45 protein-coding genes, 2 tRNA genes, 1 pseudogene and 1 CRISPR repeat array are annotated in these 49,190 nt (G+C 29.2%); of the genes and pseudogenes, 39 read left to right on the top strand and 9 right to left on the bottom strand.

From position 1 onward, the window contains the following. The 10 genes from I6E31_06285 to I6E31_06240 all read left to right on the top strand — a co-directional run. A partial coding sequence (locus tag I6E31_06285; GenBank protein ID MCF2639581.1) for a DUF4376 domain-containing protein occupies positions 1-477 on the top strand: 477 nt, incomplete at its 5' end. Positions 478-558: 81 nt separating this feature from the next. Next, positions 559-912 (top strand): hypothetical protein, encoded by a 354-nt coding sequence (locus I6E31_06280; GenBank protein ID MCF2639580.1) that lies wholly within the window; start codon positions 559-561, stop codon positions 910-912. Between the two features lie 13 nt (positions 913-925). Beyond that, positions 926-1,324, top strand: coding sequence for a M15 family metallopeptidase (locus I6E31_06275; GenBank protein MCF2639579.1), 399 nt, complete (start codon positions 926-928; stop codon positions 1,322-1,324). A 5-nt stretch (positions 1,325-1,329) separates the two neighbouring features. Beyond that, complete coding sequence (locus I6E31_06270; protein MCF2639578.1) at positions 1,330-1,572, top strand: hypothetical protein; 243 nt, start codon at positions 1,330-1,332, stop codon at positions 1,570-1,572. Between the two features lie 9 nt (positions 1,573-1,581). Continuing rightward, positions 1,582-2,025 (top strand): phage holin family protein, encoded by a 444-nt coding sequence (locus I6E31_06265; protein MCF2639577.1) that lies wholly within the window; start codon positions 1,582-1,584, stop codon positions 2,023-2,025. A gap of 45 nt (positions 2,026-2,070) precedes the next feature. Next, positions 2,071-2,574, top strand: coding sequence for a hypothetical protein (locus I6E31_06260; GenBank protein MCF2639576.1), 504 nt, complete (start codon positions 2,071-2,073; stop codon positions 2,572-2,574). 3 nt (positions 2,575-2,577) lie between these two features. Beyond that, entirely contained in the window at positions 2,578-4,386 is a 1,809-nt protein-coding gene (locus I6E31_06255) for a hypothetical protein (protein ID MCF2639575.1), read from the top strand. Between the two features lie 17 nt (positions 4,387-4,403). Then, a complete protein-coding gene (locus I6E31_06250) occupies positions 4,404-5,144 on the top strand; it encodes a hypothetical protein (GenBank protein ID MCF2639574.1) in 741 nt (246 codons plus the stop codon). A gap of 10 nt (positions 5,145-5,154) precedes the next feature. Then, complete coding sequence (locus I6E31_06245) at positions 5,155-6,936, top strand: hypothetical protein (GenBank protein ID MCF2639573.1); 1,782 nt, start codon at positions 5,155-5,157, stop codon at positions 6,934-6,936. After that, a complete protein-coding gene (locus tag I6E31_06240) occupies positions 6,926-12,430 on the top strand; it encodes a hypothetical protein (protein MCF2639572.1) in 5,505 nt (1,834 codons plus the stop codon). Before I6E31_06245 ends, I6E31_06240 begins: the two co-directional genes overlap by 11 nt. A 33-nt stretch (positions 12,431-12,463) precedes the next feature. Here the strand turns inward: I6E31_06240 and I6E31_06235 are convergent, their stop codons facing one another. Both I6E31_06235 and I6E31_06230 read right to left on the bottom strand, forming a co-directional pair. Then, positions 12,464-12,913 carry a hypothetical protein gene (locus I6E31_06235; GenBank protein MCF2639571.1) on the bottom strand — a complete coding sequence of 150 codons (450 nt, stop codon included), beginning with the start codon at positions 12,911-12,913 and terminating at the stop codon, positions 12,464-12,466. Between the two features lie 10 nt (positions 12,914-12,923). After that, positions 12,924-13,253, bottom strand: coding sequence for a hypothetical protein (locus I6E31_06230; GenBank protein ID MCF2639570.1), 330 nt, complete (start codon positions 13,251-13,253; stop codon positions 12,924-12,926). 379 nt (positions 13,254-13,632) lie between these two features. Here I6E31_06230 and I6E31_06225 point away from each other — a divergent pair, with 379 nt between their 5' ends. Together I6E31_06225 and I6E31_06220 are read left to right on the top strand one after the other, a co-directional pair. Beyond that, on the top strand, positions 13,633-13,980 hold the full coding sequence (locus tag I6E31_06225) for a hypothetical protein (protein MCF2639569.1): 348 nt from the start codon (positions 13,633-13,635) through the stop codon (positions 13,978-13,980). A gap of 347 nt (positions 13,981-14,327) precedes the next feature. After that, positions 14,328-15,417: a CRISPR direct-repeat array (repeat unit 20 nt; unit sequence CTTTTTATTTAACCTTGGAG). Positions 15,418-15,852: 435 nt separating this feature from the next. Next, positions 15,853-17,040: a pyridoxal phosphate-dependent aminotransferase gene (locus I6E31_06220; protein ID MCF2639568.1), complete on the top strand. Its 1,188-nt coding sequence runs from the start codon at positions 15,853-15,855 to the stop codon at positions 17,038-17,040. Positions 17,041-17,250: 210 nt separating this feature from the next. On the opposite strand, the gene cadA is transcribed toward I6E31_06220, so the two are convergent. Then, complete coding sequence (gene cadA / locus I6E31_06215) at positions 17,251-19,599, bottom strand: cadmium-translocating P-type ATPase (GenBank protein MCF2639567.1); 2,349 nt, start codon at positions 19,597-19,599, stop codon at positions 17,251-17,253. 154 nt (positions 19,600-19,753) lie between these two features. Between cadA and I6E31_06210 the strand changes: the two are divergent. The 22 genes and pseudogenes from I6E31_06210 (at position 19,754) to I6E31_06105 (ending at position 40,699) form a co-directional block, all read left to right on the top strand. Next, positions 19,754-20,954: pseudogene (locus I6E31_06210) on the top strand (SAM-dependent methyltransferase). Between the two features lie 66 nt (positions 20,955-21,020). Then, positions 21,021-22,115 carry a choloylglycine hydrolase family protein gene (locus I6E31_06205; GenBank protein MCF2639566.1) on the top strand — a complete coding sequence of 365 codons (1,095 nt, stop codon included), beginning with the start codon at positions 21,021-21,023 and terminating at the stop codon, positions 22,113-22,115. Positions 22,116-22,591: 476 nt separating this feature from the next. Beyond that, positions 22,592-23,275 (top strand): DUF3298 and DUF4163 domain-containing protein, encoded by a 684-nt coding sequence (locus tag I6E31_06200; protein MCF2639565.1) that lies wholly within the window; start codon positions 22,592-22,594, stop codon positions 23,273-23,275. Between the two features lie 266 nt (positions 23,276-23,541). Next, a complete protein-coding gene (locus I6E31_06195) occupies positions 23,542-24,657 on the top strand; it encodes a M20/M25/M40 family metallo-hydrolase (protein ID MCF2639564.1) in 1,116 nt (371 codons plus the stop codon). Then, a complete protein-coding gene (gene mreC, locus I6E31_06190) occupies positions 24,651-25,475 on the top strand; it encodes a rod shape-determining protein MreC (GenBank protein MCF2639563.1) in 825 nt (274 codons plus the stop codon). The genes I6E31_06195 and mreC overlap by 7 nt, the downstream gene beginning before the upstream one ends. After that, positions 25,475-26,050 carry a hypothetical protein gene (locus I6E31_06185; GenBank protein ID MCF2639562.1) on the top strand — a complete coding sequence of 192 codons (576 nt, stop codon included), beginning with the start codon at positions 25,475-25,477 and terminating at the stop codon, positions 26,048-26,050. Before mreC ends, I6E31_06185 begins: the two co-directional genes overlap by 1 nt. Further along, entirely contained in the window at positions 26,037-26,744 is a 708-nt protein-coding gene (recO, locus tag I6E31_06180; GenBank protein MCF2639561.1) for a DNA repair protein RecO, read from the top strand. Before I6E31_06185 ends, recO begins: the two co-directional genes overlap by 14 nt. Then, complete coding sequence (locus I6E31_06175; GenBank protein MCF2639560.1) at positions 26,744-27,217, top strand: PTS sugar transporter subunit IIA; 474 nt, start codon at positions 26,744-26,746, stop codon at positions 27,215-27,217. The genes recO and I6E31_06175 overlap by 1 nt, the downstream gene beginning before the upstream one ends. Before the next feature lie 9 nt (positions 27,218-27,226). Further along, a complete protein-coding gene (gene nrdR / locus I6E31_06170) occupies positions 27,227-27,703 on the top strand; it encodes a transcriptional repressor NrdR (protein MCF2639559.1) in 477 nt (158 codons plus the stop codon). Beyond that, the gene (locus I6E31_06165; protein MCF2639558.1) at positions 27,704-28,636 is read left to right on the top strand and encodes a methionyl-tRNA formyltransferase; all 933 of its coding nucleotides are present in this window, start codon (positions 27,704-27,706) and stop codon (positions 28,634-28,636) included. Beyond that, positions 28,637-29,488: a bifunctional methylenetetrahydrofolate dehydrogenase/methenyltetrahydrofolate cyclohydrolase FolD gene (gene folD, locus I6E31_06160; GenBank protein ID MCF2639557.1), complete on the top strand. Its 852-nt coding sequence runs from the start codon at positions 28,637-28,639 to the stop codon at positions 29,486-29,488. 98 nt (positions 29,489-29,586) lie between these two features. After that, complete coding sequence (locus tag I6E31_06155; protein MCF2639556.1) at positions 29,587-30,036, top strand: ACT domain-containing protein; 450 nt, start codon at positions 29,587-29,589, stop codon at positions 30,034-30,036. Positions 30,037-30,052: 16 nt separating this feature from the next. Further along, positions 30,053-30,517, top strand: a complete 465-nt coding sequence (gene accB, locus I6E31_06150; GenBank protein MCF2639555.1) for an acetyl-CoA carboxylase biotin carboxyl carrier protein — start codon at positions 30,053-30,055, stop codon at positions 30,515-30,517. 148 nt (positions 30,518-30,665) lie between these two features. After that, entirely contained in the window at positions 30,666-31,109 is a 444-nt protein-coding gene (locus tag I6E31_06145) for a CBS domain-containing protein (GenBank protein ID MCF2639554.1), read from the top strand. 25 nt (positions 31,110-31,134) lie between these two features. After that, positions 31,135-32,409 (top strand): HlyC/CorC family transporter, encoded by a 1,275-nt coding sequence (locus tag I6E31_06140; GenBank protein MCF2639553.1) that lies wholly within the window; start codon positions 31,135-31,137, stop codon positions 32,407-32,409. Then, complete coding sequence (locus I6E31_06135; GenBank protein MCF2639552.1) at positions 32,402-33,094, top strand: DUF502 domain-containing protein; 693 nt, start codon at positions 32,402-32,404, stop codon at positions 33,092-33,094. The genes I6E31_06140 and I6E31_06135 overlap by 8 nt, the downstream gene beginning before the upstream one ends. 11 nt (positions 33,095-33,105) lie before the next feature. Continuing rightward, positions 33,106-33,525, top strand: a complete 420-nt coding sequence (locus I6E31_06130) for a tetratricopeptide repeat protein (protein ID MCF2639551.1) — start codon at positions 33,106-33,108, stop codon at positions 33,523-33,525. 18 nt (positions 33,526-33,543) lie between these two features. Next, entirely contained in the window at positions 33,544-34,056 is a 513-nt protein-coding gene (locus I6E31_06125; protein MCF2639550.1) for an adenine phosphoribosyltransferase, read from the top strand. A gap of 63 nt (positions 34,057-34,119) precedes the next feature. Next, positions 34,120-36,300 (top strand): bifunctional (p)ppGpp synthetase/guanosine-3',5'-bis(diphosphate) 3'-pyrophosphohydrolase, encoded by a 2,181-nt coding sequence (locus tag I6E31_06120; GenBank protein ID MCF2639549.1) that lies wholly within the window; start codon positions 34,120-34,122, stop codon positions 36,298-36,300. Positions 36,301-36,321: 21 nt separating this feature from the next. Then, positions 36,322-37,488, top strand: a complete 1,167-nt coding sequence (gene tgt, locus I6E31_06115; protein ID MCF2639548.1) for a tRNA guanosine(34) transglycosylase Tgt — start codon at positions 36,322-36,324, stop codon at positions 37,486-37,488. A gap of 121 nt (positions 37,489-37,609) precedes the next feature. Then, on the top strand, positions 37,610-39,367 hold the full coding sequence (gene ade, locus I6E31_06110; GenBank protein ID MCF2639547.1) for an adenine deaminase: 1,758 nt from the start codon (positions 37,610-37,612) through the stop codon (positions 39,365-39,367). 24 nt (positions 39,368-39,391) lie between these two features. Next, the gene (locus I6E31_06105; protein ID MCF2639546.1) at positions 39,392-40,699 is read left to right on the top strand and encodes an NCS2 family permease; all 1,308 of its coding nucleotides are present in this window, start codon (positions 39,392-39,394) and stop codon (positions 40,697-40,699) included. Between the two features lie 60 nt (positions 40,700-40,759). On the opposite strand, the gene I6E31_06100 is transcribed toward I6E31_06105, so the two are convergent. From I6E31_06100 to I6E31_06090, 3 genes are read right to left on the bottom strand one after another with little or no spacing between them, the layout of a single operon-like run. Continuing rightward, positions 40,760-41,098, bottom strand: coding sequence for an AzlD domain-containing protein (locus tag I6E31_06100; GenBank protein MCF2639545.1), 339 nt, complete (start codon positions 41,096-41,098; stop codon positions 40,760-40,762). A gap of 1 nt (position 41,099) precedes the next feature. Further along, positions 41,100-41,825 (bottom strand): AzlC family ABC transporter permease, encoded by a 726-nt coding sequence (locus I6E31_06095; protein ID MCF2639544.1) that lies wholly within the window; start codon positions 41,823-41,825, stop codon positions 41,100-41,102. A gap of 23 nt (positions 41,826-41,848) precedes the next feature. Further along, positions 41,849-42,649, bottom strand: a complete 801-nt coding sequence (locus tag I6E31_06090; GenBank protein MCF2639543.1) for a Cof-type HAD-IIB family hydrolase — start codon at positions 42,647-42,649, stop codon at positions 41,849-41,851. Between the two features lie 183 nt (positions 42,650-42,832). On the opposite strand from I6E31_06090, the gene I6E31_06085 reads away from it, so the two are divergent. Beyond that, positions 42,833-42,909: transfer RNA gene (locus I6E31_06085), tRNA-Pro, on the top strand. Positions 42,910-42,916: 7 nt separating this feature from the next. Next, positions 42,917-42,991, top strand: a tRNA-Gln gene (locus I6E31_06080). Between the two features lie 112 nt (positions 42,992-43,103). Here the strand turns inward: I6E31_06080 and I6E31_06075 are convergent. From I6E31_06075 to I6E31_06065, 3 genes are all read right to left on the bottom strand, one after another. Continuing rightward, positions 43,104-43,469: a hypothetical protein gene (locus tag I6E31_06075; protein MCF2639542.1), complete on the bottom strand. Its 366-nt coding sequence runs from the start codon at positions 43,467-43,469 to the stop codon at positions 43,104-43,106. Positions 43,470-43,502: 33 nt separating this feature from the next. Next, a complete protein-coding gene (locus I6E31_06070) occupies positions 43,503-43,925 on the bottom strand; it encodes an SEC-C domain-containing protein (protein MCF2639541.1) in 423 nt (140 codons plus the stop codon). A 152-nt stretch (positions 43,926-44,077) separates the two neighbouring features. Further along, positions 44,078-44,578 (bottom strand): PTS glucose transporter subunit IIA, encoded by a 501-nt coding sequence (locus tag I6E31_06065; GenBank protein MCF2639540.1) that lies wholly within the window; start codon positions 44,576-44,578, stop codon positions 44,078-44,080. Between the two features lie 306 nt (positions 44,579-44,884). On the opposite strand from I6E31_06065, the gene clpB reads away from it, so the two are divergent. The 3 genes from clpB to I6E31_06050 all read left to right on the top strand — a co-directional run. Further along, on the top strand, positions 44,885-47,458 hold the full coding sequence (clpB, locus tag I6E31_06060) for an ATP-dependent chaperone ClpB (GenBank protein ID MCF2639539.1): 2,574 nt from the start codon (positions 44,885-44,887) through the stop codon (positions 47,456-47,458). 394 nt (positions 47,459-47,852) lie between these two features. Then, a complete protein-coding gene (locus tag I6E31_06055) occupies positions 47,853-48,809 on the top strand; it encodes a LacI family DNA-binding transcriptional regulator (protein MCF2639538.1) in 957 nt (318 codons plus the stop codon). 20 nt (positions 48,810-48,829) lie between these two features. Then, positions 48,830-49,190 (top strand): ATP-binding cassette domain-containing protein (locus I6E31_06050; GenBank protein MCF2639537.1); only part of this gene is annotated, 361 nt, incomplete at its 3' end.

Raw genomic sequence — 49,190 nt, 5'->3', positions numbered from 1 at the left:
GAAGAGATAAAATCAGTTGTTATGCCTATTGATTTAGTAGTTCCTAAATGGAATAAAGAACTTAAAACTTGGGAAGATGGAGCAACTGATGAAGAGTTAAAAGAATATTATTTTAATAAAATTAACACTTATAAAGCTGAAATATTGGAAATAGGATTTGATTTTAATGGACATCAGCAAAAATGTCGTGAAAAAGATTTGGCTTTACTTGGTAATGCAATAGCAGCAAACGAGGACGCACAACCTTATTCCACAGTGCCTGTTACACATTGGAGTTTTAATGATAACGATGTAGTAGAGATGTCTTTAGATGAACTTAAAAAGTTAAGAATAGATGGAGCAACATTTGTACAAGCTATATTCACAGTAGAGGCACAATTAAAAGCAAGTAGTCCTAATGTAAAGTTAAATAAACAAGACTTTATATCAAAGATAAATGAAATATCAGATGTTAAATGTTTTAATGAGGTGATGTAAATATGTTAAAACCTAACAAAAAATTAAACGGGGGGGGGGGAGCTATAATCTCCTAAAAAATAAAAAAGGGTGGTGGTTTTAATGGCTACCACTTTGAATGGAATCAACGAGAAAGTAAGAACATTAGAAGGTACTGGAAGAGTTACTCCAATTAAAATGAGTGATTTGAATAGTAGGATAACAGCCTTAGAGGGTAGAGGAACATATAGAATTGTTACCTATACTGGAACAGCACAAAAATGGAAAATCCCTGATGACTTATTGGATTATAATTTTTGTGTTTTAACTTTTGGACCTTATTACGGACTAGAGTCTAATGACGGAAAATCATTTAGAGCTACTGAAAGAAACTCATTAACATTCAGTAAAAGTGGAAATTATATAGTTCCTAGTAGTGGAATGTTTTATGTAGGAAAGGTTTTATTTTACAAATAAGGAGAGTGATTAAATGTATAAATTCAGCAAAAGAAGTTTAAAAAATCTTTCTGAGTGTGATGATAGACTTCAAAGAATAGCTAAAGAGGCTATAAAAAGAATAGATTTTACAGTGATAGATGGGATGAGAACACAGGAAGAGGCAGAAGAAAACAGAAAAAAAGGCACTTCATGGACTAATAAATCTAAGCATTGCTTAAATCCAAGTAAGGCATTTGACTTTATACCTTATCCTTTTCATGGTTGGGAAAACTTAAAAGACTTTGAAAAGGTTGCTAATGTATTAAAAGCAGTTGCTAAGGAACTAGGAATAAAAGCAAGATGGGGTGGTGACTGGAATATGAATGATAGATATGATGATGAGATCGAGCGAGGATCATATGATGGTGGACACTTTGAGTTAATGGAGTGATGATAATGTGGGCTAAATTAATAGGGCTATTTACTAAAGGTTTAGATATAGTCCTAAAAAAATCTAAAAATGGAGAAAAGGAGCAAGAACTTCAAAAACAAAAGATAGATATATTTGCACAAACTATATCTATGATACTCTTCGGAGTATTCTTAATGTGTGTCCTTGCATCTTTATTCCCAAGTCTAGCTATCACAAGCTATTGGTTTAATGTATTTGATAAGTTTATTAACTATCTATTCAGCTAGGAGGGAATGATGACATTTGACGAGGTGATTCAAATATTAGTAGATGTATTTTCTATCATAGGAAATAAAATAGTTTTAATCATAGGAGCTTTAATAAGTCTGTTTTTTTATGTGATAGGTGGCATTGATGAAATGCTTGAAGTCTTATTTATACTAATGACAGTAGATTATTTTACTGGTGTAGCTAAAGCTTTTATTATAGAGAAAGCTAATAGTAAGCAAGGGTTTAAAGGGCTTCTAAAAAAGATGGTAATGATAGCACTTATTGTACTAGCTCATCAGATAGACTTATTATTTGATAACAAATTTGCTCTTAGAACTCTAACAATAGGGGTTCTACTAAGCGATGAAGGGCTTTCTATCTTAGAAAATGCAAGTATATGTGGAATACCAATTCCTGAAAAATTAAAAAATATGTTAGAGCAGTATCAAGAAAGTAAAAATAAAAAGTAGAAGATGCACCTGTTTGGGTGCATTTTTGAAAGGAGGATCTAAAAAATGATTGATAAAGGGGAAGTTATAAAAACAGCTTTTTTCAGATTAGGAAAGAATAATGCATACAATGATAATAAATCAGATGAGTATACTACAGCAGTAGCTTTGCTAGATAAGATTGTTGATAATATGGCAAAACAGACAGCCTTTTTATTTAACTCAGTAACTACAAAACTAACAAGTACAGGAACTAATGATATGAGAGAAAATAGATTCAATATTCCAGTTGACTGCTTAAATATAATAAGAGCTGATAATGATTATAGAGAAGAAAATGAGTTTATTTATTCTTCATCAAGTGAATTGAATATTCAATATTGTAGAAAGATAGATGTTAAAGAATATCCTGACAAGCTATTTGATTACATGGTTGCATCTTTATGTAAAGATATGTGCCTTGCATTTAATGCATATCAAGACAGATTCCAGCTTTTTTCACAAGATGAGTATAAAGAGAGAAGTAAAATTATAAATCAACAAGGTTTTAATTACAATCCATGGGGGTAAATAATGGCTAATGAGATGATATATAGAAATAACTTTTTCATTTATGGAGAAGTTGGAGAAAGATTAAATGGAATAAGAGAGTCTGAAATATATCAGCAGTCAGCAAGAGAGATAAGAAACTTTATAATTACAGAACTTGGAAACTTAAAGTTTGCTAAAAAGTATATAAAGAAGAATATCCCTGTAGGCGATATAATAGAGGTTTTAGACACTAGATATAATTTCTTTATAGTTGTTACCTCTACACACGTCTACACACTAAATAAAGAAGATTACACAGTCCTATACAGTCTGCAACACAATCTTAATAAAGCTATAGCTAAAAATACAAATGTGAAAATGTTTGATGATAGTTTAATAATCTGTTCCTCTGCTCCTCAAGTCTTTGAGTTTAATGCTGAGACAGGAAACATTGGGCAGAGTAATTTTTTATCATTACTTGAATATCCAGTTGTTGAAAAAGATGATGTAAAGTTGGATGTGTATAAAGTTTATAAAGTTGGAAGCGAATTAAGAGTTGCAATGCTTAGTACTTATACAAATCCAAAGTTAGAGAGTAAAGAAGATGGGATATATTTGTATGAAACAGGTTTGAAATTAGCAAGAGTGTACAAACAATATAAATCTTCTATTGATAAAGATGACATTAAAGATCCAGCTGAGGGGTTAATGTTTGGAATTTTGTATAGATTTAACAAAAATGAGGATAATAAGAGCTATATTTTAGGCAATACTAACGTTTCCTTTTCTGATGAGGTAAATGACTCAGTATATGGAAGTGGCTATTTTACTAATATGAATATCAAAAACATAAATGGTGACCTTGTATATGGAAAATTACAAGAGTTAAAAAGTAATTTTACTGATGTTGGAGTGCTTTCGGACAGGCTTTATATCATAAAAGATAACACTTTTTATTTTTCTAGAAAAGATAACTTTTTTGACTTTAGAAATGGAATAAATTCTGATGATCCTTTCTATTTTAAACCTACTCCAATCAATAATCAAAAACCTAACATTCTTAGAAGCAAGGTAGGGAATGCTTTATATGTTGCAACTGATAAAGGAGTGTATGTTATTTCATACAGCAAAGTTTTAACTCATAGTAACTACAGTGTATTTATAGCTGGAGAAGTTCCTTGTAGTTATGAATGTGAATTAGTAGGGGATAATTTCTTTTATTTAACAGTGGAAAATAAATTGAAGTGTGTGCAAGCAGTTCCAAACTCGTTTGGTTATGAAAGTTATAGCACTTATGATGCTGAAAAATATGACATTACTAGAAAAATGGGGGCATTAACTAAAATAACAATTGAAGGTAGAACAGTACTAATAGCAACTAACTTAAATAAAAAAGAGATCTATTTATATGAGTCTTTAGATTATAACCAATTTAGAAGGACATCATTAGACATTGATGCATCAAATGAGTTATTTGGATATAGAGAGAATTTTATTTGCAATAATGCAATATTAGAAAAGTCAGAACTAAATTACTCAGAGGCAGTTTTAAAACTAAATCCTCCACATATGCAAACAAGCAAGGGTGGAAGTTATAGCAATGATTATGCATCTACAATTCAAAGAGTATTCATGAAACTATTGAATGAAGATAGAGAGGCTGTTAAAGGGGTATATATCTTTAATACACCTCTACAAAATAAAGCTTATGATGATCTTTTCAGTACTTACAAATGTGAGCAATCTGAGAGAGTGAATAATGGATATGCTATAAGAATTTTAAGTAATGAAAATAATAAAGTATTAGAAATTCTAGGGATAGATACTAAGGTTAAAATTGCATCTGACTAGGAGAAAAGGAGGCTAAAATGATAGGAGCAGGAACAATAATAGGAATTACTGCTGGAGCATCTTTAATTTTAAATGGAATAAATAATAAAAAATCTTCTAAATATATAGCTAAGCAAGAAAGAGAAGCGGCAAAGATTCAATTTGAAGTTAATAAAAAAGAAGTAGAAAGAGCTTATAAAACTAACTTAGAAGGTATTTTAAAAGGATTTGCAACTCAGAGAGCAGATTTAATTGACACTATGGAGAAAGCATCTTCAAACTTAAATATACAGCTAGGAGAAAGAAAAAATATTGATAAAGAAAATGATAGTTTCAAAGATGATTCAAAGAAGATGTTGGAAAATGAAGTGCAAGAAAATATATTAGCTATGATAGATCATCAAAGCTTTTCTATTAGTGAGTTATCAAATCAAATGAGCATGCAGATGTACCAAGTAGGAACTGATTTTAGTTCTACTATTTCAGGAATAAATAAAAATAAAATCAGAGCAGATCAACAAGCTAATTCTATGATTATGGAAGGTATAACTAAAATAGCAGAGAATGCGGCAGGAGCAAATGGAGCAAGTGGAGGATCTGTTGCAGGTGGAGGGAATGAAGTTAGCAACTTTGGAGTAGAAACATTTAAAGCCCCTCAACTATATAATAAATTAACTTTAAATACAGGGAATAGTGGTGGAAGTACAGGATTTGGTAATACTAATTTGACACTAGGAAACTACACATTTTCAGGAACTGGAAATAAATTCAAATGGTAGGAGGGAATAAATGGCAAACAATTTTATAAAGCAATATGTTGCAGATAAAAGAACAGGGGCTAATTTAGTAGGTATTCATGTAGATACTCAAAGTCAGTATCTACTAGATAGAGGATCAGGAGCTGCTATGTTGTCAGCTCTTGAAGAAATTGGAAAAAAAGCTGATGAGGCTAAAATACAAAATGAAAAGCAAAATTTATTATTATCAGCAGAAGAACAAGACTTACAGTTTAAAAAAGAAGTGTTGTCAGACCCACTTCTCTATAAAGATGAGGAAAGATATAGAAATGCTTTAACACAATTTGAAACTATTAGAAGAGAGAAAGAGAGCAGGATTTTAAAGAGTGAGTACTTAACTGCTGATGAAAAAAAGTTAATGGCTAGAAGAATAAGGAATAATGATGAACTCACTCTAGTTGATATGATGAGTAAAAGAAATGGTGTAGTTATTGAAAAACAAGTTGATGACATTATTGCTAACATGGATAGAAGAGTAGCAATTAGTTCAGATTTATCTTTAAATGATGTCAAAGGTGCAGAACTAGCAATTCAAGACTTCACAGATATGGCAGACAACTTACAGAAATTAACTGGGATGACAGACTCAGAGGTATCATTGCTAGTGTCTGAGAGAGTAATGAGAATGGAAGAGGGAAGGTTTAACAAGGCTATTAATGAGATAGTTAACTCAAGCATGAACTTGGATCAGAAAAGAGCTAAGATAAATAACTTATTGAGTGTGGTAAAAAATGATAATTTACTCACTAAGATGGCTGAGAGTTATGCATCACAAATAAAATATAGCAAAACTGATGAAGAGTTTAAAACATCAGTAGAGTTCTTTAAAAGTAGAATAAATGATGTTTATGATAATGTTAAAAATTTTTCTACTAGAGAACTAACAAAAATGGAATTGAATACAAAAGCAAAAGAAAGAAATGTAAAACAACTGTTAAATACAGAAAATAAAATAAGAAGATATATAAAAAGTGGAGACTCTTATAAACTAGCTAAAGAATTAACAGGAATAGAATATACTACTGATGAAATGGTTAATGACAACTACACTCTTAAAACAATCTATGGTGTAGATATGGAAGTTCTTGGGAATGCTGATGATAACTCAGTAGGTAAAATTATAGCAAAGGAAGATATTAATCAAGTAAAGCAAGACATTCAAACTTATAAAAGCAATGGTTATACCAATAATTCTGCAATAAGAGAGGCTGTTTATAATTATGCCAATGGTGTAGCTGGAGATAATATTGAAATAAGAAACGGAGTTTTAAAGCATCTTGGGAAAGAATTAAGAATAAATCCAACTGTTTTATTAAAGGGAGAAGAGGACAACAACTATTTTGATGTTCAAGAAAAATTAAATAAAGGGAAAGAATTTGAATTTGATGGAGAAGTTAAAGAAAGTTTTTTCAATAAAAAATCTAAAAAAAGATATGATAGTTTACTTCAAACATTAGGTGGAACAGAAAAAGCAAAACAAGCATTAAATAGTTATATTTATGGACTATATTTAGAAGATGCTATTTTAGATGAGAAAAGCTTAAAATTAAATCCAAGTGCTGTAATTCAAGTTTTTTTAAAAGATGATGAGAATTATGATAATTTAAAAGAAAAATTGAAATATATAAATGAACTTGGAGTTGCACCTGTTAAATATAATTATGTTCCTGTAAAAGCAGAAAACTTTAATATAAATAGAATTGTAGCAAATCAGATAGAAGAAACAGAAACTACAACTGAAATAAAGGATGATGGTGATATGTATGAGTTCTAACAATGAAAAAAATAAAAATATAAACTGGCTTAATTACTATCAGTACAATGAGCCTAAAAATGTTTTTGAGTATTTAGATGCTAATTTAAGAATAGCAGGGAATAATACAGTTAGAAAAGTAGCAGACTTAGGGAGAGTTGTTAGTGATAAATTAGGAAGTGAAAAAGTAGAGGAAGAATTTGAAATAGCCGCTAATGACATTAGAGAAAGAACTTTAACTACTTATGCCAATATGGATAAATATAAGCAAGGTAATAATGCAATAAAAAACTTTGCTCTTGATTTTGCAGGAATGGGAATCACTAATGCCGCTGATCCAATCAATGTTGCTTTAAATAAAGTAACATTATTTGGTAAAACAGGGGGATTTATTTTTAATGCTCTTGAAAATATGGGTGAGTATGCTTATGATACTTGGAGTTTACATAATAGAAATATCTTTGAAGATTTTAGAAAAGAAGATGCTGCAGGATTAGCTACAACTCTTGTGGCAACAGCAGGATTCCAAGCTCTTAACTCACGTATACCAACAGTTGAAGGTGGAACTCCTCTGTATAAAGAAACTGGCAAAAAGATAAATCCAGTTGATTTTGATAGAGTTGCTGATGATGAGAGGGCAGTTTTAGATATATTTCAAAACTTTGGGATCTTTGAAACTGATAAAAAAACAATTTACAAGAAAATAAAAGAAACTAAAAAGATAAGAGAAATGTTATTTGATTTAGATGTGAATACTGTTAGATATAGAGAGTTATCTAAGAAATTACAAGGGTTACAAGAATATTCTGTATTACTAGATGAAGTACCTGAAATGAATAATATTGATAAGTTAATAAAAGGAGATAAAATCTCACCAGCTGAAATGTTCAAAGGATTTACAGAAGTTAAAACAAATTACGGACATTATACAGCAGATGGGAAAGAAAATCTTTCTAATTTAATTTTAGAAGAGATTGGAGTTAAGCAAGAAGAAATAAAGAATTTAAGAGTCAGAGCTAAAAAAGTAAAAGAAAAATATGTATCTACAGTTGGTTTAGACTCTTATGATGAAGTTGCTTATACAAGAAATAAGTATGTAGATAGAGGATCTGAGGCAAGGCTAATGTTTGAAAAGGATGGAGACACTTATCTTGTTAAGGCTAGTATAGATGAGCAAGGTAATGTTTATGCTGAAAAGTATAGAATGGGAGATGTTGCACCTTTGGACAAACTTTCTCAAGAAAGTTTAAAAGCTGAGACAGATGCAGGGAAATATTTAAAAAAATTAGGATATAGTAAAGTTGTAGATTTAAAAAATTACTCAGAAGTATTAAATAGACGTACATTTGGAAAACCTCAAGACAACTATGTTCATAGCATTATAGATGATTATCATGTGCTTTTAAAAAATGTTCAAGAAATAGATAGAATTTATAAAGATGAAAAATTTAACAATAAAGCAGATGGAATAGGAACTAGAACAAATATTGATACTAAGAGTGAGATGATTAGAGCTATACAACCACTTTACAAAAATTTGATGATGAACTTGAAACAACTTCAAGCAGAAGATGCCGAGGAGCTTTTCAAAGCTACTGGAATGCTAGAACCTTTTGGTAACTATCTTTGGAAGTATTGTAAAAATATGGAGATAGACCCTCAACAATTTGTAAGAGCTTTACAAGGTAGAGAAAAAATAGTGATTGATGGAAATAATAATTTCGTTAAGCTAATAAAAAATAAATTAAATGAATCTGTAAGAATAAAATCAGGAAGTAAAAAGGATCTTCAAATTGAAAATGCTTATTATTTAGATGCTCTATATAATAAGCAGGATGTTATGGTGGCGATCACACAAGCTTATAAAAATAAAGATTATGATTTTATTAATAAGCTCTCAGAGTTTGTTGGAAAATCAGTTGATTTAACTGAGGATGAGGCTAGATCAGTTGGACTTCCTTGGAGTGATGAGGGAGTAGTTTTAAAAGAGCTTGTATTTGATGGAACTAAAAAGGAAGTTGCAACAAGAAATTACTCTATAATTGATTATCCAGAGCAAATGGCACAAGCATTTAGAAATGCAATAAATGCAACTACTCAGCAAAGTAAAAAAGGTGGTGGTCCTTGGGATTATCAAAGCAAGTATCAAATAGGGCAACGTTGGGGAAATGATGGAAGCTTTGACAACTATGCTAAGGTATTTGAAGGATATGAGCGTAAACCTTACGAGATTATCAGTGATGTTTATTCAACAGTTGCTAAGGATAGATTAGAACTAGATAAAATTACAACTATCATAGATGATTTAACAGACAATGAAAAAGAGTTTTCAAAGACAACTTATAAATCTGAAAGAGGAGCAGTTAAAGCTTTAGATAGTGATGTAAGAGCAGAACTTCAAAGGCAATTAAGAGGATTAAAGGAAATAGTTAGCAATAGCTTTGTAGAAAGTGGATATAAACCTAATCTTTGGATAGATCCTGAACAGCAAAAATTGACTAGCTCTATGGCTAGACAGACTATAAAATCTTTATTCTCTTGGAAGTTATTAGGAAACTTTAACTATATAAGAGAGTTTCCACTTAATAACTTAAAGCAAGTTATAGGTGGAAGAGGGCTAGGTTGGAAACAAAGATATAGTCTTTTAAAAGCTACTGTTGTGGATCCTATCAAAGTCAATGTACAGCTAATCAGAAATTACAGGAATATTAAAAATTTAACATTGGATAAAATAAAGGATCCTATTGCAAGACGTAGAGCAGAAATATTTGTTGAAAATAGATTAGCTAATGATCCAATTTTCAATGATATTGATAAAATGCCTTTAAACTTTAAATTAGCTAAGCAAGGGCAAAAATTTATGACTAAACTAGGAAATATAGCAGGTACAGGGCAATCAATTTCAGATGTGCATAGAGTTGTAAACTCAGAATATGCCGCTATAAACTATTTAAAAGACATATTCCCTAACATTGATGAGGCACCAGCGAATTTAAAAAAGCTATTGCAATCTAATGGATTAGATGGAGATGAGCTTATAGCTATAAAAAATAGATTAAAAAGCATGGGTGATAGTGAATTAATGGAACTTGTTTGGAATGGTAAAAGAGCAGCTAATGAAGTTGACTATAAAATTCAATCTTTATTTGAACAAGTTTCAGATATTCTAGGAAGAAAATTTAATGCTTATGAATCTATGGAAACAATGGAAAATGGTGGGTTTGTATCTGATATGATGTTTCTATATAAGAGATATTCACTAGGTGCAGTTGAATCATTAGGAAGGGCACTTTTTACTTATCAAGGACAAGATGGATTAATTAGAAAAAGATTTGATTTTAACGGGGATTTTTTAGCTAACTATAAACAGGTTTTTTCTGGCATTAATGTTAAAAATATATTTGATTTTTCACAAGCGGCAGTTGGAACAGCTCTATTATATACAGGAATTAAATGGACTCACGGTAAATTAAGTGGAGGTACAGAAGATGAGAGAGCTGAGGCTAAATTTGAAGCTTTATTTAGTGATGGGGCAGTGCTTCCATTTGTTACTGATGCACTTCAAGACTTTGCTTTGGACGTATCAGGAATAAATATTTTATTTGGTGGTGGAACTCCACTAGGTGGGGTTTTAGATATGACATCAGCAAGACTAAAAAGAGCAATGTCTAGTAATACATTAACAAGTGAAGAAAAGGTTTTATACTTCCTTGCGGCTACTCTATCGCCTGAATTCATAGCTAGAGGGATAGATAATCTTAAATTAGGAAAGAGCATTCCAAGTGACATAACAACAGGATCAGAAACAGAGAGAATGTTGTGGAAAACTAAATACCAAACATTAGCTAAAATAGATCAGATAGATGGTACATTACCTATTGAAAAAGCTTTTGGTGGGGCTATAAATTGGGTAGAATTTTTTAGGAAAAATCCTGATAAAGCTTATGAATTAATGAATTGTGATAAAAGTATTGATAAAGATGTAGTTATAGCAGGAGCTAGTGGAATAACTGAAATGGTTGAAGAACATGCAGAACTAACATGTATTCAAGAAATTTTAAATGATGAGAGAACAGAGTTTAAAGAAAAGCAGTTAAAAATACTAGGTCTTGATGTAGATTCACAATTATCTAAAATGTCTAAGATAGATAGAAAAACATTGAACTCTATACTAGCATTTAAAGGCATTAGAGATGAGGAAGAAATTTTAATTTTAATGGAACAGTTTAATAGAAGTAAAAATAAAAAAGAATTTCTTAGAGCAATGCTTGAGGACCATGAGCTTGGAGCTTATAAAAGTTATCAAAGACTAATAAGAGAAAATGATAAAGAGATTAAAAAAAGAATAGCAAAAAGAAATAATAAAGCTGGGATCTTAGCTTATATTGAAACTTTGGATATAGTAGATAATCTTTTAAATCCTAGTTCTAATCAAATTAGACAACAAAAAGAAGTAATTTTCCAACCTAAGAAAGAGGAAGTTAAAATTATTGATAATAAAGAATCTGTGATTAAAGACTCTAAAAATGTTATTAAAGATACTGAAAATGTGATTGAACAGCCTAAAAATGATAGTAAAGAGCTGCTTAATAAGATAAATAGTCAAATTGAATCACCAAAGTTTAAAGATGAAGTATTGAATTATATTTCTACTGACGAGCATCAAGCAGTTAAAAAAGTACTAGATAAAGTTATGAATAAAACTGGAGTAGTTCCTGAAAAACAATTAGCATCTTTTATAAAAGATGTTCCTGAGCTTAAGAGAAAAGAGATAAAAGAAAAGGTGTACCAAATATTAGAAAGTCCTTATCTTAATGAAGAGCCTATTATAATAGCATCTGAAAAGGATAATATAGAGTTTAAACCTTTTGACATTGAAGAACAAGAAAGTAGTAGTGTTGAAAATAAAGAGAAAAATGATGCTAGAGCAATAGTTGCTGACATTGCTAAAAAAAGATATGCTCAAGGAAGCACTGAACAAGGTGTTGTACCTTTGGAAGTAGTTGAGGAGCTAACTAATATAGATGAGTTACCAAAACCTGTTAAATGGTTCATTAAAGAGCTTAAAGAGGTAAATCCTAAGACTGGGGATAAAAGAGTTAAAGAATATCATGACAAGGTAGTTCCAAAACAGAAATTATCAGCAAGGGATAACTGGTGTGCTACATCTCTACTATCTGCTTTTATAGATAGTGGATATAAGTTGAAACATAAAACAGCATCAGCACAGGAAGTATACTTGAATAAAAAAGAGAAAGTTTCTTTGGAAAATGCAGAGGCTGGAAATGTTTTAGTATTTAGGAATAGGGATAAAAACGGTAAAAGAACATGGACAGGGCATGTATCAATGATAGCTTATAAAGATGATGATTATGTAATAGCAATTGGTGGAAATCAATCTGCTACAAACTCAAATGAGAGAGATGGAGAGAACTATATAAGCTTTAAGGTATATACTACTGATGATTTTAAAAAGAAAATGAAAAGAAGTGATTTATCTATTATAGCATTATAAAAAAAGAACTGGGGATAAAACCCCAGCTTTTTTTTATTCACTCATTAATCCTGTAATTATTGCTTGAGCTAAATCCTTATTACCTTTTATAATTTCTATAAAAAAATCTTCACTGTTTATATTTAACTCTAAGCATAGTTCTAAAACATAGTTCATTACATCAACATTTTCATTTTTAGTTTCTCTAAGAATATTTAAAATAAAATAATTAATTTTACCTTTTTTCTTTTGTTTTATAAAGCTTTCCTTAGCTTTTACTCCAAAGTTGTATGCTTCCTTTATTAACTCTTCTTGCATAATTCCCTCCTGATTAAAAGTTTTGCTTATTAGAATATCACCATTTTCAAATTGGAAAGTACTAACTTTTTTATCTTCTTCTGTTACTCCTAATTTTTCAACCCAACTAGCTGGAAGTGAAACCCTTGGGGTAATAGAGCCGTTTCCAGCTCTATTAAATTGTATAGTTTTATCTTTTTTTTCCATTTTTTTCCTCCTATAAATCATACCAAACATTATCATTATATAGCTCATCGTTTTCTAACCATTCATCTTCACCTTGTAAAGGCATGATGTTTTGATTTTTATCAGCTCTCATATAGAAAGTTTTTGTTTTTTTGTTATCAAAGAGTTCTTCAAATTTTAAGAAATAAACTGTTTTACCATTGTACTCAGCAGTTACAAAATAATTTTCTCTATATCCAAGTACTTGATTATAAACTCCCTCAAAATTAGTTGATTCTCTTTTTTCAACATTGATCCATCCTAGATACTCCACATTTGAAACCACCATGTTTTTAATAACTTCATTTTCTCTTACTGCCATTTTAACTCCTCCTTATTTACGTACCATATTTATATTTTAATTATACATTTACGTACCGTAATTGTCAAGAACTTTTTTTATTTTTTTAAAAAATTTTTTTAAATAAAAAAAAGACACTTTTTAAGTGTCTCTTTCAGTCCTCCAAGGTTATATAAAATTTTTTATCTCATCCCTTTAATGTTATAAAGAAATAAAGAAATTTACAATCCTAAATGGGGTTATATAAAAGCACAAGTTCATCACTTGTTAATATAATAATACTACATTATTTCAAAAAGTCAATAGAACTTTAAAAATAAAAAAAAGGTAATTTTTAGAGAAAAAAGGTAAAGGGGATATTGTATAATCTTTATATAATCACAAGAGGAGGAAATAAAAAATGAAGATACTTAATTTATCAAATCATACATTAACAGTAGAACAGACAAACGAACTAGATCAACAAGGGTATAATGAAATTGTAGAATTGAGTGCTGAGGATAAAAAACTTTGGGGGCAATTAGTTCCAGATGCGTATAAAGAAGTTTGTGATAATATTCTAGCTAAATACAAAGCAGATGCTATACATCTAGCAGGATTCCCGCCAGCAACAGTATACGTAGCATTAAAAACTCTTGTACCTTGTTTATATGCTTATAGCCCTAGGGTATGCGTTGAAACTCCAATGCCTGATGGAAGTATCAATAAAAACTATGTATTTAAACACATGGGATTTTATAGATACTAACAAATGTTTGTAAAAGACTTTGTATCAAATATAAGGTCTTTTTTATTTGACAAAATTAAAAGAGCTACTAAATAAATTAGCAGCTCTTTTGGAAAATTACTCATGAAAAAGTTTTCTTGGCTCGGTACTTATATTATAGCATATTTTTTAAAACAAAAACAGGGAATTTCTTCCCTGCTTTTTTTGAGGTCATATATATGAAAAAGTTACTATTTTTTGATTGTAGCCACCAAGTAGCCTACACATAGTTTTTTAAAGATAGAAACTATGATGTTTTACATTAAACAATTACAATCCTTGGAGGATTGTAAATCCTTTTTCAGTTTGAGCTGTGTTAGTCGAATTACAACTTTTTATTTAACCTTGGAGGATTGTAAATTTTTCAGTTTTTAAATGGTAAACTTTATATTTTGTACTTTTTATTTAACCTTGGAGGATTGTAAATCTGGTCTAACTCTTTGACTTGAGTTGCCGACAAATACCTTTTTATTTAACCTTGGAGGATTGTAAATTAAGAGGTGAGGGGTATAATAACGTATATATATCAACTTTTTATTTAACCTTGGAGGATTGTAAATTATGATGATAATGAATTAAAAGGTGGTAATCAGTATCTTTTTATTTAACCTTGGAGGATTGTAAATTTATTCAGAAGAAAAATGGTTCTTTCTGAAAAAGAACTTTTTATTTAACCTTGGAGGATTGTAAATAGGGCTAGCAGTTCCTGTAGAACCAGCACTATTTATCTTTTTATTTAACCTTGGAGGATTGTAAATGAAGTTATATTTATATGTAACTTCTCTTTTTCCGTGCTTTTTATTTAACCTTGGAGGATTGTAAATACTTCTAATATTTCTGCTTTATATTTATTTATTAAACTTTTTATTTAACCTTGGAGGATTGTAAATCTTTCTGAAAGACAACGGATTTTTAGTAGGTCCTTGCTTTTTATTTAACCTTGGAGGATTGTAAATTTTAGGATTGTAAATTTCTTTATTTCTTTATAACATCTTTTTATTTAACCTTGGAGAATTGTAAATGTATCTTTTGATGAGAGGAACATTAATGATACTGTTTCTTTTTATTTAACCTTGGAGAATTGTAAATTGAACTTGAGCGTATAACTCTTATATTATCCAAATACTTTTTATTTAACCTTGGAGAATTGTAAATTATTAAAAGCATTTTTCCATATAAACATATACTTAGCTTTTTATTTAACCTTGGAGAATTGTAAATGTTCTTATAACTGATTGGATTGAAAAAGATGAGAACCTTTTTATTTAACCTTGGAGAATTGTAAATATTCCTGTCTACTCTCTTTAAGATTTCAGGATCTAACTTTTTATTTAACCTTGGAGAATTGTAAATGCTTCAATTAATAATTTAATTTGTCTTTCTAATGTCCTTTTTATTTAACCTTGGAGGATTGTAAATATATACAATTGACTTTTTATAATAAAAAAGTTATAATTTAAGTGAAAGGTACCTACCCGCATAGGTGGGAGGGGATCTTCTCAGTGTGTTAATTAAGCTTAGAATATCAGCCGTAAATTCGTTTACGGCTTTTATTCTGCCCTTAAGCAAGGTAGATAATACACACTGAGGAGGTCTACTATGACTGTAAACATTCAAACTATCAATTTTAATACTGGAACTTTTATAGTTCTATGTATTTTTATTTGGTGGTGGTTTAACAGAAAATAGTAACCTTTTACCCCTTGCGGGGTCTTTTTTATTTAACCTTAAAGGGCTAGAATATATATTATTAATTACTTATTTAGTATCAGTGTATAATTTTTATAGAATTTTTTTGTTATATATGATAAAATGAAAAAAGTTAATAAAAAAAAGTAACGGAGGGGACAGAGTATGAATATATCAAATAGAGCATTAGAAATGAATTTTTCACCAATAAGAAAGTTGATTCCCCTTGCAGATGAAGCAGCTAAAAAAGGAATTAAAGTATATAAGCTAAATATAGGACAACCTAACATAGTTACTCCTGATTCGTTCTTTGAAGGTCTGCATAGCTACAAGGAGAAAATAGTAACATATTCAGATTCAAGAGGGATTCCACAACTGATAGAAAGTTTTGTAAAAAGTTATAAAATGAGTGGAATAAATTTAGAAAAAGAGGATATCTTAATAACACAAGGGGGAAGTGAAGCAATACTATTCACTTTAATGTGTATATGTAATGAAGGGGATGAAGTATTAGTTCCAGAACCTTTCTATTCAAACTATTCTAGTTTTTCTATATTTTCAGGAGCAAGAGTAAAACCTATACCAACATGTATAGAAAATAATTTCCATCTACCATCTAAAGAGGAGCTAGAAAGTTTAATAACTCCAAAAACAAAGGCTATTATGTTTTCTAATCCAGTAAACCCAACAGGAACAGTTTATACTGCTGATGAGATAAAAATGATAGGAGAACTAGCTATAAAACATGATTTATACATTATAGCAGATGAGGTTTACAGACAATTTGTTTATGATGATATTCCATATACATCTATTATGAATTTTGAAGATTTAAAAGATAGAGTTGTATTAGTAGATAGTATTTCAAAACACTATAGTGCTTGTGGAGCTAGAATAGGTTTAATAGCTAGTAAGAACCATGAGTTAATGAACTATATTTTAAAATTCTGTCAAGCTAGATTGTGTGTATCAACAATAGAGCAACATGCAGCAGCAAATTTGATAAACACTATGGAAAACTATATAGAAGATGTAAAAATGAAATATAAAAGTAGAAGAGATCTTTTATATGGATATTTAAAAAGAATACCTGGTGTAGTTTGTTCAAAACCAGAGGGAGCATTTTATATTTTTGCAAAGCTTCCAGTTGATAATGCTGAAAAATTTGCTAAGTGGCTTTTAACTGACTATTCATATGAAGGAAAGACACTTTTAATAGCTCCAGGACCTGGATTTTATCAAACAGAAGGAAAGGGAGAACAAGAGGTTAGATTCTCTTTCTGTACAAATGTAGATGATATTGAAAATGCGATGATAGTTTTAAGAAGAGCATTAGAAGAATATAATAAGTAAAAAATAAAACTGTTGAAATTTTATTATCAATTTCAACAGTTTTTTAATAATATATCTAAACTTCTTTTAAATGTCAGCTAAATTTCATATCAAAGAATAAAGAGAGAGTAACACTTATCTGACTATGGATATCGCAGAAGTTCTATTCTTTCACTTCTGCGTCTCAAAAGTAGTAGTCGTTTGCACTTCTCTACTTTTGGAAATTATAATTTATCTTCTTTTTGTTCCAAAAGAAGCATTAAGCACAGCTAAAAGAGAAACCCCAACATCAGAGAAAATAGCCATCCACATATTAGCAAAACCAAGAACTCCTAAAACCATAACAATAATTTTTATTCCAAGAGCAAATGTTATATTTTGAATAACAACTTTTTTATTTTGCTTTGCTATCTCTAAAAGTTCTACAATTTTAGATGGCTCATCTTTCATTAAAACTACATCAGCAGCTTCAATAGCTATATCACTTCCAACTCCTCCCATAGCAATTCCTATATCAGCTAGAGAAAGAACAGGGGCATCATTTACACCATCTCCAACAAAAGCAACCTTACCATTATTACTATTTTTAATCTCTTCAAATTTTGCAACCTTATCTTGTGGTAAAAGCTGAGTGAAGATATTTTCCTTTTCAATTGTTAATTTCTCTCCAACAACCTCTCCAATCAGTTTACTATCTCCAGTTAGCATATAGCTTTTAATATCTAATTTTTTTAGAGAATTTATAGTAGATAATGAATCCTCTTTAATTTCATCTGAAATATAGATATATCCTAAGAACTCATCATCTTCAGCAACATATAACACAGTTCCAGCATAGTGTTTTTCTTCAGCATCAATATTGTATTCTTTCATCATTTTGTAGTTTCCAATAAGGATAATTTTTCCTTCATAATATGAAAGAACTCCTAATCCAGAGATCTCTTTATATCCTTCAATATAATCTTCATCAATTTTTACTGAACCATAATTTAAAATAGCTTTTCCAATTGGGTGTGTAGAGTAAAACTCCCCAATTTTAGCAGTTTCTAAAAGTTTATCTTCGCTACAATTAATAGGTTCTAATTTATCAATTTTAAATTTTCCCTTAGTTAAAGTACCAGTTTTATCAAATACAATAGCATTAATAGAAGTCAATGTTTCTAAGTAGTTTCCACCTTTAATTAAGATACCTTTCTTTGAGGCATTTCCAATACTACTAAAGAAAGTTAAAGGAACAGAAAGTACTAAAGCACATGGACAAGAGATAACTAAGAATATTAATGCTCTTCCAAACCATATGTTAAAGTTTCCTAAGAATAGAGGAAGAATAATTCCAACTATTATAGCAGTAAAAACAACTATTGGAGTGTAATATCTAGCAAATTTTGTAATAAATTTTTCTGACTCAGCTTTTTTATTACTAGCATTTTCAACCATTTCAATAATTTTACTAACAGTTGAATCTGAGAAAAGTTTAGTTACTTTAACTTCTAAAACTCCAGAACCATTTAAGCTACCACTTAAAATTTCACTTCCTACACTTACATCAACAGGCAATGATTCACCAGTTAATGCAGCTGTATTTAAACTACTTTCACCTTTTATAACAGTTCCATCTACTGGAACTTTTTCTCCAGCTTTAACAATTATAGTATCTCCTATTCTTAATTTTTTAGGAGAAACTTGAACAATTTCATTTTTTTCATTTCTAATATTTGCAAATTCAGGTTTAATATCCATAAGTTTTTCAATAGATTTTCTTGAACTTTTAACTGCTGATTCTTGGAAATATTCTCCTACTTTGTAGAATAACATAACTCCAACAGCCTCTATAGTTTCCCCTAAATAGAAAGCTCCAAAAGTAGCTATTGTCATTAGGAAGTTCTCATCTAAGAAATTTCCTTTAGTAATATTTTTAAATGATTTTACAACAACATCTCCACCTAAAACTAAATAAGCAATAATTGAAACAGCTAATCTTATATTAGGTAAAGGTTTTAAAAAGATAGAAGCAACAAATAGAACAGCTCCAATTAGAAGAAGTAGTTTTTCTCTTTTTTCTTTTGCTTCCTCTCTAGCTATTTCTAGAGCTCTTTTTTCTGAATCTATCTCATCATCGTCATCATTGATTTTAATAAACTTAGTACCAGGCTCAATTTTATCAGCAATAGTGTTTATTCTATCAAAGAACTCATCATCAACACTGCTTTTTAATTCAATAGTAATTTGGTTTTTATAGATATCAACATTACAATTTTCAACTTCAGGTAGATTAGTAATACTACTTTGAATTTTAGCAGCACAACCAGCACAGTGCAGATTTTCAATAGAGTAGATTTTTGTTTTTTCCATTGATTTTTTTTGAATTTTTGTTCCAGGTTCTAATTTATCAGCAATTTTATTGATTTTTTCTAAAAAGCTATCTTCGTCAAAATCTTTTTCAACTTCAAGGGTCATCTTTTTCTTTTGAAGATCTAAATTACTATTGATAACACCAGCAATTAAATTTCCCTCATATTGAATTTTGGCAGCACATCCAGCACACCCAAGATTTAAGACATCATACTCTTTTATATTCATAAATTTCCTCCTTATACATTATACCCCTATACCCTATATTAAATATATAACATAATTTATTTCTTTTGTCAATCAAATAATGGACATATTATTCTCACTATGGTAATATTTAAGTATAAGTTAAAGAATTTAAAATAAAACAAGAGAGGTAGAAATGAAAGTAAATAAAGAATATATAGAAAATATTTTTAAAGATAGTATAGAAAAAAATATATTTATAAAAGCTATTGCTTCAAGTCCAGTGGATAAAAAATCTGAGTATACAAAGGTTAATCTAAAACCTGTACGTATAAAAGAAGAGATTTTTATACAATTTGAAGAGTTTAAAGATAAAAAAGCTTACCATGAGAATATATGTTTTGCTTCAGCTATGATTAAAATTTCAGATATTTTAGAAAAATTTAAACAACTTTTAATCTCTGTCAATGGAGCAGATTATCAAATTTTAAAGGGAAAGCAAGATTTTAACTTAAAGAAAAGTGAAAATACAAAGGTATTAAAAGATTTAGATCATAATAAAAAGAAAAACTATCTAATAGAAGATGGAACTCCAGTACCATTTTTAATTAAATTAGGGGTTATGGGAGAAGATGGAAAGGTATTTAAAAATAGTTATGATAAGTTTAGACAGATCAATAAGTATCTTGAATTTATAGATGATACTATTAGAGAGTTACAAAATAAAAAATTAATAGGAGATCATATAAAATTTGTTGATTTTGGTTGTGGAAAATCATATTTAACTTTTGCTCTTCATTATTATTTAAAAGATATTAAAAATTTTACCTTTGAGATAATAGGGTTAGACCTGAAGAAAGATGTAATGAAAAAATGTAATGATATTGCTAAAGAGTTAAAATGTGAAAATTTAGAGTTCCTTACTGGAAATATAAAAGATTTTGATAAATTACAAAATGTAGATATTTCATGCTTGCAATAATGCCACTGACTATGCTCTTTTAAAAGGGTTAGAGTTAAATGCTAAGGCTATATTAGCAGTACCTTGTTGTCAACATGAGTTTAATGAAAAGATGAGTAACACTAAAAATAGTAAATTTTTTGATAAAGAGATGCCAATAGGAAAACATGGAATACTATTTGAGAAATATACATCTTTAGCAACAGATGCTTTTAGAGCACAAGCTTTAGAATTATGTGGATATAAAACACAGGTAATGGAGTTTATTGATATGGAACATACTCCTAAAAATATCTTGATTAGAGGAATAAAAGATAAAGTAAATACAGAGTCACTAAAAAGAAGATTTAATGAATATGAAAAATTTAAAAGTTTTTTAGGAATCGAACCTCTTTTAGATTCTCTATTATCTCCATACTATCTAATTAAATTATAAATAAAGGAAATGAAAAATAATTTTGAATAGAGATAGTAAATAAATAAATTTGAAAGGAGAAAAGGGATGCTGAAATATATAGGAATATTAGGTTGTATTATGCTTTTAACTGCAAAAATTAGTGAAGCTTGTACTGGGATCACTTTGAAAACTAAGGATAATAAACAGATACAAGCAAGAACAATTGAGTGGGGAGAAAGTGTTTTAAAAAGTAATATTATTATTTCTCCAAGAAACTATAAGTACCAAGCTATAATGCCAGACAGTAAAAATGGATACTCTTGGAAGGGATATTATGGTTTTGTAGGAGCTTCTTTAGTAGATGATAGTTATATTGGTGAAGGAGTTAATGAGGCAGGGCTTAGTGCTGGAATGTTTTTCTTTCCTCATTATGGTAGTCTATCAAAATATCTACCAGAGAAGGCTAATGAATCTATAACAGATATGAATTTAGTAAGCTGGATGTTATCTAATTTTTCAACAGTGGATGAGGTAAGGGAAAATATTAATAAGATAAGAATAGTACCTGTAATGGTATTTGCTGATGGAAATGTTTCACCAACTGCACACTGGAGAGTATCAGATGCTAAGGGAAATAATATAGTTATTGAGATAGTAAATAATGGTGAAGTAAAGATATATGATAATAAAGTTGGAGTTGTAACAAACTCACCAGATTTTCAATGGCATACAACTAATTTGAATAACTATGTTCACCTACGTCCAGGAAGTGTAGCAACTTATGATGGAAATGGACAAAAATTATTTTCATTTGGAATGGGAGCAGGGGCTTTAGGTTTACCTGGAGATATAACTCCACCATCAAGATTTGTAAGAGCTTTCTTCTATCTAAGTAGTACACCAACACCAGAGGATGGCTATAAAGGAGTGACACAAGCTTTTCAAATATTGAATAATTTTGATATTCCAATAGGAGTTGAGTATCAAAATAAAAAAGATGTTCCGAAAGAGTTGGAGAGTGCAACACAATGGACTACTGCAATTAATCAAACAGATAGAGAGTTTTATTATAGAACTATGTATAATAGCGAGATAAGAAAGATAGATTTAAAAAAGATAGATTTTGAAAAAGTAAATTATCAAGTGTTACCAATGGAAAAATATAAGATTCAACCATATAGAGAGATAATTATAAAATAAAGTGAAAGCTATTTAAGTTGATATTTTTAGTTGTCAATTTAAATAGCTTTTTTATTGTAAATTATAATTTATTATCCTAATAATTAAAGTAAAAATATATTATCCCTAACATCAAGTTGACGTAATTTAGAAGTGAATATTAGAAGCCCTCAGCGAAATGAAGTTAAGAAAATGCAATGTGTTTGAGCGGAGCTTGCGAAGCGAGTTTTGCATTTTCAACGGAATGAGCAATAGGGATTCTTTATTCACTGACATGGAGTCAAATTGATGTTAAAAAAGAATAGAGATAACTTAACTTGACTAATAATCGCAAATAACAAAGGTACTTTGTCAAAACTAGGGATGTGCTAGATAACTGAGCTTAATTAGATATATTGTAGTTTATATATAAAGCTTAATTACAAAAAACTATTTTTGACTTTTTTTGAAAAATAGATTACATTATATGGTGTAATAAAATAATTGGGTGATGAAGAATGAAAAGATTAAAAGGAGTAATAATATTATTAATACTGTTATTTACTGCTTGTGGTGTTGAAAAAGAAAAGGGGAAAGAGAAAGAAATTGAGAAGTTAGAGTATAAGGGGACGACAAATAATTATAAATATAATTTAGTTATTCCTCAAATTTCAAATGTACAAAGTGAAGATATATCTTACTTTAATCTTTCTTTACAAGAAAATGCTAGACTTATAATAGATGAACTTTTAGAAAGTACAGAAGATCTAAAACAAAGTACACCTTATGAAGCAGAGATGAGTTATGAAGTAAAGGAAAATAGTTTTGGAATAACTTCAATATTATTAAAAATTTATACTTATACTGGTGGAGCTCATGGAAATACAACTTTAGAAACATATAATATAGGAGATAAAGATCTAAAACTTATTAATTTTGAAACTTTCTTTAATGAAAATGCAAAAAGTTATTTTGAGTTGAAAATAAACGATGCCATAGCAAACAGGGAAAAAGTAAAAAATATTAATGGAGATGAGGTTATTTTCTTTGAAGAACCAGAGATAAATATAAAAAATGCTGTAATGTATTTTGAAGGAGATAGTGTAAAATTTGTATTTCCTCTTTATGATCTTGCTCCATACTCAAGTGGAATGCCTATATTTAAGTTTAGTAAGGATGAAATAAAAAAATATATGAAGTAATTAGAAAAATACTGATTAGAATTTTTTCTTTTCAGTATTTTTTTATTAACATAAATAGATTATAAAAATTAAGCTACATTTGATATTTTAGGAAACTAGGATAGACAATGTAGTTTTTTAGTATAGAAGAAAAGAGGATAGTATAAAAAAATGATATACTTTTCCAATTATTTAGAAAAATATACTACTTACACTTTACAAAAAAAGCACAATATATTATAATTATAGGAAAGATAGTATTAAAAAATGGATTATTAGGAGGAGCGATGGTTAATAGAGAGAAGGTAACTTCTAGATTTATAGATATGGTAAAAATTTCATCTCCATCTTTAAAAGAGAGAGAGATAGGAGATTATCTTTTAAAGACTTTAAAAGAGCTAGGGTTAGAAGCTTATGAGGATAATGCAGGAAAGGAAAATGGAGGAAATTGTGGTAATATAGTTGGAATATTAAGAGCTCCAAATAAGAAAAAAGTTCTTTTTAGTTCACATATGGACACAGTATTACCTTGTGACAAAGTAACTCCTATAATAGAAGATAATATTATAAAAACTGATGGAACTTCTGTTTTAGGTGGAGATGACAAAGGTGGAATAGCTGCTATTTTAGAGATGCTTAGAGTGATAAAAGAAAATAATCTTGATCATCCAGAAATTATAGTTGTTTTCTCTATTGCTGAAGAGATAGGACTACGTGGTGCTAGAGCTTTTGAAATAGAAAAATACTCACCAGATTTCTCTTATATTCTTGATTCAAGTGGAAAACCAGGGGAAGCAATAGTTCAAGCTCCTCATTCTGCAAAGGGAGAGATAAAAATTATTGGTAAACCAGCTCATGCAGGAATAAATCCAGAAGATGGAATAAATGCCTTTACAGTAGCTGCTCATGCTGTATCAAAATTAAGATTAGGAAGAATTGACAAGGAAACAACTTCAAATATTGGTATAGTAAAAGGTGGAGAAGCTGTAAATATAGTTATGCCAGAAATCTCAATGATGTATGAGGCTAGAAGTTTTGATGGGGAAAAACTTGATAATCTATTAAAAGAAACTAACGATATTTTTGAAGAAGTTGCAAAAGAGTTTGGAGCTAAAGTAGAAAATAAAGTAAAAAAAGGTTATGCAGGATTTAAATTAAATGAAGATTTAGAAATAATTAATCATTTGAAAAAAGCTTGTGAAAAAATCAATTTAAAATGTGAATTAAAATCTTCTGGTGGTGGAAGTGATGCTAATGTGTATAATGCTAAAGGTTATGTTGCTGTAAACTTAGCTGTGGGAATGTCAAAAGTACATACAACAGAAGAGTATATTCAAATAGATGATTTAGTTGAGATGTCTAGATTAGCACTTGAAATAATAAAGGAATTAGCTAAATGTTAAAAAATGATAAAACTTCAGGAAAAAAAACAAAGATACTTATTTTATTTATTTGTATAATTTTAATTTTATTTTTTTTTAGAGGTGTAATTAATAATGTAGTAGATGAAGCTGGAACAATTTTCTTTCCAATTCAAAAAACTATATACAATACAGGTAATTATTTCAAAGAAACTTCTTATGCAGTTACAGAGTATAAACATATTCTAGAAGAAAATAAAAGATTAAAAAATGAAAATGTTAAATTAGATATGGCAATAGAGTTTAATAAAACTTTAGTTGAAGAGAACAAAAGGTTACAAGAATTACTTAAAATGAAAGAAACAGTGCCTTTAGATTTAAGAGTAGCCAAAGTGAATTTTAGAAGTCCAAGTAATTTATATGAGAGATTTTATATAAATTTGGGTACAAAAGATGGAATGCAAAAGAATATGATTGTTTTAGCAGGAAAGACACTTATTGGAAAGATAGGTAAAGTTTATGAAGATTACTCTTTAGTTGATATGGTTACAGGAGAAAATTTCAATTTAAGTGTTTTAACTGAAAGTCAGATGCTTGGAATAGCTAAGGGTAGTGACGAAGGAACTGGAGAACTATATTTTGAGCCAAATACTTTTGAAAATACGCTTCAATTAGGAGAAAAGGTATATACTTCTGGAATAAGTGAGATCTATCCAAAGGGATTATATGTAGGTTATATCTCTGAAATTGACCAAGATGAGAGCCAAATCTTTAGAAGTATAAAGATAAAAACAGACTTAGATATTTTAAATCTGAATGAAGTACTTGTAATAGTTCCAAAGGAAGAAAAGGAGAAATAGTGAAAAAATTATTAATCTTACTTTTTTTATTGATGACAACATTAACTTTATCTAAAGAAAAAAGTATTTCAGATATAAAAACTCTTGAATTTTTAACAAAAGAGGAGATTATATTAAATAAAGAGAATAGAAAAACAGAATATAATATTAAATTTCAAATCCCAGATAAGATTAAAAAAGAGATAGTTATTCCTGAATTGAATAAGGGAGAGATATATATTTACAACCAAAATGAAAAAATAGTGTATTTACCATTGTTTGGACAAGTAACACATGAAAAGGTAAATGCTGATGAAAATAGAATAATTAAGGTTATAAACTATATCTTTGAACAGGAAAAGGAAAATGAAGATTTTAGAAAAAAATACTATGCTTCTAAAATAGGAGAATTGATTTTAGAAGATGGAATAAAAATCAAATTTGAAAAATTTAGTAAAGTAGATGGGTATCTATTACCAGTATCTTTTAAAATTTATGATAAAGATATAAAAATTGGTGATATAAAGATAGAAGGGTATAAAATAAATCCTAATTTTTCTAAAGAGGAGTTTATACTAAATAATGAAACTATTTGATTGTAGAGGAATAATAATAAATAAAAGTGATTTTGGAGAGGCAGATAGATATATTACAATTTTTACAGAGAATTTTGGAAAGATAAGTGTTTTGTTAAAGGGAATTAGAAAAAGCAAAACCAGAGAACAAAGTTCAGCTGATGTATTAACTCTTTCAAAATTTACCTTTTATAAAAAGGGAGAAAATTTTATACTGACTAATATTTTAACTTTAGATGCTTACAGAGAGATTAAAGAGAATATAGAGAATCTATATATTAGTTTGTATTTTCTATCTATTTTAAATTCAATACTTGTTGAAAATAATAGAAAAAAAACTCTATTTAGTATAACTGAAAAAACTCTGAATTTTTTAAAAGATAATAATGATATGAAAAAAAATTATATTTTAATTATCTTTTATTTGTATACTTTAGTAAAAGAAGAGGGATTAAATTTTAGCTTAGGAAATGGAGAGTTTTTCTCCTTTGAAGGAAATGGATTTTTTCAAGAGGAGAAAAGGTATTCATATAAAGTTAATAAGATAGAGAAAGAGATAATTGAAAAAGTTGTTAATAAAAGGATAAAAGATATAATCAATGGCGAATATCCTTTAAAAGATATAAAAAATGTAACACTCCTTTTTGAAAGATATTTAAACTTTCATCTAGGAACAGAATTTAAATTAAAAAATTATTTAATGGGGGTAGAATAATGATCAATGTTGTAAAAATTACTGATTATATGTCAGAAGATTTAATATCTCTTAAATTAAAATCAAAAAATAAGGATGATGTTTTAATGGAACTAGCAGATCTTATTGCTGTTTCTCCAGATGTTCATAATGAAGAAAATGTTATTTATAAAGCATTAATTGAAAGAGAAAAATTAGGTAGTACAGGAATTGGAAAGGGAGTAGCAATTCCACATGCTAAAACTGATGCTGCTGATAGACTGACAATAGCTTTCGGAATAAGTAAAGAGAAGATAGATTTTAAATCATTGGACAATGAAAGTGTAAACATATTTTTTGTTTTTGCTTCTCCAATGAAAGATAGCCAAGTGTATTTAAAAGTATTAGCTAGAATATCAAGGCTTATAAGAGAAGAGGAGTTTAGAAATGAGCTATTAGCTTGCAAAACACCAGCTGAGGTAATAGAGTGTATAAATAAAAAAGAAACTGTATAGGTGAGGAAGATGAAGTGTCCATTTTGTAATTCAGAAGATACAAAAGTAATTGACAGTAGATCGTTTATGGACGGGTATTCAATCAAAAGACGTCGTGAATGTATTAAATGTGAAAAAAGATTTACAACTTTTGAAAAGGTAGAGGAAACTCCTCTTTATGTTGTAAAAAAAGACAAAAGAAGAGACAAATTTGATAGAAATAAATTGATGAGAGGACTTGTCGCTGCTACAGTTAAGAGAAATATAAGTAGAGAAAGTTTAGAAACATTTGTTCTAGAGATTGAAAAAAATATTCAAAACTCTTTAAAAGCTGAGATTACAACAAAAGAACTTGGAGAGATGGTAATGGAGAAATTGAAAAAAATTGACCAAGTTGCCTATGTAAGATTTGCTTCAGTATATAAAGAGTTCAAAGATATAAAATCTTTTATTGAAATAGTAGAAGATATAAATAAAGATAATAATAAAGATAAAAAGGATGATTAAATGAGAATATTATTTATGGGAACTCCAGATTTTGCAGTTCCATGTTTTGATATTTTAAATAAAGAGTATGATATAATAGGAGCTTTCACTAAAGTTGATAAGCCTAATATGAGAGGGAAGAAGATAAAATATACTCCTGTAAAAGAGTATGCTTTAGCTAATAATATCCCTGTATATCAACCAAATAGTTTAAAGACAGAGGAAACATATAATCTTATAAAAGAGTTAAATCCAGATTTAATAGTAGTTGTTGCCTATGGAAAAATCATTCCAAAAGAGATAATAGAACTACCTAAATTAGGGATTATAAATGTTCACTCTTCACTTCTGCCAAAATATAGAGGAGCAGCTCCAATAAATGCTGCTTTGATACATGGAGAGGAGAAAACAGGGGTAAGTATAATGCATATAGCTGAGGAGTTAGATGCTGGAGATGTTATTCTTACTGGAGAAACAGAGATTACTGATGAGGATACATTCTTAACTCTTCATGACAGATTGATGGAGATAGGAGCTGAAAAATTACTAGAAGCAGTTAAATTAATAGAGAAAGGTGAAGCTCCAAGAACAGTTCAAAATCACTCTGAAGCTACATTTGTAAAACCTTTTAGAAAAGAGGATTGTAAAATTAATTGGAATTTAACAGAGAGAGAGATTTTTAATATGGTAAGGGGAATGAATCCATTTCCAAGTGCTTATACTATGTTAGATGATAAGATATTCAAAATCTATGGAGTAAAAGAAAACTTCAAAAAGTATGAAGATGGAGAAGTTGGAGAGATTGTAGATACAATTAAAGGAAAAGGTGTAGTTGTAAAAACTGGTAATGGAAGTGTTATTCTTACAGAGGTTAAACCAGAAAATAAAAAGCTTTTAAGTGGAGCTGATATTTTAAATGGTAATATTTTGAAAAAGGGAGATAAGTTTAATTAAATGATACTAGATGGAAAAAAGACTTCTTCTCAGATAAAAGAGGAGATAAAAGAAGAGCTTAAAAAAATAAAAGAAAAGATAGGGAAAGTTCCAGGACTAGCAATAGTTTTAGTAGGGGAAAATCCTGCTTCTAAAATATATGTAAATTCTAAAATTAAAGGTTGTGCAGAGTTAGGATTTGAAAGTTTTGCACATTATCTTCCTGAAAATGTAACTGAAGAAGATCTTTTAAATGTTATAAGAGATCTAAATGCTGATGAAAAAGTAGATGGTATTTTAGTACAACTTCCTCTTCCTAAACATATAGATGAGAAAAAAGTAGTTGAAACAATAGCTTTCTCAAAAGATGTAGATGGATTTAAACCAGAAAATATGGGGTTACTTTTCTTAGGAGATAAAAACTCTATAAAACCTTGTACTCCTTCTGGAATAGTTGAACTATTTAAAAGATATGAATTAGAAGTAGAAGGAAAAGATGTTGTAATAATAGGAAGAAGTAATATTGTAGGGAAACCTATGGCAGGATTTTTCATAAATGAGGGAGCAACAGTAACTATATGTAATAGTAAAACAAAAAATCTAGCTGAAAAATTAAAAGGGGCAGATATTATTGTAGCAGCTATGGGAGTAGCAAAATTTGTAAAAGCTGACATGGTAAAAGATGGGGCTGTTATCATTGATGTAGGAATAAATAGAACAGCAGAGGGACTTTTTGGAGATGTAGATTTTGAAAATGTAGCTCCAAAATGTAGCTGGATAACTCCTGTTCCTGGAGGGGTAGGACCAATGACTGTAGCTATGCTTTTTAAGAATACACTATCTGCATTTAAGAGAAATAAGAAACTTGTATAAATATTTGTGGAGGGATAGAAGCAATGAAAATTACTAATAAAAAGAAAATTGGTACAGAAAAAAAAGAAGCTGAAAAATATGATTTAGAAGAGATAAAAATAGATCCAGCAGGGAAGAGAGAGTTTTACATAGTAGACAAGAGAATACTGCCTAACTCTATTCAAAGTGTAATCAAAGTTAATGATCTTGTTCAACATAGCAAAATGTCAAAATATGAAGCTATAAAAAAAGTAGGAATAAGTAGAAGTACTTACTACAAATATAAAGATTATATCAAACCATTTTTTGAAAGTGGAAAAGATAAGGTATTCAGTATTCATATGTCACTTATAGATAAACCAGGAATACTTGCTAAGATATTAGAAATCATTGCAACTGAAGATATGAATATACTAACTATAGTTCAAAATATAGCTATAGATGGAGTAGCAAAATCAACAATCTCTATCCAAACAACAGAAAATATGTTAAGAAAAATAGAGGGAATGCTTGAGAGAATAACTGAAGTTGATGGAGTAAAAGAGTTAAGAATTATAGGAAGTAACTAAAAAATTGGAGGAAAAGATGAAAATAGATTTAAAAATGATAAAGGACTTAGCAGAAAGTATTGAAAAGTATAATTTAAATGAAGTGGTAGTTGAAAGTGAAGGGGCAAAGGTAACTTTAAAAAAAGAGAATAAAGTAGTTCAACCAGAACAAGTTATAGTGGCTAAAACTCCAGCAGTTACAGCAGCTGTTGACTTTGTTCAAGAGGAGGTAGCTCCAAAACAAGAGGAAGTTAAGGAAGAGGTAGAGGGAGAAGTTATTACATCACCAATGGTAGGAACATTCTATAAATCTTCAGCTCCAGGAAACCCACCATTTGTAGCTGAGGGACAAAGTGTATCTTCAGGAGAAACTTTATGTATAATAGAAGCTATGAAATTAATGAATGAAGTAAAAGCACATAAAAATTGTACTATAGTAAAAATCCTAGTAGGAGATGGAGAACTTGTTAAAAAAGGAGACAAGTTATTTGTAATAAAATAAAACCAGATTTTCTGGTTTTAATTTTATTTTAAATGAAAAAAGCCAGTTTTGTAGTATAATATAATGTTATTATTTTACTAAAATACAAGGGTAACAATTATTGTATTTTAAATAAATATGTGATAATATTATAAAGGTGGAGGTTATTATGAAGAAAGTAAGAGATGTAATCAATAGAGAGGTTCAAACAATAACAAGAGAAACATTAGTTGGAGAGATAGTTTCAATAATGAAAGAGAAAAGATTGGGAAAATTACCAGTTTTAGATGGAGAGAAAATTGTTGGAGTAGTAACTAGAGATGACATTTTAGTAAAACAAGGAAAATCACCAGTGCCACCAGTAATAGCTTTTTGGGAAATAATGATAGCTTTACCAAATAGCAAAGGGTTTAAAGAAAAAATGAAAAAATTTATATCATTTAAAGCTGAAGATATAATGGAAAAAGACTTCTATACTGCAGATATAGATGCTGACTTAGAAGGAGTAGTAAGTGAGATGTTGGATAAGGGATATAATTATGCTTTAGTTTTAGAAAATGAAAAATTAGTTGGAATAGTCACTAAGAGTGACTTAATAAATAAATGTTATTAAAAATAAGGAAGGTGTATGAGTAGAAGTGGACACGTATCAAAATATTGTGTTGCTTGTGGGTTTAATTTTATTGTCAGGTTTTTTCTCAGCTTCTGAGACTGCTTTAACTTCTTTTAGAAGTATTCATTTAGAGAAGTTAGAGGATGGGAAGCATGAAAAACAGGTTAGTCTTTTAAAAAAATGGTTGAAAAATCCAAATGAGATGCTTACTGGATTATTATTGGGAAATAACATAGTAAACATTTGGGCTTCTTCAATAGCAACAGTTGTAACTGTAAATTTAATGGGAAATTCAAGTAAATCTGTAGCTATCGCCACTATTATTATGACTATAATAATACTAATTTTTGGAGAGATCACTCCAAAGATTATAGCTAAAAATCAATCTTTGAAGATAGCTGGAGTGGTAATAGTAATAATTTATTGGTTCAGTTTTATAGCTAAACCTATTATTAAGATACTTATTGGAATTTCTAAATTTATAGGAAGAATGTTAGGTATTGATTTAACAGATGAAACATTGATGATAACAGAAGAGGATATAATCTCTTTTGTAAATGTTGGTGAAGCTGAAGGTGTAATAGAAGAGGATGAAAAAGAGATGATTCATTCTATAGTTGGGTTTGGAGAAACTACAGCTAAAGAGGTAATGACACCTAGAACATCAATGCTTGCATTTGAAGGAAGCAAGACTATTGATGATGTTTGGTATGAGTTAATAGATAATGGTTTTTCAAGAATTCCAGTATATGAAGATACTATTGATAATATAATAGGGGTATTATATATCAAAGATATTATGAATAGCTTAAAAGATGGAAATACTAATGTGCCTATTAAAAACTTTATAAGACCTGGATATTTCGTACCAGAAACAAAATCTATAATAGAGATTTTAAAAGAGTTTAGAACATTGAAAGTTCATATTGCTCTTGTACTTGATGAGTATGGTGGAATAGTGGGACTTCTAACTATTGAAGATTTGATAGAAGAGATAGTTGGAGAAATTAGAGATGAATTTGATACAGAAGAGGAAGAATTTATAACTCAAATAGATGAAAATAGTTATGAAGTAGACGCTATGATAGATATAGAAACTTTAGACAAAGAGTTAGATATAAAACTTCCAGATTCAGATGATTATGAAAGTTTAGGTGGGCTTATTATCACTGAGCTTGGTAGAGTAGCTAGTGTAGGAGATGAGCTTACAATAGATGGAGTAAAATTAAGAGTTTTAGAAGTAAATAAAATGAGAGTTTCTAAAGTATACATTGAAAAGGAGCAAACACTAGATGATTAAACATTTAAAGAATTATTTTTATGCAGGTCTTTTTTCACTGCTACCTTTAGTATTGACAGCATATATTTTTAATTGGATAATGGGACTTGTATTAATAGTTTTAAATGATTCTTTTGTAACTATAATTATAAAAAATATAATTTTAAATCTTGTGGGAGAAGAGGATTATATCTTCTATTTTCAAATTTTGACATACATATTATCTTTAATAACTATGATAATGTTTATATGTATTGTTGGTTTTACTTTGAAACTTGTGTTTTTTGCTAAAATTGCAAAAAAAGCAAAACAATTTTTAGGCAAGATACCTTTTATTAATCAAATTTATTCAACAATTAGTCAAATAATAGATATTGTAAAATCTGATAGATCAACTACTTATCAAAAGGTAGTAGCTGTGGAGTATCCTAGAAGAGGAATATATAGTATAGGATTTTTAACAGCTGATAAAAATGAAACTTTAGAGAGAGCAACAGGGATAGAAAAAATGTATAATATTTTTATTCCAACATCTCCAAATCCAACATCTGGAATGTTTATAATTGCTAATGCTAAAGATGTACATATATTAGATATTAAAATAGATGATGCAGTAAAACTTATAATTTCAGGTGGAGTTATTACTCCTGAAAAACATGGAATAAAAGATGAAGAGAATGAATTAATTGAAAATAATGAAAAATAGGGGTAGTAGTAATGATAAAAATCTTACTAATATTATGTTTAATATTTTGTGTAGGTTGTTCAAACTCTAATTCAAAAGAGGAAAAATATAGTTTTATTAAAGGGATAAATCTCTATCAAAAGGGAAAGAAAAAAGATGCTTTAAAAGAGTATAAAAAAGCTTATGAGATAAACTCAAAAAATATAGTAGTTATAAAAGAGATAGCCTTTTTATCCTATGAATTAGGAGATGTAAATTCAGCTATTGATTTTTATGAAGAAGCTTATAAATTAGATCCTAGTGATAAAGATGTGGTAAAAAACTTAGTAAATCTATATTATTCAAAGGGAGATCTTGAAAAAAGCAGAGAGTATTTAGAAAAGATTTCAGATATAAAAGATGACGATATTTTAAAATTAAAGAGAATGTTATTACATAAAGAAGAAATTTAGAAATTAAGGGGAGATAGAATGAATTTAAAGAATTATGTAAAATCAATAGAAAATTTTCCAAAAGAGGGAATAATCTTTAGAGATATAACTCCTTTAATGCAAGATGGAAAGGCATATAAAGAAACTATAAATAGATTAGTTGAATTTGCAAAAGAGAAAGAAATAGATGTTGTAGTAGGACCAGAAGCTAGAGGGTTTCTTTTTGGATGTCCAGTAGCAACAGAATTAGGAGTAGGTTTTGTTCCAGTTAGAAAACCTGGAAAATTACCAAGAGAAGTAATAGAGTATTCATATGATTTAGAATATGGTTCAAATGTTTTAGCTATGCATAAAGATGCTATAAAGCCAGGACAAAGAGTATTGATAGTTGATGATCTTTTAGCAACAGGGGGAACTATTGAAGCTGTAATAAAATTAGTTGAAGCTTTAGGTGGAGTTGTTGCAGGGCTAGGATTTTTAATTGAACTTGAAGAATTAAAAGGAATAGAAAAATTAAAAAACTATCCTGTTTTGGCTTTAATGAAATACTAAAGATTAAAGGCGGCAGAGATGTCGCCTTTTGTTAAAAATTTAATAAGGAAAAGAGGAAATTTTATGAACTATTGGGAAGAAATTGTAAATCAGATAAATAAGAACAATTTAAAAGTAGATCTTGAAAAAATAAAATTAGCTCTATGTTTTGCAGAAGAGTGTCATGAGGGACAATACAGAAAATCTGGAGAAGATTATATTATGCACCCAGTAGAAGTTACAAAAATCCTCATTGATATGAAAATGGATACAGATACCATAGTAGCTGGTATTTTACATGATATAGTTGAAGATACAATGATAACTTTAGCAGATATTAAATATAATTTTGGAGATACAGTAGCAACTCTTGTAGATGGAGTTACAAAATTGAAAAATCTGCCAAATGGAACAAAAAAGCAAGATGAAAATATTAGAAAGATGATTCTTGCTATGGCTCAAAACTTGAGAGTTATCATTATAAAACTAGCAGATAGACTTCATAATATGAGAACAATGAAGTATATGAAACCAGAGAAGCAAATCTCTATATCTCAAGAAACCCTTGATATATATGCACCTCTTGCTCATAGATTAGGGATAGCCAAAATAAAATGGGAGCTTGAAGATCTATGTTTAAGATATCTGAAGCCAGATGAGTATACACATATAAAAAGTTTAATAGATAGTAAAAGAGCTGAGAGAAGTGAGTATATAGAAAGTTTTATAAAAACAATAGTAAAACTTCTTCATGATACTGGTATCAAGGGAAATGTTAAAGGAAGATTTAAACATTTTTATAGTATATATAAAAAGATGTATGAAAAGGGAAAAGAGTTTGATGATATCTATGATTTAATGGGGATAAGAATAATTGTAGATACAGAGGCTGAATGTTATAATACTTTGGGAGTTATTCATAGCCACTTTAGACCAGTTCCAGGAAGATTTAAAGATTATATAGCAGTTCCTAAATCAAATAACTATCAATCAATTCACACTACAATTGTAGGACCACAAGGTAAATTTATTGAAATTCAAATTAGAACTGAAGAGATGGACAAGGTTGCTGAAGAAGGGGTAGCAGCACATTGGAGTTATAAGGAAAAAACAAAGGTAACAAAGGGCGATCAAATCTATGGTTGGCTTAGAAATATACTTGAGCTTCAAAATGAGGCTGAGGATACACAGGACTTTATAAAAAGTGTAACTGAAGATATAATGAATGAAACAGTATTTGTTTTCTCACCAAAAGGGGATATTTTAGAGTTACCACAGGGAGCGACACCTCTTGACTTTGCTTTTGCTATTCATACTCAAATAGGGTGTAAATGTGTAGGAGCTAAGGTAAATGGAAAAATTGTTACTTTGGATTATAAACTTCAAAATGGAGATAGAGTTGAGATTATAACTGCTAAAAACTCAAAAGGACCAGCAAAAGATTGGTTAGATATAGTAGTTACTCATGGAGCTAAAAGTAAGATTAGAAAACTTTTAAAAGACTCTATAATGGAAGAAACAATAAAAATTGGAAGAGAAAATCTTGAAAGAGAGTTAGGAAAATTGGGAATCTCTCTTAAAGAGATGGAAGAAGATCCAATTATAAAGAAACATATGGAAAAGAATAATATCAATAATTTAGATGAATTTTATTTCCATGTGGGAGAAAAGAGAAGTAAGATAGATGTTATTATTAAAAAATTAAGAACAAGAATTGAAAAAGAGAGAGCTATTTCAAATATAAACATAGATGAACTTATGGAGAAGAAAAAAGAGAAGGAAAAAAGTTCAGCTGGTAAAAATGATTATGGAATAGTTATAGATGGAGTAAATAATACTTTAATTAGATTTGCGAGATGTTGTACTCCTCTTCCTGGGGATGAGATAACAGGATATGTTACAAAATTAACAGGAATAACAGTTCATAGAAAAGATTGTAAAAATGTTCAAAATATGATAGCTCACGACCCTACAAGAGAGATAGCTGTTGCTTGGGATAAAAGCTTGATAGCTAAAAAACTTAATAAATATAAGTTTACTTTTAATGTTCTTGTTTATGATAGACCAAATATTTTATTAGATCTAATGAATGTAATAGCAAATCATAAGATAAATTTAGTCTCTGTTAATTCAAATGAGATAACAAAAAACGGAGATAAATATATAAATCTAAAACTTACTATTGAGATAAGTGATAAGAGTGAATATAAATATCTATTGAACAACCTATTAAAATTAAAAAATGTAATTTCAGTAGATAGATAAAATAAAAAGATAGGAGAATATATGACAAAAAAATTACCTGTAACATATGAGCTAGAAGTTAAACAGGGAAAAGCTAGAGCAGGAAGAATAACAACTCCACATGGAGTAATTGAAACACCTGTATTTATGCCTGTAGGAACACAAGCTACTGTAAAAACAATGACACCAGAGGAGTTAGAAACTATAGGTTCTGAAATAATCTTAGGAAATACATACCACCTTTATTTGAGACCTAGTGATGAGTTGATAGCAAAATTTGGTGGACTTCATAAATTTATGAATTGGAACAAACCTATTTTAACAGATAGTGGAGGTTTCCAAGTATTTAGTTTAGGAGCTTTAAGAAAGATAACTGAGGAGGGAGTAAAATTTAGTTCTCATATAGATGGTTCTAAACATTTCCTTTCTCCTGAAAAATCTATCAGTATTCAAAATAATTTAGGCTCTGATATAGTTATGCTATTTGATGAATGCCCACCAGGACTTTCTACAAGAGAGTATATGATACCGTCAATAGAGAGAACAACAAGATGGGCTAAAAGATGTATAGAAGCTCATAAGAGACCTGATGAACAAGGATTATTTGCTATAGTTCAAGGTGGAATATATGAAGATCTAAGAGATAAGAGTTTAAATGAGCTTATGACTATGGATGAAAGTTTCTCTGGATATGCAATAGGAGGGTTAGCAGTTGGAGAGCCTCGTGAAGATATGTATAGAATATTGCATCATATTGTAGAGAAATGCCCAGAGAATAAACCTAGATATCTTATGGGAGTAGGAGAACCATTGGATATGTTAGAGGCTGTTGAAGCTGGAATAGATATGATGGACTGTGTACAACCTAGTAGAATAGGTAGACATGGAACAGTATTTACAAAATATGGTAGACTGGTTATAAAAAATGCTGCTTATGCTGAAGATGATAGACCTCTTGATGAGGGATGTGACTGCTATGTATGTAGAAACTATACAAGAGGGTATATAAGACATCTATTTAAAGCAGAGGAGATTTTAGGGCAAAGATTAGCTACATATCACAATCTTTATTTCCTATTAAAACTTATGAAAAATGCTAGAAAAGCAATTATTGATGGAAACTTCAAAGAGTATAAAGATGAGTTTATAAAAAACTATCAAATGGGGAAAAAATCAGAGTGGCTACAACCTAAAAAAATAGGAGAATAACATGAAATTAACTGTACTTAAAATTTTTAAGTACAGTTTTTTTATAAAATTATTTACCTTTTTTCTATTTTAATATATAATATGTTTTTAAAAATACACTAAAATAATAAGGGGGAATATTATGGATAAGATAGAGAGAAGAAAACTTATAGAAGTTGCTTTAGGAAAGAGAGAAGCTACACTGAAAATTGAAAATGCTAATTTAATAAATGTTTTTTCTGGAGAAATCTACTTAGCTAATATATATATTTATAATGAATATATAGCAGATGTTGTAGAGTGTGAAAGAGATACAATGAAGCCAGCTGAAAAAATTATTGATATAAAAGGAAAATATCTTGCACCAGGCTTTATTGATTCTCATCTTCATATAGAGAGTAGTCACCTTACTCCATATCACTTTGCTGAGGCAGTTATACCAAAAGGAACTACAACTATAATAGCTGATCCCCATGAGATAGGAAATGCTTTGGGAGAAAAGGGAGTAGATTATATGTTGGAAGCTTCAGAAAATTTACCAATGAATCAATACTTTCTAATTCCATCTTGTGTTCCATCAGTTGTTGGTTTAGAAACAACAGGGGCAGAGTTTGATGCTGATATAATTGATAAGATGTTGGACAAAGATAGAGTTCTTGGGCTTGGAGAGGTAATGGATTTTGTAGGAGTTATCAATTCAGATAAGAGAATGGAAGATATAATTGATGTAGCTTATCAAAAAGATAAATTTCTTCAAGGACATGCTCCAGAGGTTGTAGGTTCAGATCTATCAGCATATTTATGTGGAGGACCTGTATCTTGTCACGAGGTAAGAGATGGGGTTCATGCTAAAGAGAAGATAAGAAAAGGGATGATAGTAGATGCTAGAGAAAGTTCACTATCGAAGAATATAACATCTATTGTTGAAAATATAAAGGGATTTAAATCTCCAAGAAACTTTACTCTTTGTACAGATGATAGAGAACCAAAAGACATTCTTGAGAAAGGACATATAAATGATTGTGTGAGAATAGCTGTAAAAGCTGGACTTGATCCAATAGAAGCTATTAGAGCAGTGACACTTAATGCAGCTCAAGCTTATCATTTAGAGAAAATTGGTGGAATAGCACCAGGATATTTTGCTGATATGGTAATTTTTGACAATCTTCAAGATTATAATGTTGAAAAAGTATTTTACAAAGGAAAATTAGTAGCTGAAAATGATGAGATGGTTGTTTCTATTCCTAAACCTACTCTTGAGTTGGAAAACTATAATAGTGTAACAATTAAAGACTTTACTGAGGAAGATTTTAAAATTAAAGCTCCTATTGATAATGGAACTATGGAAATTGTAGGAATGGAGTATCTAAGCAGAAGTAGATCTGTAACAAGAAAAAAACTGTTTACAGTTCCAGTAAAGAATGGATATATTGAGCTTGAAGGAACAGAACTTAACTTTGTTGCAATTTTAAATAGATATCCAGATAATGATAATATTGCTCTTGCTGTTGTAGAGAATTTCTATTTAGCTAAAGGAGCAGTGGGAACAACTTATTCACATGATTCACACAATATGACTATTATATTTAATAATGCTAAAGATGCAGTAGCTGTTTCAAAAAGAATAGCAGAGATTGGTGGTGGAGTTGTAGTAGTAGAGGATAGTAAAGTTGTAGATGAAGTTCTATTCCCAATAGCTGGAATGCTTTCTAAAAAATCTGCTCAAGAGTTAAGTAAGGATATTTTCAGAATGAATAATCTTCTTAAACAATATGGTATTGAAACTGCTAGTCCTATTACAAGACCTAGTACTCTTGCTCTAATAGTTATACCAGAGGTAAAAATGAGTGATATAGGACTTATAGATGTAATAAATCAAAAGATTATTAAACAATTTTAATATTATTAGGAGGAAAAGAAAAAGATGCAGAACAAAGAGAAAAGCTTTCTAGATAGATATTTTTGTCTATCAGAGAGAAAAAGCAACATCAAAGTTGAATTTGGTGGAGGATTGGCTACATTTATGACAATGTCATATATATTGATAGTTCATCCTCTAATTATGAAAAATGCAGGAATGCCAATGAAAGAGGTATTTACTGTAACAGCTCTAATGTCAGCTATATTTACATTATTTATGGGGCTTTATGCTAAACTTCCTTTTGCTTTAGCACCAGCTATGGGAAGTAATGCCTTTTTAGCTATGACATTAGTAGGAAGTGGAGCTGTTACTTGGCAACAAGGTTTAGCTATGAACTTTGTGTCAGGTATAATATTTGTTTTAATGTCTGTATTTGGAATTAGAGAGGTAATTGTAAAGTTTTTACCAAAAAGTTTAAAGTTAGGAATAGGAGCAACAGTAGGAATATTTCTTATTGAACTTGGATTTAAAAATGGTAGCCTTATGAAAGTGGCAAATGGTTCTATTGCAATAGGAGATATTAAAAATCCTGCTGCTATTACAGCTATTTTTGGAATATTTATAACAGCTATACTTATAGCTAGAAAAGTTAAGTGTGATATGTTATTGGGGATAATTGCAGCTACAATTATTGGAATCCCTCTTGGAATAACTAAGATACCTGAAAGCTTTATTGCTCTTCCAACAGGAATAGGGGAGATAGCATTTAAACTAGATTTTTCTAATATTTTAAGTATAAAAGTTTTACCTATACTATTTGTTTTCTTTGTTGGAGATTTCTTCTCAACATTGGGAACGTTATTAGGAGTATCTGAAAAAGCTGGACTTCTTGATGAAAATGGAGATTTACCAAATATTCAAAAACCTTTCCTTGTAGATGCTCTAGGAACAGTAGTTGGAGCTTTATGTGGAACTACTACAATAACTACATTTGTAGAATCTGCTGCTGGGGTAGGAGCAGGGGGAAGAACAGGACTTACTGCTGTATTTACAAGTATCTTCTTTTTTATAAGTCTGTTTTTAAGTCCATTAGCTTTAATGGTTCCAGCAGCTGCAACAGCACCTGCACTTATTATAATGGGAATATTGATGTTAAGTGGATTAAAAAATATAGAGTATGATAATTTTACTGAGTCATTCCCAGTATTTTTCATGGTAGTTGCAACAGCTTTTACTAATAGTATCTCTAATGGAGTTGGAGCTGGAATTATTTCATATGTTATAGTTAAAGTTGGGGCTGGAAAATATAAAGAGGTTGGTATAGGACTTTATATTCTTGCTGCTATTATGGTATTCTATTTTATTAATTAATAAAAAAATAGGGCTAATAAATTCTAATTAAGAATTTATATAGTCCTATTCTTATAATTATCAAATAAAAACTTTTTGAAGTAGTATCATGTAAAAAACTGTTCCCCCAAGAATACTCATAAGAGTTTGTCTTTTCCAAACATGGAGAACAACAACCATAATAACAGCTAAAAATTCAGGAGTTCCATAGGGAGCAACTGTAAATTTAATATCTTTTAAACAAAATATGATTAAAATTCCTATAACAGCAGGTGGAAGAACTTTACCTAAATACATCATAAAATTTTCAATAGTTTTATTTCTCTTACTTAAAACAATAAAAGGAAAGGCTCTTAAAAAATATGAAGTCACTCCAACTGCTAATATTATACTTAAAGAATACCAAAAATTAATCTTCATACTATTTTACCCCCTTATTTTTATTTTGTTCCATATCTTTTTCCAATTTAGTTTTTAAAAGAATTAAAACTATTATTATCATAAAAATAGAAGGAATAAGCATATTTTTAGGTCCGAAAATTAAAAGAGATACAGCTCCTATTACTATTCCTAAGATATTAGGTATTTTAGTTGAGAAAGTAAGGAATTGATCAACAAAAATAACAATAAAGAGAGCAGTCATAGCAAATTCCATTCCTTGACTATTGAACTTTATTAAAGAACCTAACAAAGCACCTAAAACACAACCTATTACCCAATAACTATGACATAAAATTCCAATTGCAAGGAAAAATTGCTTTCTGTTTACTCCTAATGGGGTTTTTGCTGAACACATAACAGCATAAACCTCATCAGTAAGAATATGAATCATATATGGTCTTACTTTTCTCATTTTTTTAAAGAAATCTATAAAAGATATACCATATAAAGAGTATCTTGCGTTAACTATTAAAGTAGTTACTATAGTTTCAATTATTCCAGCCCCACCTGTTAAAAGGTTAAGAAGAACAAATTGCATAGAGCCTGAAAATAAAAACAAGCTTATAAAGAAAGCCCAAATAAAATTATAACCTGCTTTTTCACACAACAAACCAAAAGCCATACCTACGGAAATATACCCAAAGAGAATAGGTATAGTTTCTTTAAATGCCCCTTTGAATGCTCTTGCTAGATTTCTTTTTTTCATAATGTATCTCCCCTTGTTTTAAATTATAAAAAAATCTTTTTTAAATACTCTGCCACTCCATCTTCACTATTTGGTTTTGCTATTTTATTATTTGGTAAAAGCTCTTTTAATCTAGGATTGCAATTTCCCATTAAAACTCCTTCACCTACACTTTTTAACATCTCATAGTCATTTAAACCATCACCAAAGGCGATAATCTCCTCTTTTTTTAGCCCTAATTGAGGCATTAGTACATTTGTAATAGCATGTCCTTTTGAGACATCTTTATTCATAACCTCTAAACAAATAGGTAGTGAAAGTGTTACATTAGTTCTATCTCCAAATTTTTCTATTAATTCTTTTTCTAATTTACTTATCTTTTTTTCATCATTATGAATATAGAAAAATTTTATTATCTCTTTTCCATGTAGTTTAGAAAAATTTGTAACTGTATATGTAAAGCCAGATTCTTTGTGATAATCATGGGCTTCTTCTAAAGGAATCTCTAAATACCAATTATCTTCTAAATATACATCTTTATGAATTTCAGGATCAATTTCAGTATTAAAAATCTCTTCACTTAGCTCTTTAGAAATATCATCTTTAAAAATTATATTGTTCTTTTCATCATGAATTCTAGCTCCATTAGAGCTTATTAAGTAAGATTTTAACCCTAACATATCTTTAAACTTTAGAGCATCAGTATGGTGTCTCCCTGTGGCTATAAAAAACTTAACTCCTTGAGCTGTGATTTTTTTAATAGTATCAATTGTATTTTTAGATATTGTATGTTCTGGATTTAAAAGAGTTCCATCTAAATCACAAACAATAGCTTTAAACTTCATATTCTCCTCCTGTAATTATTTTTTAGCACTTTATTTATAAGTATACCATTTATATAAATAAAAATAAACATATTATTGAAGTAAATTAAAAAATTATATAAATTTAATTTTTTTTGAATTTTTTTTAAAAATATATTGACTTATTTTAGAAAATATGGTATTATAATTTTTGTCAAGAAAAGTCGGAATATAGCGCAGTCCGGTAGCGCATCTGCCTTGGGAGCAGAGGGCCGCAAGTTCGAATCTTGCTATTCCGACCATTATTGTTGGGCTGTCGCCAAGCGGTAAGGCAACGGACTTTGACTCCGTCATGCGCTGGTTCGAATCCAGCCAGCCCAGCCACTTATAATGAATTTAACTCCTTAAAATAGGAGTTTTTTTATTTTTTGTGTAACCAGATAACTGAGTAAATACAAAAATAAAAAGCTCTTTATTTCTAAAGAGCTTTTTAATATTAGTATCTATATGTTTTTTTATCATTTTTAATTCCAGAAGTATCAAGTTCAAGTTTTATTAACTTATATCCATTTCCTAAATTAGAACTGATAGCTTTGTCAATTTCATTACTTATTTTTTTAGCATACTCATCATAGTTAGCAGTATTGACTTCAGAACCCATAGCAAATTCAACATCCACTTCTACAGCCTTGTCATGTTCAATATCTACCTCTATCTCTTTTACGTTTATTTTCTTATTTTGTTCTAACACAGGAAAATTTTTATACAGTTCACTTGTTAAAATAGCTTCCTCTCTATCAAAATCTCCAGCAAATGCCATTGTTGATAAGATTCCAAATAAACCAAACAATATTTTTTTCATTTAAAATCCTCCTTTTATGTTGAGAATAAATTTTTATTTACCACAACATTTTTTATATTTTTTACCACTTCCACAAGGACAAGGATCATTTCTTCCAACTTTGTTTTCATTTATTCTTGTAGAAGTTATAGGCAACCATTTTTGATAAAACCAAACTCCATTTTTCTTAACAAAATAACTTCTTTCATGGTGGACTATTGTTTTTCCATTTTCAATATAAGTAGCTTTAAATTCTACAATTCCATCTTTATCATCTTCTCCACCTTTAGTAGTAGAAATTATTTCAAGACCTAACCATTGAGATTCTCTAGCCCATTTTTCACACTCTGCCCAATCAATACCTTCAGTATTATCAGGATCATGGCTCTCTTTTATAAACTCCATATCACATGTTTCATAAGCATGATATCTTGCTCTCATAAGTTCTTCAGCTGTTTTTATCTCATTTAATTTCATTCTTTTCCCTACCTCATTTATATTATACTAAAAAATTTTATAAAATCTTTTTTATTTTATAAATTTATTTTATACTTTTTTTATCTACATTGCAAGAAATTTTTAATATAAAAAGTGGTTATTATATTCAAATAACCACTTAAAAACTCAATTTATTTTTTTAATTTAACTCTCATAATAAGGTCTCCAACTTTTACATCTTTACCTTTTGCAACTACATCTATCTCTTCAACAGCATCCATATTATTTATAATAACAGGAGTTTTTACAGATGGAGCTTTACTTTTTATAAGTTCAAGATCATACTCTACAAGTTTATCTCCAACACTAACATTGCTTCCATCTTCAGCTACTCTATTGAATCCCTCTCCTTTTAAAGATACAGTATCAATTCCAAAGTGAACAATCATTTCTAACCCATTTGGAGTTTCAAAGCTTGTAGCATGGTTAGTTTCAAATATTGTGATCTCCCCAGCTACTGGAGCATATACAGCACCTTCAGCAGGGTCAATAGCACATCCATCTCCAACCATTTTTTGAGCAAAAGCTGGATCAGGAACTTCACTTAGATCAATAACTTTACCATTTAATGGTGAATAGATTTCAAACCATTCTTCCTCTTTCTTTTTCTTAAAAAAATCAAATAATCCCATATTTTTCCTCCCTAGTATCATACTAAATATAATACTTTTATTTTATCCTTAATAATATTATTTCATATTTTCTTAAATAAATCAATATTTTATTAAATATTATCTGGTTGAATAAAAAACAGAAATATTTTTTTTGTAAAAGGAAAGTAACGAAAATGGAGTAATAATAATATAGATTGAAAAAGTTACAAAAAATGTTTGAAAATAGTTGACAAAAAATTAAAAGTGTTCTATAATCAGAATATACAAAATAGTTATCATTACAAATTAGTTATTGTTATTCGATTGAGGAGGAGGTTTGGTTTTATGAATCAAAATAAATTTACAGAAAATTCATTACTTGCTTTAAGTGAAGCACAAGCTTTGGCAATGAAATTTAGACAACAAAGTATAAAACCTGAATTCTTGGCTCTTGCTCTCTTGAAAAATAGTGAAGGGCTTATTCCAAGAATAATGGAAAAGCTTGAACTTAATCTGAACTATATAATAGGACAGATAGAGAACGAAGTTAATAAATTTCCTAGAATTGAAGGAAATAATTTAGGAGATGTAACTTTAGATCAAAGTACTCATAGAGTGCTTATTGAAGCAGAAAATCTTATGGAAAAACTTGGTGACTCTTATATCAGTGTAGAACACCTATTCTGGGCTTTGATAAAAGAGATGCCACTATTAAGAAAACTTGGAATTGATGAAAAAAAATATGAAGCTGCAGTAAAAGAGATTAGAGGAAATCAAAAAGTTGATTCTCAAAATCCTGAAGCAACATATGAAGTTCTAGAAAAATATGCAAGAGATTTAGTTGAACTTGCTAGAAAAGGTAAAATTGACCCAATTATAGGTAGAGATAGTGAGATAAGGAGAACAATTCAAATTATTTCAAGAAGAACTAAAAATAACCCTATTTTAATTGGTGAACCTGGGGTAGGTAAAACTGCTATTGCTGAGGGACTTGCTCAAAGAATATTAAATGGTGATATTCCAGAATCATTAAAAGGTAAAAAACTATATTCTCTAGATATGGGAGCTTTAATTGCAGGAGCTAAATTTAGAGGAGAATTTGAAGAGAGATTAAAAGGTGTACTAAAAGAAGTTGAAAGTTCAAATGGAAATATAATCCTATTTATTGATGAAATTCATACAATAGTAGGAGCAGGTAAAACTGATGGAGCAATGGATGCTGGAAATATATTAAAACCTATGCTTGCAAGAGGAGAGGTAAGAGTAATTGGTGCTACAACTATTGATGAGTATAGAAAATATATTGAAAAAGATGCTGCTCTTGAAAGAAGATTCCAAATAGTTATGGTAGATGAACCAACTGTTGAGGATACTATCTCTATTTTAAGAGGACTTAAAGAAAAATTTGAGATGTATCATGGAGTAAGAATTTCAGACTCTGCTATTGTATCAGCTGCAACATTAAGTAATAGATATATTGCTGATAGACAACTACCAGATAAAGCTATTGACTTAATTGATGAAGCTGCTGCTATGATAAGAACAGAGATTGATTCAATGCCAGCTGAACTAGATGAACTTACTAGAAAAAGTATGCAGTTAGAAATAGAAAAAGAAGCATTGAAAAAAGAAACAGATCAAGGATCTAAAGATAGATTGGAAATTCTTGAAAAAGAATTAGCTGAAATTAACTCTAAAAAATCTCTTTTAAAATCTCAATGGGAACTTGAAAAGAGAGATATTACAAAGGTAAAAGAGTTAAAAGAGGAAGCTGAAAAAGTAAAACTTGAAATGGAACAAGCTGAAAGAAATTACGATTTAAGTAAACTTTCAGAATTAAAATATGGAAAATTAGCATCTATTGAAAAAGAGATAAAAGAACAACAAGCTAAACTTGATGCTACTTATGGAAGTAGTGGACTTTTAAAACAAGAGGTTACAGCTGATGAGATAGCAGATATTGTTTCAAAATGGACAGGTATTCCAGTAGCTAAATTAGCTGAAAGTGAAAAAGAGAAAATCCTTAACCTTGAAAACTCATTGAAAGAGAGAGTAAAAGGACAAGATGAGGCAGTAAAAGCAGTTGCTGATACTATGATTAGATCAAGAGCTGGACTTAAAGATAAAAATAGACCTATGGGATCATTTATATTCCTTGGACCTACAGGGGTAGGTAAAACTTATCTTGCAAAAACTCTTGCTTACAATATGTTTGACAATGAAGATAATGTAATTAGAATAGATATGAGTGAATACATGGATAAATTCTCAACTACTAGATTAATTGGTGCACCTCCAGGATATGTAGGTTATGAAGAAGGTGGACAACTTACAGAGGCTGTAAGAACTAAACCTTATTCAGTAATACTATTTGACGAGATTGAAAAAGCTCATCCAGATGTATTTAATATCTTATTACAAGTGTTAGATGATGGTAGATTAACTGATGGACAAGGAAGAATAATCGACTTTAAAAATACTCTTATAATTATGACTTCAAATATTGGTAGTCAACTTATTTTAAAAGATATTACTCTTAAAGATGAAACTAAAGAGAAAGTTTTAGATCAATTAAAAGCTAATTTCAGACCTGAATTTTTAAACAGGGTTGATGAGATAATTATATTTAAAGCTTTAGATTTAGCATCTATAAAAGATATAGTAAGACTATCTTTAAAATCTGTAGAGGAAAAATTAAAAGACAGATATATTCAACTTAACTTCAGCGAACCAGTTGTTGAGTATTTAGCAACTAATGCTTATGATCCACAATATGGAGCAAGACCACTTAGAAGATATATTCAAAAACAATTGGAAACTTCTCTTGCAAAACTAATTTTATCAAATAAAATTAAAGAGAGAGATAAAGTTGATGTTGTTCTAGAAAATGGAGAGATAGAATTTAAAGTTCAACAATAGATTCAAGAATAAAAAATAATTGATATATTTAAAATAGCGAATTAAAAACTACATCCAAAGTCTTAGAGATAAGATAGAGGGTGTAGTTTTTTTATTAACTATAATAGTTATCAGAAACTAAAAAAGTTAATAAATTAAACTTTTATAAGATATATTAAAATAAAAAGTTTCTTTTATTTTAAAGAAAAATAATATTAAGAAAATCAACAAAACTATCTTATTTACCTAAAAATTTTATAATTTTTACATAAAAATTTAAAATAAAGTGTATGTATTTTAAACTATAACAACTAAAAAAGAAGTAATCTTTTTAAAAATAACTTGACTGACTAAGAAAAATATGATACTTTCTAAATAAGTTGAATACGTATGCAAAACAAGGAAGTTGAAAAAAATGAAAAAGTTAACAATGAAAGATATTGGAATTTTAGCTAATGTATCTCAATCAACAGTATCGAGAGTATTGAGTAATCATCCAAATGTAAAAAAAGAGGTTAGAGAAAGAGTTTTAAAATGTATAGAGGAAAATGAATTTTCTCCAGATATAAATGCAAAAATTATGAGAGGAGAAAGTGCAAAGATTTTAGGATTTGTATCAGCTGGATTTGATAACCCATATTATTTAGAGATGGTTGGATTTGTAGAGAGAGAAGCTAGAAGAAGAGGGTATAGTGTAATAGTAATGAACTCTGAAGATGATGAGGATCTTGAAAAATATCATTTTAAAGAACTAATGACGAGACATGTAGATGGAATAGTAAGTGCACCAGTATCTTTAAAAAATCTGAAGTTTCTAAAAAACAATAAATTTCCTTTTATTGTGCTAAATGAGAATATAGATTGGGTAGATAGTTTTTATACAGTTTTAGCCAATGGAGGAAAAGAGGTAGCAAAATATTTTAAAGAAAAAAAATTTACTAAAGTAGGATATATAGGTGAAAACAGATCTGAAAAATATAGAGGATTTTTAGAAGAGATAAATTCAGATAGAATAATTAATAATATAGAGGATAACGTTACTTTTGGTTTAGAAAAAGATTTAAGAAAGGTTATAAAGAGAGAGGTAAAAAAAATAAATTTAGATTGTGAAGCTTTCTTTTTTTCAAGTGATACAATTGCATTTATTTTTTTAGAAGAAGCTGAAAAGCTAGGAATCTCTTTAGAGGGTAAAACCTTAGTGGCTTTTGATAACACAATAATTTCAAAAGTTTTAAAAATTTCAAGTGTAGAGCAACCAATGGAACATTTAGTAGAAAAAGGTTTAGATTTATTGCTGGAAAAGGTAAAGAAGAATATTAAGTTAGAAGAGGTTTATAATATTGGATTAGATCCTAAATTAATTATAAGATAAAAAGATGAATTGGAGGAGAAATGGCAGAGGTAATATTAAAAAAAGTTGAAAAACAATATCCAAATGGATTTAAAGCAGTACATGGTATTGATTTAGACATTAAGGATGGAGAATTTATGGTTTTTGTAGGACCTTCTGGTTGTGCTAAGTCAACTACCCTTAGAATGATAGCTGGTCTTGAAGAGATTACAGGTGGGGAAATCTGGATAGGAGACAAATTAGTTAATGATCTTCCACCAAAAGATAGAGGAATTGCAATGGTTTTCCAAAACTATGCACTATATCCTCATATGACAGTTTATGATAATATGGCTTTTGGATTAAAAATGGCTAAAACTCCAAAAGATGAAATAGATAGAAGAGTTAGAGAGGCAGCAGAAA

Source organism: Fusobacterium varium (assembly GCA_021531615.1).
Lineage (GTDB): Bacteria > Fusobacteriota > Fusobacteriia > Fusobacteriales > Fusobacteriaceae > Fusobacterium_A > Fusobacterium_A varium_C.
The sequence above is the reverse complement of the archived record's forward strand: the minus strand, read 5'-3'. Positions and strand labels throughout refer to the sequence as shown.

Bases quoted from the DNA above. Each gene is read 5' to 3' on its own strand.
- clpB (MCF2639539.1), top strand. From the start codon at position 44,885: ATGAATCAAAATAAATTTACAGAAAATTCATTACTTGCTTTAAGTGAA.
- I6E31_06270 (MCF2639578.1), top strand. From the start codon at position 1,330: ATGTGGGCTAAATTAATAGGGCTATTTACTAAAGGTTTAGATATAGTC.
- I6E31_06245 (MCF2639573.1), top strand. From the start codon at position 5,155: ATGGCAAACAATTTTATAAAGCAATATGTTGCAGATAAAAGAACAGGG.
- I6E31_06220 (MCF2639568.1), top strand. From the start codon at position 15,853: ATGAATATATCAAATAGAGCATTAGAAATGAATTTTTCACCAATAAGA.
- I6E31_06235 (MCF2639571.1), bottom strand. From the start codon at position 12,913: ATGGAAAAAAAAGATAAAACTATACAATTTAATAGAGCTGGAAACGGC.
- cadA (MCF2639567.1), bottom strand. From the start codon at position 19,599: ATGAATATAAAAGAGTATGATGTCTTAAATCTTGGGTGTGCTGGATGT.
- I6E31_06275 (MCF2639579.1), top strand. From the start codon at position 926: ATGTATAAATTCAGCAAAAGAAGTTTAAAAAATCTTTCTGAGTGTGAT.
- mreC (MCF2639563.1), top strand. From the start codon at position 24,651: ATGTTAAAAAATGATAAAACTTCAGGAAAAAAAACAAAGATACTTATT.
- I6E31_06070 (MCF2639541.1), bottom strand. From the start codon at position 43,925: ATGAAATTAAATGAGATAAAAACAGCTGAAGAACTTATGAGAGCAAGA.
- I6E31_06075 (MCF2639542.1), bottom strand. From the start codon at position 43,469: ATGAAAAAAATATTGTTTGGTTTATTTGGAATCTTATCAACAATGGCA.
- ade (MCF2639547.1), top strand. From the start codon at position 37,610: ATGGATAAGATAGAGAGAAGAAAACTTATAGAAGTTGCTTTAGGAAAG.
- I6E31_06280 (MCF2639580.1), top strand. From the start codon at position 559: ATGGCTACCACTTTGAATGGAATCAACGAGAAAGTAAGAACATTAGAA.
- I6E31_06135 (MCF2639552.1), top strand. From the start codon at position 32,402: ATGATTAAACATTTAAAGAATTATTTTTATGCAGGTCTTTTTTCACTG.
- I6E31_06250 (MCF2639574.1), top strand. From the start codon at position 4,404: ATGATAGGAGCAGGAACAATAATAGGAATTACTGCTGGAGCATCTTTA.
- I6E31_06130 (MCF2639551.1), top strand. From the start codon at position 33,106: ATGATAAAAATCTTACTAATATTATGTTTAATATTTTGTGTAGGTTGT.
- I6E31_06200 (MCF2639565.1), top strand. From the start codon at position 22,592: ATGAAAAGATTAAAAGGAGTAATAATATTATTAATACTGTTATTTACT.
- I6E31_06225 (MCF2639569.1), top strand. From the start codon at position 13,633: ATGAAGATACTTAATTTATCAAATCATACATTAACAGTAGAACAGACA.
- I6E31_06175 (MCF2639560.1), top strand. From the start codon at position 26,744: ATGATCAATGTTGTAAAAATTACTGATTATATGTCAGAAGATTTAATA.
- tgt (MCF2639548.1), top strand. From the start codon at position 36,322: ATGACAAAAAAATTACCTGTAACATATGAGCTAGAAGTTAAACAGGGA.
- I6E31_06095 (MCF2639544.1), bottom strand. From the start codon at position 41,825: ATGAAAAAAAGAAATCTAGCAAGAGCATTCAAAGGGGCATTTAAAGAA.
- I6E31_06125 (MCF2639550.1), top strand. From the start codon at position 33,544: ATGAATTTAAAGAATTATGTAAAATCAATAGAAAATTTTCCAAAAGAG.
- I6E31_06165 (MCF2639558.1), top strand. From the start codon at position 27,704: ATGAGAATATTATTTATGGGAACTCCAGATTTTGCAGTTCCATGTTTT.
- I6E31_06205 (MCF2639566.1), top strand. From the start codon at position 21,021: ATGCTGAAATATATAGGAATATTAGGTTGTATTATGCTTTTAACTGCA.
- I6E31_06120 (MCF2639549.1), top strand. From the start codon at position 34,120: ATGAACTATTGGGAAGAAATTGTAAATCAGATAAATAAGAACAATTTA.
- I6E31_06055 (MCF2639538.1), top strand. From the start codon at position 47,853: ATGAAAAAGTTAACAATGAAAGATATTGGAATTTTAGCTAATGTATCT.
- I6E31_06260 (MCF2639576.1), top strand. From the start codon at position 2,071: ATGATTGATAAAGGGGAAGTTATAAAAACAGCTTTTTTCAGATTAGGA.
- folD (MCF2639557.1), top strand. From the start codon at position 28,637: ATGATACTAGATGGAAAAAAGACTTCTTCTCAGATAAAAGAGGAGATA.
- I6E31_06065 (MCF2639540.1), bottom strand. From the start codon at position 44,578: ATGGGATTATTTGATTTTTTTAAGAAAAAGAAAGAGGAAGAATGGTTT.
- I6E31_06240 (MCF2639572.1), top strand. From the start codon at position 6,926: ATGAGTTCTAACAATGAAAAAAATAAAAATATAAACTGGCTTAATTAC.
- I6E31_06090 (MCF2639543.1), bottom strand. From the start codon at position 42,649: ATGAAGTTTAAAGCTATTGTTTGTGATTTAGATGGAACTCTTTTAAAT.
- I6E31_06255 (MCF2639575.1), top strand. From the start codon at position 2,578: ATGGCTAATGAGATGATATATAGAAATAACTTTTTCATTTATGGAGAA.
- accB (MCF2639555.1), top strand. From the start codon at position 30,053: ATGAAAATAGATTTAAAAATGATAAAGGACTTAGCAGAAAGTATTGAA.
- I6E31_06195 (MCF2639564.1), top strand. From the start codon at position 23,542: ATGGTTAATAGAGAGAAGGTAACTTCTAGATTTATAGATATGGTAAAA.
- I6E31_06265 (MCF2639577.1), top strand. From the start codon at position 1,582: ATGACATTTGACGAGGTGATTCAAATATTAGTAGATGTATTTTCTATC.
- I6E31_06230 (MCF2639570.1), bottom strand. From the start codon at position 13,253: ATGGCAGTAAGAGAAAATGAAGTTATTAAAAACATGGTGGTTTCAAAT.
- I6E31_06145 (MCF2639554.1), top strand. From the start codon at position 30,666: ATGAAGAAAGTAAGAGATGTAATCAATAGAGAGGTTCAAACAATAACA.
- I6E31_06100 (MCF2639545.1), bottom strand. From the start codon at position 41,098: ATGAAGATTAATTTTTGGTATTCTTTAAGTATAATATTAGCAGTTGGA.
- I6E31_06105 (MCF2639546.1), top strand. From the start codon at position 39,392: ATGCAGAACAAAGAGAAAAGCTTTCTAGATAGATATTTTTGTCTATCA.
- recO (MCF2639561.1), top strand. From the start codon at position 26,037: ATGAAACTATTTGATTGTAGAGGAATAATAATAAATAAAAGTGATTTT.
- nrdR (MCF2639559.1), top strand. From the start codon at position 27,227: ATGAAGTGTCCATTTTGTAATTCAGAAGATACAAAAGTAATTGACAGT.